The 55,475-nt window shown below is 52.1% G+C and carries 47 protein-coding genes; 13 read left to right on the forward strand and 34 right to left on the reverse strand.

The features are described 5' to 3' along the window. Nucleotides 1-331: 331 nt before the first annotated feature. A complete protein-coding gene (locus AC5E51_RS13170; protein ID WP_491778681.1) occupies nucleotides 332-1,555 on the reverse strand; it encodes an ISL3 family transposase in 1,224 nt (407 codons plus the stop codon). 101 nt (nucleotides 1,556-1,656) lie between these two features. On the opposite strand from AC5E51_RS13170, the gene AC5E51_RS13175 reads away from it, so the two are divergent. The 4 genes from AC5E51_RS13175 (at nucleotide 1,657) to AC5E51_RS13190 (ending at nucleotide 3,787) form a co-directional block, all read left to right on the forward strand. After that, nucleotides 1,657-2,304, forward strand: coding sequence for a phage integrase N-terminal SAM-like domain-containing protein (locus tag AC5E51_RS13175; RefSeq protein WP_491778682.1), 648 nt, complete (start codon nucleotides 1,657-1,659; stop codon nucleotides 2,302-2,304). After that, entirely contained in the window at nucleotides 2,286-2,519 is a 234-nt protein-coding gene (locus tag AC5E51_RS13180) for a tyrosine-type recombinase/integrase (RefSeq protein ID WP_491778683.1), read from the forward strand. The genes AC5E51_RS13175 and AC5E51_RS13180 overlap by 19 nt, the downstream gene beginning before the upstream one ends. Before the next feature lie 89 nt (nucleotides 2,520-2,608). After that, nucleotides 2,609-3,094, forward strand: a complete 486-nt coding sequence (locus AC5E51_RS13185; RefSeq protein ID WP_068440532.1) for a phosphatidylglycerophosphatase A family protein — start codon at nucleotides 2,609-2,611, stop codon at nucleotides 3,092-3,094. Nucleotides 3,095-3,229: 135 nt separating this feature from the next. Further along, on the forward strand, nucleotides 3,230-3,787 hold the full coding sequence (locus AC5E51_RS13190) for a hypothetical protein (protein ID WP_491778684.1): 558 nt from the start codon (nucleotides 3,230-3,232) through the stop codon (nucleotides 3,785-3,787). A gap of 13 nt (nucleotides 3,788-3,800) precedes the next feature. Here AC5E51_RS13190 and AC5E51_RS13195 read toward each other — a convergent pair whose 3' ends face one another. The 5 genes from AC5E51_RS13195 to AC5E51_RS13215 all read right to left on the reverse strand — a co-directional run bounded on the left by AC5E51_RS13195 (nucleotide 3,801) and on the right by AC5E51_RS13215 (nucleotide 8,893). Then, a complete protein-coding gene (locus AC5E51_RS13195) occupies nucleotides 3,801-4,673 on the reverse strand; it encodes an ATP-grasp domain-containing protein (RefSeq protein ID WP_491778685.1) in 873 nt (290 codons plus the stop codon). Further along, nucleotides 4,670-5,278, reverse strand: a complete 609-nt coding sequence (locus AC5E51_RS13200; RefSeq protein ID WP_068440543.1) for an HI_0983 family protein — start codon at nucleotides 5,276-5,278, stop codon at nucleotides 4,670-4,672. Before AC5E51_RS13200 ends, AC5E51_RS13195 begins: the two co-directional genes overlap by 4 nt. Nucleotides 5,279-5,353: 75 nt before the next feature. After that, the gene (locus AC5E51_RS13205; RefSeq protein ID WP_488046444.1) at nucleotides 5,354-6,031 is read right to left on the reverse strand and encodes a zinc metallopeptidase; all 678 of its coding nucleotides are present in this window, start codon (nucleotides 6,029-6,031) and stop codon (nucleotides 5,354-5,356) included. Beyond that, nucleotides 6,031-6,855, reverse strand: coding sequence for a mechanosensitive ion channel family protein (locus AC5E51_RS13210; protein ID WP_491778686.1), 825 nt, complete (start codon nucleotides 6,853-6,855; stop codon nucleotides 6,031-6,033). The genes AC5E51_RS13205 and AC5E51_RS13210 overlap by 1 nt, the downstream gene beginning before the upstream one ends. After that, nucleotides 6,848-8,893 (reverse strand): hypothetical protein, encoded by a 2,046-nt coding sequence (locus AC5E51_RS13215; RefSeq protein WP_068440548.1) that lies wholly within the window; start codon nucleotides 8,891-8,893, stop codon nucleotides 6,848-6,850. Before AC5E51_RS13215 ends, AC5E51_RS13210 begins: the two co-directional genes overlap by 8 nt. Before the next feature lie 177 nt (nucleotides 8,894-9,070). Here AC5E51_RS13215 and ribA point away from each other — a divergent pair, with 177 nt between their 5' ends. After that, a complete protein-coding gene (ribA, locus tag AC5E51_RS13220) occupies nucleotides 9,071-9,685 on the forward strand; it encodes a GTP cyclohydrolase II (RefSeq protein ID WP_068440551.1) in 615 nt (204 codons plus the stop codon). Nucleotides 9,686-9,701: 16 nt separating this feature from the next. Here ribA and nosR read toward each other — a convergent pair whose 3' ends face one another. The 5 genes from nosR to AC5E51_RS13245 all read right to left on the reverse strand — a co-directional run bounded on the left by nosR (nucleotide 9,702) and on the right by AC5E51_RS13245 (nucleotide 15,279). Continuing rightward, on the reverse strand, nucleotides 9,702-11,033 hold the full coding sequence (gene nosR / locus AC5E51_RS13225) for a response regulator c-di-GMP phosphodiesterase, NosR family (protein WP_068440555.1): 1,332 nt from the start codon (nucleotides 11,031-11,033) through the stop codon (nucleotides 9,702-9,704). After that, nucleotides 11,023-12,021 carry a sensor histidine kinase gene (locus AC5E51_RS13230; protein ID WP_068440558.1) on the reverse strand — a complete coding sequence of 333 codons (999 nt, stop codon included), beginning with the start codon at nucleotides 12,019-12,021 and terminating at the stop codon, nucleotides 11,023-11,025. The genes nosR and AC5E51_RS13230 overlap by 11 nt, the downstream gene beginning before the upstream one ends. A gap of 119 nt (nucleotides 12,022-12,140) precedes the next feature. Continuing rightward, entirely contained in the window at nucleotides 12,141-14,012 is a 1,872-nt protein-coding gene (dxs, locus tag AC5E51_RS13235) for a 1-deoxy-D-xylulose-5-phosphate synthase (protein WP_491778687.1), read from the reverse strand. A gap of 149 nt (nucleotides 14,013-14,161) precedes the next feature. Then, nucleotides 14,162-15,037, reverse strand: a complete 876-nt coding sequence (gene ispA / locus AC5E51_RS13240) for a (2E,6E)-farnesyl diphosphate synthase (protein WP_301387902.1) — start codon at nucleotides 15,035-15,037, stop codon at nucleotides 14,162-14,164. Then, nucleotides 15,034-15,279, reverse strand: a complete 246-nt coding sequence (locus AC5E51_RS13245; protein WP_076517868.1) for an exodeoxyribonuclease VII small subunit — start codon at nucleotides 15,277-15,279, stop codon at nucleotides 15,034-15,036. The genes ispA and AC5E51_RS13245 overlap by 4 nt, the downstream gene beginning before the upstream one ends. A gap of 143 nt (nucleotides 15,280-15,422) precedes the next feature. Here AC5E51_RS13245 and pomA point away from each other — a divergent pair, with 143 nt between their 5' ends. The 4 genes from pomA to AC5E51_RS13265 all read left to right on the forward strand — a co-directional run bounded on the left by pomA (nucleotide 15,423) and on the right by AC5E51_RS13265 (nucleotide 18,596). After that, nucleotides 15,423-16,181 carry a flagellar motor protein PomA gene (gene pomA, locus AC5E51_RS13250; protein WP_076517870.1) on the forward strand — a complete coding sequence of 253 codons (759 nt, stop codon included), beginning with the start codon at nucleotides 15,423-15,425 and terminating at the stop codon, nucleotides 16,179-16,181. Between the two features lie 6 nt (nucleotides 16,182-16,187). Then, nucleotides 16,188-17,165: a flagellar motor protein MotB gene (locus AC5E51_RS13255; protein WP_297533104.1), complete on the forward strand. Its 978-nt coding sequence runs from the start codon at nucleotides 16,188-16,190 to the stop codon at nucleotides 17,163-17,165. A 14-nt stretch (nucleotides 17,166-17,179) separates the two neighbouring features. Beyond that, nucleotides 17,180-17,767, forward strand: coding sequence for a PilZ domain-containing protein (locus AC5E51_RS13260; protein WP_301387904.1), 588 nt, complete (start codon nucleotides 17,180-17,182; stop codon nucleotides 17,765-17,767). A 97-nt stretch (nucleotides 17,768-17,864) separates the two neighbouring features. Further along, nucleotides 17,865-18,596, forward strand: coding sequence for a 16S rRNA (uracil(1498)-N(3))-methyltransferase (locus tag AC5E51_RS13265; protein ID WP_491778688.1), 732 nt, complete (start codon nucleotides 17,865-17,867; stop codon nucleotides 18,594-18,596). On the opposite strand, the gene AC5E51_RS13270 is transcribed toward AC5E51_RS13265, so the two are convergent. Next, nucleotides 18,559-19,239, reverse strand: a complete 681-nt coding sequence (locus AC5E51_RS13270; protein ID WP_491778689.1) for a Frag1/DRAM/Sfk1 family protein — start codon at nucleotides 19,237-19,239, stop codon at nucleotides 18,559-18,561. The genes AC5E51_RS13265 and AC5E51_RS13270 overlap by 38 nt on opposite strands. Nucleotides 19,240-19,577: 338 nt before the next feature. Here AC5E51_RS13270 and radA point away from each other — a divergent pair, with 338 nt between their 5' ends. Beyond that, nucleotides 19,578-20,948, forward strand: a complete 1,371-nt coding sequence (radA, locus tag AC5E51_RS13275; protein ID WP_301387906.1) for a DNA repair protein RadA — start codon at nucleotides 19,578-19,580, stop codon at nucleotides 20,946-20,948. Between the two features lie 10 nt (nucleotides 20,949-20,958). On the opposite strand, the gene AC5E51_RS13280 is transcribed toward radA, so the two are convergent. From AC5E51_RS13280 to AC5E51_RS13365, 18 genes are all read right to left on the reverse strand, one after another. Further along, the gene (locus AC5E51_RS13280; RefSeq protein WP_297533101.1) at nucleotides 20,959-21,342 is read right to left on the reverse strand and encodes a Na+/H+ antiporter subunit G; all 384 of its coding nucleotides are present in this window, start codon (nucleotides 21,340-21,342) and stop codon (nucleotides 20,959-20,961) included. Continuing rightward, nucleotides 21,335-21,604 (reverse strand): K+/H+ antiporter subunit F, encoded by a 270-nt coding sequence (locus AC5E51_RS13285; RefSeq protein ID WP_068435479.1) that lies wholly within the window; start codon nucleotides 21,602-21,604, stop codon nucleotides 21,335-21,337. The genes AC5E51_RS13280 and AC5E51_RS13285 overlap by 8 nt, the downstream gene beginning before the upstream one ends. Beyond that, nucleotides 21,598-22,083, reverse strand: a complete 486-nt coding sequence (locus AC5E51_RS13290; RefSeq protein ID WP_068435481.1) for a Na+/H+ antiporter subunit E — start codon at nucleotides 22,081-22,083, stop codon at nucleotides 21,598-21,600. The genes AC5E51_RS13285 and AC5E51_RS13290 overlap by 7 nt, the downstream gene beginning before the upstream one ends. Continuing rightward, nucleotides 22,083-23,588, reverse strand: a complete 1,506-nt coding sequence (locus AC5E51_RS13295) for a monovalent cation/H+ antiporter subunit D (protein WP_068435487.1) — start codon at nucleotides 23,586-23,588, stop codon at nucleotides 22,083-22,085. The genes AC5E51_RS13290 and AC5E51_RS13295 overlap by 1 nt, the downstream gene beginning before the upstream one ends. After that, nucleotides 23,588-24,016 (reverse strand): Na+/H+ antiporter subunit C, encoded by a 429-nt coding sequence (locus AC5E51_RS13300; RefSeq protein ID WP_301376578.1) that lies wholly within the window; start codon nucleotides 24,014-24,016, stop codon nucleotides 23,588-23,590. Before AC5E51_RS13300 ends, AC5E51_RS13295 begins: the two co-directional genes overlap by 1 nt. Then, complete coding sequence (locus AC5E51_RS13305; RefSeq protein ID WP_301376577.1) at nucleotides 24,016-26,817, reverse strand: monovalent cation/H+ antiporter subunit A; 2,802 nt, start codon at nucleotides 26,815-26,817, stop codon at nucleotides 24,016-24,018. The genes AC5E51_RS13300 and AC5E51_RS13305 overlap by 1 nt, the downstream gene beginning before the upstream one ends. Nucleotides 26,818-26,968: 151 nt before the next feature. Beyond that, nucleotides 26,969-28,033, reverse strand: coding sequence for a uroporphyrinogen decarboxylase (hemE, locus tag AC5E51_RS13310; RefSeq protein WP_491221861.1), 1,065 nt, complete (start codon nucleotides 28,031-28,033; stop codon nucleotides 26,969-26,971). A gap of 87 nt (nucleotides 28,034-28,120) precedes the next feature. Continuing rightward, nucleotides 28,121-30,013 (reverse strand): hypothetical protein, encoded by a 1,893-nt coding sequence (locus tag AC5E51_RS13315; RefSeq protein WP_301376575.1) that lies wholly within the window; start codon nucleotides 30,011-30,013, stop codon nucleotides 28,121-28,123. 189 nt (nucleotides 30,014-30,202) lie between these two features. Then, the gene (locus tag AC5E51_RS13320; RefSeq protein ID WP_488046434.1) at nucleotides 30,203-31,621 is read right to left on the reverse strand and encodes an FAD-dependent oxidoreductase; all 1,419 of its coding nucleotides are present in this window, start codon (nucleotides 31,619-31,621) and stop codon (nucleotides 30,203-30,205) included. A gap of 30 nt (nucleotides 31,622-31,651) precedes the next feature. Next, the gene (gltB, locus tag AC5E51_RS13325) at nucleotides 31,652-36,103 is read right to left on the reverse strand and encodes a glutamate synthase large subunit (RefSeq protein WP_301387908.1); all 4,452 of its coding nucleotides are present in this window, start codon (nucleotides 36,101-36,103) and stop codon (nucleotides 31,652-31,654) included. Between the two features lie 175 nt (nucleotides 36,104-36,278). Then, nucleotides 36,279-37,775 (reverse strand): SPOR domain-containing protein, encoded by a 1,497-nt coding sequence (locus tag AC5E51_RS13330; protein ID WP_068438933.1) that lies wholly within the window; start codon nucleotides 37,773-37,775, stop codon nucleotides 36,279-36,281. Nucleotides 37,776-37,795: 20 nt separating this feature from the next. Next, complete coding sequence (aroB, locus tag AC5E51_RS13335) at nucleotides 37,796-38,881, reverse strand: 3-dehydroquinate synthase (RefSeq protein WP_068438931.1); 1,086 nt, start codon at nucleotides 38,879-38,881, stop codon at nucleotides 37,796-37,798. Beyond that, nucleotides 38,881-39,399, reverse strand: coding sequence for a shikimate kinase AroK (gene aroK, locus AC5E51_RS13340; protein WP_245820122.1), 519 nt, complete (start codon nucleotides 39,397-39,399; stop codon nucleotides 38,881-38,883). The genes aroB and aroK overlap by 1 nt, the downstream gene beginning before the upstream one ends. Next, the gene (locus tag AC5E51_RS13345) at nucleotides 39,396-41,495 is read right to left on the reverse strand and encodes a type IV pilus secretin PilQ (protein ID WP_068438927.1); all 2,100 of its coding nucleotides are present in this window, start codon (nucleotides 41,493-41,495) and stop codon (nucleotides 39,396-39,398) included. Before AC5E51_RS13345 ends, aroK begins: the two co-directional genes overlap by 4 nt. A 2-nt stretch (nucleotides 41,496-41,497) precedes the next feature. Beyond that, nucleotides 41,498-42,040, reverse strand: a complete 543-nt coding sequence (locus AC5E51_RS13350; protein WP_068438925.1) for a pilus assembly protein PilP — start codon at nucleotides 42,038-42,040, stop codon at nucleotides 41,498-41,500. Between the two features lies 1 nt (nucleotide 42,041). Then, entirely contained in the window at nucleotides 42,042-42,674 is a 633-nt protein-coding gene (locus AC5E51_RS13355) for a type IV pilus inner membrane component PilO (RefSeq protein WP_301377926.1), read from the reverse strand. Then, entirely contained in the window at nucleotides 42,658-43,224 is a 567-nt protein-coding gene (locus AC5E51_RS13360) for a PilN domain-containing protein (protein WP_068438921.1), read from the reverse strand. The genes AC5E51_RS13355 and AC5E51_RS13360 overlap by 17 nt, the downstream gene beginning before the upstream one ends. Then, entirely contained in the window at nucleotides 43,224-44,327 is a 1,104-nt protein-coding gene (locus AC5E51_RS13365; RefSeq protein WP_348655068.1) for a pilus assembly protein PilM, read from the reverse strand. The genes AC5E51_RS13360 and AC5E51_RS13365 overlap by 1 nt, the downstream gene beginning before the upstream one ends. Nucleotides 44,328-44,521: 194 nt before the next feature. On the opposite strand from AC5E51_RS13365, the gene AC5E51_RS13370 reads away from it, so the two are divergent. Beyond that, nucleotides 44,522-46,993, forward strand: coding sequence for a penicillin-binding protein 1A (locus tag AC5E51_RS13370; RefSeq protein WP_297533092.1), 2,472 nt, complete (start codon nucleotides 44,522-44,524; stop codon nucleotides 46,991-46,993). 81 nt (nucleotides 46,994-47,074) lie between these two features. Here the strand turns inward: AC5E51_RS13370 and AC5E51_RS13375 are convergent, their stop codons facing one another. Next, the gene (locus tag AC5E51_RS13375) at nucleotides 47,075-48,478 is read right to left on the reverse strand and encodes an FAD-binding oxidoreductase (protein WP_491778690.1); all 1,404 of its coding nucleotides are present in this window, start codon (nucleotides 48,476-48,478) and stop codon (nucleotides 47,075-47,077) included. Between the two features lie 200 nt (nucleotides 48,479-48,678). Between AC5E51_RS13375 and serA the strand changes: the two genes are divergently transcribed. Continuing rightward, complete coding sequence (serA, locus tag AC5E51_RS13380) at nucleotides 48,679-49,908, forward strand: phosphoglycerate dehydrogenase (RefSeq protein ID WP_068438917.1); 1,230 nt, start codon at nucleotides 48,679-48,681, stop codon at nucleotides 49,906-49,908. Nucleotides 49,909-50,213: 305 nt separating this feature from the next. Here serA and modF read toward each other — a convergent pair whose 3' ends face one another. Next, nucleotides 50,214-51,635, reverse strand: a complete 1,422-nt coding sequence (modF, locus tag AC5E51_RS13385) for a molybdate ABC transporter ATP-binding protein ModF (RefSeq protein ID WP_068438916.1) — start codon at nucleotides 51,633-51,635, stop codon at nucleotides 50,214-50,216. Between the two features lie 214 nt (nucleotides 51,636-51,849). Beyond that, a complete protein-coding gene (locus tag AC5E51_RS13390) occupies nucleotides 51,850-52,194 on the reverse strand; it encodes a histidine triad nucleotide-binding protein (RefSeq protein WP_068438914.1) in 345 nt (114 codons plus the stop codon). Between the two features lie 176 nt (nucleotides 52,195-52,370). Here AC5E51_RS13390 and pgm point away from each other — a divergent pair, with 176 nt between their 5' ends. Then, a complete protein-coding gene (pgm, locus tag AC5E51_RS13395) occupies nucleotides 52,371-54,014 on the forward strand; it encodes a phosphoglucomutase (alpha-D-glucose-1,6-bisphosphate-dependent) (protein ID WP_068438912.1) in 1,644 nt (547 codons plus the stop codon). A 3-nt stretch (nucleotides 54,015-54,017) separates the two neighbouring features. Here the strand turns inward: pgm and AC5E51_RS13400 are convergent, their stop codons facing one another. Then, complete coding sequence (locus tag AC5E51_RS13400; RefSeq protein ID WP_068438910.1) at nucleotides 54,018-55,289, reverse strand: diguanylate cyclase; 1,272 nt, start codon at nucleotides 55,287-55,289, stop codon at nucleotides 54,018-54,020. Nucleotides 55,290-55,475 lie beyond the last annotated feature (186 nt).

The following is a 55,475-nucleotide window of genomic DNA, read 5'->3' on the forward strand; positions in this document are numbered from 1 at the left end:
AGTTTCAGTGTAAGGGAGGGGTGTCCATTTCATTAGCTTATTAGTGTGCGTGCGCGTTTATCCTGGGATACTCTTTCGAGCTTCCCTTGGTAACTTATTGAAAATATTGAAGAATCTTCCATAACTCAAATATCCCTTCAAGAAAAACGCGCACGCCTGTTACTTCGGCAATCCTGCGCACATAAACTTGTAAACCAAGTTTGCAAGTCTTTGATTCGGTTGAAGTTTACGTTACCCCGCTCCGACAAAACGCGCAAGCACGAAAACAAAGCGTGCCAGATTTTCTTGAAATTCGCAAATCATACTGTATGTTTAAGGCTCTTCACCGTTCTTAGTGGGAGAAGCTTGTATCCAGCCTTCCAAATTTAAAATATATCATCGCTTTATAACGCTCTTTATTCCGATGTCCATGAGCATTTCTATTGAGGTTCTTAATGTTTTTATTGATAGCCTCGGCCCGGCTATTGGAAAACCCAGATTTCATGGCAACAACAATTCCGGTCAGATGGTTTAATACCATTTCTGCAACGGCTATCAGCGGTCTCAGCCCCGTTGCCCTTGCGAGCCTGGCCCATTGTTTCCAGCTATTCCTTGTCTGAGGTTCTTTTCCTTTCCATATCTCGCGTGCTTTTTCTTTCAGAGTCCAAGCAATTGTAGTATTACTCATCAATGCTGAGTGACTGTCGATCTCTGCCCTCGACTCTGTATCTAATTCAGATCCGTTTCGTAACCATAGATAGCGATTTTTATGCACTTGAAGTCGTTCCAGGCTCGGTAGCTTTTTCATATCTTGTTTTCGGACTTCATCAACCGATCTTGTGATGGCTCGAGCAACATGAAAGTGATCGAATCCAATCAGCTTTGAAGCTCTGACGCCAAAAAAGTCGTGAGCGGCCCGAATGTAGGCGCGACTCATATCCATCGACAGCGACCTGGTTTTTGATAGCCATTGGATCGGTATGCTTCTAAGGCAGGCGATTAAACTATCTCTACTACGACCGTCTGCGATAGCCAGAACCATTCCAGCTTGATTACTCAAAACTGTTATGTATTCCCTTCTTGTACTGATACTTGTTTCATCGACATGAAGGTGTCGACAGTCTACTTTCCAGCGCCGTGACAGCCCGCGAGCAATACCTCTGCGGATAATCCTGTCTATATTCGACCAGCTCAATCGCAATTGCCTACTAACAGCGGATATCGTGTTTTCTTGCGCGAGTGCTAGAACACGGGACTCGAAAAGCATGGTGTAGTGAGAGCTACTATCAGCCCATGGAACCTGTAACGTGTGAATACCATGTTCTGAGCAAGCAACACGTGGCACGTCGGCTTGAATAATTGTCTTGTACTGGCATGTATCTAAATGCCGCCAAGTTCTCCGACGGCTGTCATAGAGTCGACCGTTTCCGCGGCAGATGGGGCATAACGGAGGGTTGCCACGATCATATGAGACAGTAACCAGTATCTCTTCTGAAGAATCATGTAATTCGACAGAGGTGGTCTTCCAGGGCGAAGACAGCCCAAGGATTTGATCGTAAAGAGTAAGCTGGTCCATGGCAGAATCACCTCTAAATCAGATGATCGCATGGTAACTATTCCACTGCATTCGGTGAAGAGCCATGTTTAACCAGTATATCTTTACATTTGGAGGCCAGGATGGCTAAGAGCAAATTTCTGACAGAAGTGCGCGAGTTCATGCGGCTGCATGGGTACAGTATTCGTACCGAACATACGTATATCTATTGGATCAGGTTCTATATCCGCTTTCATCGGTTGCAACACCCATCAACCCTTGGGCCTGAGCATGTCGTTATGTTCCTCAGCTTTCTTGCTAACCGCCGGGACGTCGCAATCAATACTCAAAAGGTTGCCTTGAATGCCTTGGCCTTCCTATATAACAAATACCTTAACCAGCCATTGGGGGATATTGGCTTCACGTTCGCTACCCGCCCCCGGCATCTGCCTACTGTGCTGTCGTCAGCCGAAGTGGGGAAACTGCTCGATGTGTGCAATGAGCGAGATCGCTTAATTTTTTCTTTGCTGTTTGGATCAGGGCTACGTATCACCGAGTGTTTACGGTTACGAATCAAGGATTTCGACTTTTCGAGAGGTACGCTGACAGTCTTCGATGGGAAGGGGGCTAAAGATCGTGTAACTATCCTTCCGAACAGTTTAAAACCTTCATGTATTGAATTTTTTGATAAGGCCATCGCTTTGCAGAAGGAAGATAACAAACGTGGGGTTGGCCCTTCACTACCTGGCGCACTGGGCATTTGCACGACTCTGTGCATCGCAAAGCGTTAAAGCAGGCGGTGATCAGTGCCGGGCTGACGTCGAAACGAATATCCTGCCATACCTTCCGTCACAGCTTTGCTACTGAGTTGTTACGCAGCGGCCGTGACATTCGTACAGTTCAGGAGTTGTTGGGGCATAGCGATGTAGCAACGACCCAAATCTATACGCATGTTGTGGGGCAGCACTTTGCCGGGACCTCCAGTCCGTTGGATCTTCTGGTCTGAGTTGTTTCGCGCAAGCTTCGCGTTGCGCTCCTACAAAGGCGTTTTGTCGGTATACTCTCTGGTACGTTTTGACCTGTGCTGAGTATGTTATGACACCTCCTGATATGAAAAACCCGATTCACCTGTTGGCCTTTGGCCTGGGCTCTGGTCTGGCTAAGAAGGCGCCGGGTACCTGGGGCACTCTCGCCGCATTGCCTGTGTGGTGGTTTTTATTGCAGGGTGTACCGACCTTACCGTATATCGGCGTATTGCTCGCGGGTTTCGCCTTTGGTGTGGTGATATGTGAAATCACGTCCCGTGATATGGGGGTACATGACTTTGGCGGTATCGTTTGGGACGAGTGGATCGGGGTGTGGATTACGCTGTTGTGGCTGCCGATGTCGGGCAGTTTAGGCACCGATTTGCTGTGGTTGGCTTATGCGTTTGCTCTGTTCCGCTTCTTTGACATTATTAAACCGTGGCCCATCAAATGGCTCGATGCCAAAGTCCACGGTGGCTTTGGCATTATGATCGACGATGTAATCGCCGGTATTTTCGGCCTTGTGGTCGTGCAGTTAACGGCTGCTCTGCTCTGACGCCTAGCTATTTTCAGGGCACTATTGTACCACGCTGATCACCCTAACGGGTGATTGTGCAGGCAGAGTCATGATCCTGAGGTCATTTAGTGGTATGTTCTTTGGCGACGTATTCTGGGGTATGAGGAGCTTCCCATGACACAATCAGTATTTCCTGTTGCTTCGGCAGTTGCCGACGACACTCAAGACTTTCTTAAAAAGGCCGACCCGGTGGCTTACGCCGTGTGGCGCCTTGCAGACGGCAGCCGCTCAATTGAAACGCTGGCCGGTGATGCTGGCATTTCTGTTAAAGAATGCTGGACGGCTCTTGATCGTCTGGCCGATCAGAATGCACTTTCTGAGCGAGTGGCCCCACCGTCTGCCACGCCGCATCCAGCACTGCTGAGTCGCCGTGAAGCTATGAGTAAGGTGATGATGGGTGCCTTAGGAGCGACCGCACTGATGAACGCCCCTCAGGTATTTGCGAACAGAGACATTTCTGTGGGCACAAACCCAGCTGTCGACACCGATGCCGCAGAACTGAAGCGACCAATGGAACAACGCCGCAAGCAAGCTTCTGAGCAGCGGCATAAAGTCGTCGAGAAACGCAAAGCGTCGGACCAAGATCAGAAAGCGGGCCAGCAGCGTGAAGCGGCCATGGAGAAAAAGTCGAAACGCGCTCAGCAGGAATCTAAGCGCAAAGCGGTACAGTAAGAAACTGCCGTGCTTAACCGGCCAGCTGCTCTTTGAGTCGCTGGCCTTTTTGTTTCAGATGACGAACTAAGTGGTCGGCAACATCCAGATCAATTGCGTGCTTAGGATGAGCAAAGTAGCAGGGAAAGTTCACTTCCAGAACGTATTCTCGTCCTGAGGTGTGCACCAGCACATCAACGCCACCAAATTCCAGCCCCAGCACCGCACAGGCATCAATCGCCAGCTGTTTCGCAGACTCAGGAGGAGGTGTCGTAAAGCACTCTTTCTTGTCTTCATCGACGCAGGTTCTGAAGTCCCCCTCTTGAGGGATGTTCTGATAGGCTGCAGCGACTTCACCATTTACTACAAGCATCCGCCAGTGTTCTGCCGGTTCGACGCATGCCATCAAGTGAACGTACTGGCCGTGTGCGCTTTCAAGCGCATCAGCAACAGAATAAAAGGTTGGCCAGTTATCGACACGAACGACACCAACGCCCAATGATTTACCCGGGACTTTAAAAATTACCGGAAGGCCACCCAGCGCTTCAACCCTGCGCTTAAGTTCTTCGCGGTCGGTGGTCATGGCATGGAAAGTACGGGGCGTTTCGATGCCATTACGAGCAAGGAAGAGTGTCTGGTTATCCCAGATCAGAAAAGCACCCAATGCCTCGCGATAGCAGGTTGCTACGCCCGGATGCACAAGCTGCTGCTCAATCACACAAGACTCCTGAGTAATGGCCACCCGATAAAGGAGGTCGCCATGATTAAGTACAGGAGGCTCAACATGATCAAATAACGCTGGCTCGATAATAATCGGCTTAAGCTCGTGAGCATGAGCCGCCGCAACCAGCTGTTCAGTCAGGTCTTCGTCGGGCTCATCTGAGATGATGATGAGGCGCTGTGTCATGATCCGTTTTCAGCAGTCTTGCGCTGACCTTTCAGCAGTGATATTACTTTTTTCATATCAAACTGAATGGTCTGCTGGAGCAACGAGCCACGCAAAGTCTTCAGTTCGGTAGCAAGCTCATCTGTCATCTCAGTGTAGAAAGGCATGCGTACTGACATCTGTACCGTAAATACACCTTCACCTGCTTCGTCTTTCTGAATACGGTAAACGCTCAATTCCATATACTGGCGATTCGGCGGCCATGAAAGGAAGTCCAGAAGTACGACCTTTCCTTTCTCATCACCCACCAGCTGATACTTTGCACCGGGATTCAGAGCCTGCAGTCCTTCAACAAGGCGGACCGCTACTTTCTGAGGATCATCACCAATCTCTTCTATTCGATAATTGGCGTAAATAACCGTGCTGGTCCAGGCCTTGAACTCTTCATTCGGCCTGATGTACTGGAGTGAGGTGACGCCCTCTTCTCCTTCAACGCGCGCAATTCGGGAGTAAACCTCGCCGTTCACGACAGGAACAACGTCTGCGGGCTTTAGCTCTTCAGCCTGAACACCGATACCCAGGAACAGAACAAATGAGACCACCAATATGTTTCGCAGCAACTGCATAAAACCACCATAGATAAAAGACACCTGTAAGACTACCGCCCGAACCTTTAAGCTTCAACGTCCGTAAGCGCATGTTTAACGCCTGAGTATCCGGGCAAGTGCGCCCAGATTAAGTAAGCTAGCGAGTGAACCAGCAACATAAGTCATGGCTGCTGCCGTCAGAATATGGCGCGCAGAAGCCATGTCCGCCGAGCTTAGATACTGCCCCTCTTCAAGTATGGGCAGTGCTTTACCGAAACTGGCATCCCACTCAACGGGTAAGGTCACTAGGTTTACCAGTACTCCAACAAGCATTGAGCCAACCGCTGCAATAAGTGTCCAACGGGAGAGCGCCGGGTTAATCCAGATCAGCAGGGGCGTTGCCGCCAGAAACAGAGGTGCAGCCTTGCTTACAATCCAGCTCAAGCGGGCCAGGCCACCGCGTAGGGTAAACAAACTCTCGTTATTGTGATGCTGAATCGCATGCCCTACTTCGTGAGCCGCCACGACAACACCGGTCAGTGTACGCCCTTCGAACTTATCCTGGGTCAGGCGTACCGCTCTGTCCTGAGGGTCGTAATGATCACCGTGTTCGGTAACCTCGACTTTGACGTCATCAATGTTGAGTTTCTGGAGCAGGTGCCTGGCCATATCTGCACCATTGCCCGGAAAGTCGCTACGCTCCTGACCGTGTTTTTTGAGTACGGATTTCACCCACAGACCGGGCAGATACATGATCGCCAGAACAATCAAAACGAGAACCAGGTACAACATCACGTCCTCTCTGATGAAATCTTCGGGCGAGCGATTTTATGCTCGTTTAATAAATGGGTACCACGCAGCACAATGTCACTCTGAAATGCTTTCTCGTAGCGCACATCAAGAACATACGCTTTAACACGCAGGCGGATTGCCAGCATATGAGCGACTTCGAGTTCTTCGACAACGAATGAAACCGGCTTTTTGAGATAGGCGTAGCGACTCGTGACCACGACCTCTTCAAGAAGCTTACGCGCCCACGGAATATCGGCATCCAGCGCAAGATGAAAATCGGTCACCACCATCATGTCCAGTTCGCCAGCGTTACCAGACGACACGACGTCAGTAATAAAGCGGGAATTAGGAATCGTAACCAGATTATCGTCCAGCGTGACTAAACGCACTGTACGTAGCCCGATGGATACAATCTCACCGTAGGTATCACCAAAACTAACCCGGTCACCAACCCTGAATGGGCGATCGAACAACAATAAAATACCCGCAACCAGTGAGGCCGCGATATCTTTTAATGCAAAACCCAAGGCAACAGCAACAGAGCCAGCCGCAGCAAATATCAGCTCCTTAGGGGGCTGTAGCACACCGATTAATAAGCCGACCGTCCCGAAAATATAAAGAGCAAAACTTAATAACGTCGAAATCTGAAGAATAAAAAATCGCCGCGCAGGGATTTTTTCCATCAGGCGATTACTGACATTGTTGAGTGTTTTAGCTAACGCCCAGAGTGCAACGCCCCCTGCAAACAATAGGAAAATAGCGTAAAAGTTAAAAATGCCTGCAACACTCAGCAGGCCATCAACAAGACCACTGGTATCATTCATGCAACATATTCATCCTGTTAAGAATACTGACAACGGTGTGGTACCAGAGCGCAGTTATCCGATAGCGCCCGTCCTCTCCTTTTTCGACGATTTCATCTTCCAACGTCGCCTTGAGTGAGAAACGGACTACGTTCTCGGAGAGATTTGTCACCCGCATAATTTCAGCAGTATTGAGCGTACCGTGGATAACGATGGCCGCCAGAATAAACGACTGATTTGAGCCAGATTTTTCAATCCGGCTGCCTGAAGGAATACGAGGCACACGCACCGTCACTTCGTTCCGGCGTGTCGTTACGGACTCCTGCCACAAACGCAGCGCAGTGACAGGAACACCTCGGCTTGCATCCCATAACAGGCTGAAGTACCTCTGTTCGGCATTACGCAGTGAGTTATTAGCCGGCGCCCGCGTATCCATTAAAACATCGTCATACCGCAGCCGGTAACCGCTCTGCTGATTGCGCGATAAAATCAAAGAGCGGATTTCCGCCTGCGTCCAGCGCTTCACCCGAACAACATTACGCATCTGATAATCACGCCCAAATACATTGCAAAGGTAAGCCCAGCTCTGGTTATTGATCACAATCATCCAGAACAGATTACCTGCCCGGGCATTCGTCAAGCTGAGCAGTGCCTGCCAGGCATCGAGAGCCCCGACATCAGCAAGGAACAGGTTCTCGGCGTTGTTAAGAACCAGGACAGTCGGCTCAAGTGCTTCATTGGCGTTAGCCAAAGCGACGGGGCCATCCGCGAGATCGACGCCGATCTGCTCGCCCACCAGCCCAAACAGAGTATTTGCGTCCAGCGTTCGCGCCGGGATATCCAGCATCGAAATGCGAACTTCCTGGCTGCCAGCTGCAATTTCCTTGCAGAAGCGCTTCACCGCCGATTTTTTGCCGATACCCGGCTCGCCCGTCATCAGTAAGACATTGTCATCACCGCGATCAGCAATCCAGGCACTGTAATACCGCTGAAAGACATCACTCAGTCCGGTGTTGATGATCGGATACTCGGCCTCACCGTAGCTCTCGAACCAGCGCAGATAGTTCTCATCGGTGCACTCTGCGACTTCGGCTTCTTCTGCGTCTTCCTGCAGCTGATTCCGCATCCGGAACCAGCGTGCGCTCAGGCGCTGATACCATGCAAACTCACCCAGCAACTGCTCAAGGAAGGCACGAAAGAACAACACCAGGTTTAGCGGAATCAGCAGAGGCAATAAGAAAACGGTTATGCGCCCCGCCGCCAGAGGCTCGATAACCGGGTCGAAACGCTCAGGTGTCAGTCGCTTGAGATTGGTGACCAGGGGTTCGCGATAAAAATGCAGCAGATAACTCAGCATCAACCAACTGAACAACCAGACCAGTGCGCCTATCAGATGGCTCACTGCGGTACTTTGCAGCAGATATTCGGACAAGGTAATCACTACCCAAGGCAGCAGTAAAAGCGACGTCACCGAATGGGAGCGTCGCTCCAGAAGCTCGGTTGTTTCACTGTTCAGGTAGCTGCCGGCGCCCTGACAGGCACTGAGAAGAAACCACTCCAGAGACAGATTTACGAGCACATAAACAACGTACACAGCATAGAGCAGCGGCAAAGCACCGCCCGGCCCTGCTTCTGATGACGGGAATACAGGGACGATCATCGCTCCCCAGAGAAGCAGCAACCAGGGGACCAACGGCGTGATACTGGTAACAAACCGGGTCAGGGCGCGCAGCCCCTTGTGTTTTATGTCGCCCGATACCAGTTGATTGTGCAGCCCGCGGAGGTATCCGGTGAGCCAGGCAGCAAACCAGCGCGACAGCGATCGCAGTGGCAGTAGTAGCAGGAGAGGGAGGCCCGTCCGTGCGATAATGCTGATTTCTTCACCACTCGGCATGCCTTGTAGTAACAGTGTCCAGGCTCCCAGAACGCCAGCTATCACTGACTGAAGCTCGCCCCACTCACGCTCCAGCAGAGATACAACTGCAGTCCGATCGACTGCAGCCCACACACTTAACGGCGCAAACAACAGGGTAAAAAATGTGGTCTTATGTAGTGTCATACTCTTCCTGAATTACAGGCAGGCAAAGGAAACGCCACCTGACGCCTATTAGCGGCTACTACGGCCCTGTCGTCAACCGGGGTTACGCAAAGAAACATCCTGTTCCGCTCATAGATTAGGCAATAAGAGCACCTGCTGATAGAATACGCGCCCTGTTTTACTCAGAGGGTAAGCCCCTTGAACATCAATTTCGTCGCCTCATGTAAGCTGCCAACACCTTTCGGTGTGTTTACCATGCATGGTTTTGAGGAAGCAGAAACAGGGAAAGAACATATCGCGCTGACCATGGGCACGCTCGATGACGGCGAGCCAGTTCTGCTGCGCGCCCATTCCGAATGCCTGACGGGTGATGCGCTTTTCAGCATGCGCTGCGACTGTGGTTACCAACTGGAAGAGGCCCTGCGCTCCGTGTCTGAGGCCGGACGTGGCGTTGTTCTGTACCTGAGACAGGAAGGTCGTGGTATCGGGCTTCTGAACAAAGTGAAAGCCTACAACCTTCAGGATCAGGGTGCAGACACTGTCGAAGCAAACGAGCAGCTTGGTTTTGGCGCCGACATGCGAAATTACGGCATGTGCCAGCCAATGTTGGAGCATCTGGGTATCACTTCCATCCGCTTGATGACCAACAACCCGCGTAAAGTGAAGGCGTTGGGTGATGCCGGTGTCACGATCGAAGAGCGCGTTGCTATCGAAGTTGGTCGCAACCCCCACAACAATGGCTATCTGAACACAAAAGCCAGCAAGCTCGGCCATTACCTATCGACTCATCAGGACGACGAGCCGGAAGCATAACTATCTGCGCCGCAGGTTACTCTTCATCCTGCGGCGGTTTCCTCACATGCACGAAAATCTCGTGACCTTCAAACTGACGCATCAGTGCCTGAAGTTTAGCCACATGGCGCTCCGTTAGTTGAGTGCCACTGGAAAGCAGAACCGCACCTCCAGGGCTGACCAGGTTACCCGCAAGGATCATCCCCTCTTTCACATCCGCAATATTCAGGCGCTCCATGCTGGAAATCGCACCGCCATCATAGGTTTCCAGCGTTTCTGCAAAGATATCCACCAGCTCACGGTCATAGCGCTGTCCGGCTAACTTCAGCAGGTACACACGGGCATCTTTTTCGGAAAGGGGCTCGCCCAGGAAGTTACTTTCACGCTGCAGCTCTGCGTAGTCGCAAACGATGCGGAGAATCCGTGATGACTTAGGAATCGCGTCCCCCGCCAGTCGATCAGGAAACCCCTTACCGTTATAAAGCTCCATGTGTGAGCGGATAATATTGGCGGCATTCTGCAGCGGCTCAAGCAGCATCAGCGAGGTCTGACCATTAATGGTAAAGCGCGCGTATTCCTGCTTCTCCGCATTGCTCATTTGCGGAATGGCTTTAATCAACACAGAGTCTGACAAAGACATTTTGCCGAGATTTTTCAGAAGTGCTGCGTAATAGGTGTCATTAATCTGAGATTCATCGAGGCCCGCATTCTTCGCAAATGAACGAACCAGTTCGGCGAATCTTTCGGTGGAGCCTTTCTCCATTCCCAGGCGGTCTTCCATGCTCCCCACAAGAATATGCACCATGGCATCAAACTCGTGGCGCAGTGTTTTATAAGCATCCTGCAGCTTTGCTTCCGCTTCACCCACCGCATCTGAAGAGGCTTCGTATTTTGCCTGCAGTTCGCGATTAAGACGCGCCAGCTCGTCATTCTGCTCGACGATGTGCGCGCTCAGACGTTGGTTCGCTGACTTCAGCTCTTTTGATTCAAGTGCTTCGGCGACCATATCCCTGAGCTGATCGTTGTCCCAGGGCTTCGAGATATAGCGGTAAATATTCCCTTCATTCACTGCCTTGATGGCTGAATCCAGATCAGAATACCCGGTAAGCAGAACCCGGATCATGGCCGGATATTGTTCAAAGCAGGACTTCAGCAGCTCAGCGCCGGACATACCAGGCATACGCATGTCCGAAATAATCATATCGAAAGAATCAGTTTCGAGAATGCTGAGTGCTTCTTCACCGCCATTTGCCAGCACGACATCGTAATGACGGTAGAACAGACGCTTTAACGCCTGCAGAACCCCCTGCTCATCATCGACCAGCAGTAACCGGCCACTTTTCTCCCGGCCTGTGGTTTCAATTGACATGGTCTTTCTCTCCATTGCGAACGGGTAGCGCCAGAGTGAAACGGGTGCCTTCACCCTCGCGACTATCTACTGAGATAGTCCCCTGATGCTCTTCTATTAATTTGTAGCACAAGGCCAGACCGATGCCCGTGCCTTTACCTTCTGCACGGGTCGTAAAAAATGGCTCAAATATATGGGCCTGCACCTCCGGGGACATTCCGCACCCGCTGTCTGAAATTTCAGTATAGAAGATATCCCCGCGATGGTACTGACGGACACTGACGGTACCCGTTTCTTCACCAATAGCATGCAATGCATTAATCATCATATTCATGATCACCTGCGCGAAGCGCGACGGGTGGCATAACATTAGCGGAGGGGTAATCAGATCCAGCTCAAGAGTTACATTCGCAGGTAGCCTGCTGCGAATAATGTTAAAGACCGCCTGCAGATCTGTATTGATATCAGCAACCTGCATACTGGCGTCACCGCGACGGCTCAGCGTCTGCATGTCAGCCACGATACGTTCGATGTGGGCGATGCCTTCAAGGCAATCTTTCAGGCGCTCCGGCGCGCCCTTACACACCTCAGCAACATCGAGATTGTGATAGGCAGACAATGCCTTCTGGTAAAACGGGTTACGTATTTCAAGATGGTCGGAAGCTGAATCAAGAACACTGATGAAAGCGTTATAGGCCTCAATATCTTCATTCAGACCATGCAGATTGCTGTGGATGTAGGCGAGTGGATTGTTGATTTCGTGACCGATACCAGCCGCGGCCTCGCCTAACGTAGCAAGGCGCTCAGCCGAGAGGGCCTGAATTTCTATCCGCGCCTCGGCTCGTTTGCGACACCAGGCAGACACTCGCCAGATAACCAACGCGGAGAAGAGCACCAGTGCCGCACTCGCTATCGGAGATAAAGGACCAAACAATGCGGAAACAGCGTAGCCACACAAGGTCACGATAATCAGTGCAGAAATAGCGGTAAACTGGCGTCGCAGCGGCATGAGCCCCTCCGGAACTGAACCTTAATTCAGTTAAGCAGCTTCTATGTGAAGCGCTCGGCGACAGGGGCAAATAATGAGTGACTAATCAGACACTTAGGGCGCGCACACCCTGATCATAATCAGTCCTGAGGGAAGTGGCGACGAATAGCAGCCAGGATAGATGACTCATCGATACCGGCCACGACATGCTGCTGGGTCGGTGAATCGTGCTCAATGTAGGTATCCGGAATACCAAGCACCTCAACAACCGACTTGAGCCCCTGTTGAGCCAGCGACTCGAGTACAGCAGAACCTGCGCCCCCCATTCGGGCGTTCTCTTCAACAGTCACTAAGAGGTCGTGCGTTTCTGCCAGTTCGGCCACCAGAGCATCGTCCATTGGCTTCACAAAACGCATATCAGCAACGGTAGCATCAACGACATCTGCTGCTTTCAGCGCAGCGGCTAACGGAGCACCAAACGCCAGGATAGCGACCTTTTTGCTTTGCGATGCGCGACGAACCAAACCCTTACCCATCGGCAAGACTTCAAGTGGCGCATCGATGACAGCCCCTGTGCCAGAACCTCGCGGATAGCGAACTGCTGCCGGTCCTTCATGCAGATAACCAGTATTCAGCATCTGTCGGCATTCATTTTCATCGGACGGCGTCATGATGACCATCTTAGGAATACAGCGAAGGTAACTAAGGTCATATGCACCGTGGTGCGTTGGGCCGTCTTCACCGACCAGCCCCGCGCGGTCGATGGCGAACAGTACATCGAGATCCTGGAGCGCAACGTCATGAATTAGCTGATCATATGCACGCTGAAGGAAGGTCGAATAGATAGCGACGACCGGCTTCACCTGTTCACAGGCCATCCCCGCAGCCAGAGTCACAGCGTGCTGCTCAGCAATGGCAACGTCGAAATAACGATCGGGAAATTCCTGTGAAAAGCGAATCAGGTCAGAACCTTCACGCATCGCTGGCGTAATACCCACGAGGCGCTCGTCCTGAGCTGCAACATCACACAGCCAGCGACCAAATACGTTGGAATAGCTTGGTTTGGGTGTTTTCGCTGAGCCGCCCTTCTGGGCCTTCAGCGCGTGGTAGCGAATCGGCTCTTCTTCAGCGGGCGTGAAGCCTTTACCTTTCTGAGTGACGATGTGCAGAAAGCGTGGGCCTTTGAGTTTCTTCAGGCTACCGAGTGTCGCCACCAGCTCGTTCAGGTCATGACCATCGACCGGGCCGTAATAATTAAAACCCAGCTCTTCGAACAAAGTACCCGGAGCTACCATGCCTTTCATGTGCTCTTCAGTACGCTTTGCAAATTCCCAGGCGGCCGGAATATTCTCAAGCACACGCTTGCTGCCTTCACGCATGGCAGAGTAGGTCTGGCTCGACCAGATACGGGTGAAATATTTGTTCAATGCACCGACGTTATTCGAGATCGACATGTCATTGTCGTTAAGAATAACCAGCATATCGGCTTTTTCGTGCCCCGCATGGTTGAGAGCCTCAAAGGCCATACCGGCACTCATGGCGCCATCACCAATCACGGCAACGCTTTTGTTCGGTAGGCCACGCTGACGGAAACCAAGTGCCATCCCCAAAGCCGCACTGATCGACGTGCTTGAGTGACCAACGCCAAAGGTGTCGTATTCACTTTCTGTACGCAGCGGAAACGCAGCCGGGCCCTCGGCAGAACGGATCTTCGGCAACTGTTCGCGCCGACCGGTCAGGATCTTGTGTGGATAGGCCTGATGGCCCACATCCCAGACAATGCGATCGTCTGGGGTATCAAAAACGTGATGCAGAGCTACCGTCAGTTCAACAACGCCCAGACCGGCACCAAAATGGCCGCCCGACTGTCCAACGCTATAAATGAGATATTCACGCAGCTCACGACACAGAGGCTGTAACTGAGCAGGGCTCAGCTCGCGCAGGTCCGCTGGGGATTCAATCTGATCCAGCAGTGGCGTCTCTGGTCTGTGTTTGGGAATCTCTGTAAACATCTGAAGGAACTGCTTCCGGTAGAAAAAGTGCACCGGCAGCGCCGGAAAACTAAAGGGATGCATTCTACCGGCTGAGAGACAAGATGAGTAGTTAAAACTCCCCTGCCCGCCAATACGAACAGGTGAGCTCTGTCGCTGTCACAGAGGTATCAGTGATCGCGCTCGATAATGTAGCGGGCCAGCGACTCGAGTGTAGAGGTATCACCGGGCAAGCCTGCGAGTGCCTGAATCGCTTCATCGACAAGGACTTTCGCACGCGTACGGGCGCCTTCAAGCCCAAGCAGTGACGGATACGTTGGTTTTTTCAACGCCTCATCTGCGCCCTGCTGTTTTCCCAATACCGCGGTATCGCCCTCGATATCGAGGATGTCATCCTGTACCTGAAAGGCCAGGCCAACGGCTTTCGCATATTTATCAAGGGCTTCGGTGATTGAGGTATCGGTATTCTTAGCTGCACAGATGGCGCCCATTTGCACGGCCGCTCTGATCAGCGCTCCGGTTTTATGCAAGTGCATATGTTCGAGCTGTTCAACGGTCATCGACTTGCCGACGTTGTTAATATCAATCGCCTGGCCGCCCACCATACCCGCGCTGCCAGCAGCACGACCGAGCACCTGCACCAGCTGCAGGCGCTGCTTTTCTGACAACTCTTTCGCAGAGGCTAATACTTCGTAGGCGCCATTGAGAAGTGCGTCTCCGGCAAGGATCGCCGTCGCTTCATCAAAGGCTATATGGCAAGTTGGCTTACCGCGACGCAGATCATCATCGTCCATCGCAGGCAGGTCATCATGAACCAGGCTGTAGCTATGAATCATTTCAAGCGCGACGGCGGCGCAATCTGCCGCTGCATGCTCGGCATTAAGAGCATCCATGGTCGCGTACACAAGATAAGGCCGCAGGCGCTTACCACCATTCATCAGGCCATAGTGCATTGCGTCTGCGAGACGCTGATCTGCAATTCCAAGCTCTGCAAGTCTGGCTTCTGCCAGCTCAGCGACTCTGGCCTGCAAAGGTTGCAAATTCATTCGCTGGCGTCTCCGCTCTGAAAGGGCTGAGCGTCACTCTGGCCATTCCGTTCCATCAGTAGCTGCACACGCTGCTCTGCTGCCGCCAGAGCCTGCTGGCACTGACGAGTGAGGCCGATGCCTTTTTCAAATGCTTCCAGGCTGTCTTCAAGGGTCAATTCGCCACTTTCCATGCGGGTGACCAGAGCTTCGAGTTCCGATAAGGCTGACTCGAAACCGAAGGAAGAGGATTTATCAGACATAGTTACTCCTGTCGTAAGGCTCGAACACTAAACCCAAGGCATGAGCGGGTCAACACAGGCTTTTTTTGTCAGATGACAGGAAGAACCGCAGGAAGCGTCTAAACTCTGTTACAGAAGCTACCTCAGTATGGAAAGGAGTGAGTGTGGATCTCGCGTCATTAGTAGGCCTCGTCGGCGCGTTCGGTATCGTAATTTTCGCCATGATTCTCGGTGGCGATATCACCATGTTTGTTAACGTGCCGTCGCTGCTGATTGTTATTGTCGGAAGTCTGTTTGCTGTAATGATGAAATTTGAGCTGGGCCAGTTTCTCGCCGCAGCCAAAGTCGCGGGCAAAGCATTTTCCTTCAAGTTGATCAAACCGGAAGACCTGATCGGCGAAATCGTCGAACTTGCCGGCCTAGCCCGTAAAGGCGGCCTTTTGTCTCTTGAGGGGAAAGAGGTCAGTGATGAGTTCCTGAGTAAAGGTATTCAGCTGCTGGTCGATGGCCACGACCCGGATGTTGTAAAAACCCTTCTCAGCAAAGAAATGAAACTCGCCAGCGCTCGCCACGACACAGGTATCAGCATTTTTAAATCGCTTGGCGACGTTGCTCCCGCGATGGGGATGATCGGTACTCTCATTGGCCTGGTTGCTATGCTGGCCAACATGGACGACCCGAAGGCCATCGGCCCCGCGATGGCGGTTGCACTCCTCACCACGCTTTACGGCGCCATGGTGGCGACCATGTTGTCACTCCCTATGGCCGACAAGCTGACCTTGCGTAAAGACGAAGAAGATCGCCTGAAGTCGATGATCATCGACGCACTGCTGGCAATCCAGAACGGTCAGAACCCCCGTGTTATTGAATCCATGTTGCAAGCCTACATCCAGGAAGGCAAACGCGTAGCGGCGAGCGAGTAGTAAGTCATGGCTGAAGAAGAAGACGAATGTCCACCCTGTCCCGATGGGATACCCGGCTGGGTAATGACCTTTGCCGACCTGATGTCGCTGCTGATGTGCTTTTTCGTACTCCTGCTGTCTTTCTCAGAAATGGACGCACGAAAGTTCAAACGTCTGGCCGGCGAACTCAGAGATGCCTTTGGTGTGCAGACGGTTGTTAATGCCAGCGATCCGCCCAAGGGGACCAGTGTGATTGCCCGGCACTTCAGTCCGTCGATTCCTGAACCGACACCGATTAATGAAGTCCGGCAAAAAACCAGCGACATCACCAAAAGCTCACTGGAGGTTCTGTGTCAGGATGAGGTGACGCAGCAGGAAGAACGTCAGGGCGACCGCGGTATGCAAACGCGTGAAGTCGTCGTGCCACGCGAGGACATCGAAAATAAAAAGAGCGAAGAAATGGCCGTCGAAATGGCTGCTCAGCTTGAAAATGAAATCGCACAGGGTCAGGTCGAGATTGAAACCGTGGGTAAGAAAATCATTATCCGCATTCAGCAGAGAGGCGCTTTCCGCTCGGGTTCAGATTATATCGAGGATCGTTTCTTACCTGTGATCGACAAAATCCGGGAAGTACTCGTTGATATTCCGGGCAAGATATCTGTGGAAGGGCACACCGATGATATTCCGCTCGCGGGCGGCCCATTCCGTTCGAACTGGGGACTATCGACTGCTCGTGCAGTTGCATTTGCACAGGAGCTGTTTATTGCTCCCGAAATGAACTCGGATCGGTTCCAGGTGGTGGGCCACGCAGATAAAAAGCCACTGGTGCCTAATATTGATGACGCATCCCGCGCACGTAACAGACGCGTGGAGATCGTCATTTTGCGTACGCACGAATTTGATGATGACGATCAACCGGAAATCACTCCGACGCAACAGGAGATTGATGACGCGGCGACAGCCCGCCCGGAAGATTTTGAATTAAATCCCAACGAAATATTCTGATCGGGAGAGAGACGATGGAAACTGGAACAATGGAAGAGAGACGCCGTTATTTCCGCCTGGATGATGAGGTCATCCTGGACTTTGAAGCCATCTCACAAGAAGAGGTACAACGCTGGAAGGCCCGCCATCAGGATCATATCAATGAGTTGGCAGAGCTGGAGCGGGACATCGCTGGTGTCCTTCATCAGGTACAGGCACAGAACCCCACTGTTGCTCGCTTGTTTGAGCTGCTGAACCAGAAGGTCAACCTGCTGAACTCCCCAGTGGGGCCGGATGCGAAACCAGAACTCTCGCAGACCGAAGTGCGTACGCGGGTGAATCTGAGCGCCTGCGGCATGGCGTTCCACTCCACAGAACCGCTCAGCGAGAGCGACAATCTGCGGCTGCAGATGCAGCTGAAGCCGTCCAATATTCCCGTGACTCTTATGGGGACGATTGTTGGTGTGGAGCATACAGCAGACCCTGATGCTCCCTATCTTGTGCGCGTTGACTTTGAAGGCCTGAGAGAAGCTGAGCAGGAAATTCTGATTCACCACCTGTTCCAGCTACAGTCGCGTCGTCTGCGCTCCGAGCGCGAGGCTCAGAACGACGCTGCCTGCTGATCCCCCATCCCACAAGGCCTTTTTTACTGCAGTAAAAAAGGCCCACCCTCTGCTATCATGCGCTTTATTTCATTCACTTTTACTCTAATGAGAGCGCATGATGTCTGGCCCTCGCATCTATACTTCCGAGCCACTCGCTGACAATACAACCATCGCACTGGATGATCAGGCAGTGACGCACCTGGTACGTGTTTTACGTATGAAAGATGGTGACGATGTACGACTATTTAATGGCGACGGTTCTGAATATCAGGCAAAGCTCATCATCGAGAGCAAAAAATCGGCATCGGCATCTGTCATTCATGCGACTCGTCAGGATGCACCACTGACACTGCAGATACATCTGGGCCAGGTGATTTCAAAAGGCGACCGGATGGACTTCACTATCCAAAAAGCGACCGAGCTGGGTGTCACCGACATTACTCCCCTGACCAGTGAACGCTGTGATGTACGCCTGAAAGGCGACCGGATGGAGAAAAAGCTGGAGCACTGGCAGAAGGTGGCTATCTCTGCCTGCGAACAGAGTGGGAGAAACACCGTCCCGGTAGTTCATCCGCCAAAGTCGCTTAGTGACTGGAGTTCAGGAATAGAAGCCGACAGAAAATTGCTACTCCACCCTCATAACCAGAAGCCTCTCGTATCCGATCAGTCTCCAGAAAGCATTGCGCTTCTGGTAGGCCCTGAGGGTGGTTTCTCTGACATCGAAGTGACTCAATGCCAGGAGGCAGGGTTTGATGGTCTTTTATTGGGACCTCGTATATTGCGTACTGAGACCGCGGCGCTGACGGCTCTCAGCGTTCTTCAGTATGTGTGGGGTGACTTTCGCTAACGAGACGGATGCCTTTCCAGTCCCAGTATGAGGATAAGAAATAGATCCCGATAAACAGGGTCGCCCACCATTCAATGATGCGCTTACCGTGACTCATCTCGATTCCAACGGTGACTCCGGCAAAGGCGATAAACATAAACCACAAAATCCCCATGACGGCCGTTTTCACCACAAAGCTGGGGACAACCAGTCCCTGCTTTCTTGCTTTAAATGTCAGGACGTAGGCTGTGGTCAGTGCAATCAACATCCCCTGAAAAAACAGATTGGCACCACGTACGTGCACCCCCCAGCGGGTATCTGATTTTTCTGGCAGCAACACCGCGGTACCAGCCAACAGACCAATGGCAGCCAGAACTCCGAAAAACTGCATCGCGTTCAGCGCGATACGCCCGGAATATGGGCTTAACCAGACACGGTATACCTGCCACCAGACAACAAAGAATGCACAGGCCGCAATCATTCCCCCACGAAAAATAAAGCCTGCATCGCCTTTCATCCCTGTATGGGTAATATCAGTACAGCCATCAAAAAATGGATTACATAATTCCGCCGTACCGGCTGACGTCCCAACAATATAAGTGACCGCAATCGTACCCATGGAGAGAACGAAAGATGCTAACGCAATAAACTGACCGAATGACACGAAACCTCCGAACAGCCCGGATTTCATTGGGCCATCAAAAATAAAGCGACATCATATCAATCAACACACCCCGGTAGAACTTTTAACATCTGCAATTAAGCGGTAACGGCGACAGCTTCGAACCTGCAGGCGACATCGACTTGGGCACGCCGTAGATACATCCCTGTAGGCTCGGGCACAGCATCCATGCTGTGCACGCCCCTCGCCGATCATCCCCTGCAGTCCATACATTCGCTAAAACCGCAACACCGTGATATCTAATTCGAGTATGTCGAAGATACACTCAAATACGAGTACACTTTTGACCACTATCCAGTATGAGAAACAGCGAACGCTACATGGCCAAAAAGAAAACCGCCTACGTCTGCAATGAATGCGGCGCAGATCACAGCAAATGGCAAGGCCAGTGTGCCGGTTGCGGGCAGTGGAATACTCTGCAGGAATTTGTCGTATCTTCAGCGAAGGCCGCTGCGCGGGATACCCGATTCAGTGGTTATGCCGGCGATGCCGGTGCCAGTGATGTCATCAAACTCGCTGACGTCGATCTCGCTGAACTACCACGGTTCAGTTCCGGAATGCAGGAATTCGATCGAGTGTTAGGTGGCGGTCTGGTGCCAGGCTCCGCCATTCTTATTGGTGGCCACCCTGGCGCCGGCAAATCCACGCTCTTACTGCAGACCTTGTGTTATCTGGCTACACAGATGCCAGCCATTTATGTGACTGGTGAAGAGAGCCTGCAGCAGGTGGCGCTTCGTGCAAATCGACTTGGTTTGCCGACTGATCAGTTACAGATGCTGAGTGAAACCAACGTCGAGCGACTGACCAATGTGCTGCAGCAGCATAAGCCTCGTATCGTCGTGATCGATTCTATTCAGGTCATGCATGTGGATGGCATAGAGTCTGCGCCGGGCAGTGTTTCTCAGGTCCGTGAAAGCGCAGCGTATCTGACGCGTTTTGCAAAACAGACGGGAACGGTTCTGTTTCTTGTCGGGCATGTGACGAAAGACGGTTCGCTGGCGGGCCCGAAAGTTCTTGAGCATATGATCGACTGCTCGATCATGCTTGAGGGCTCAGGCGATAGTCGCTATCGCGTACTGCGCGGTATCAAAAATCGTTTCGGTGCCATTAACGAGCTGGGCGTCTTCGCTATGCTTGAGCGCGGTCTGAAAGAGGTTAAAAACCCAAGCTCAATTTTTCTCAGTCGTGGCGACGAACCTGCTGCAGGCAGTGTCGTTATGGTGATCTGGGAAGGCACTCGTCCACTGCTTGTCGAAATTCAGGCCTTAGTTGATGACAGTCATTTCGGGCATCCGAAACGGGTCGCCGTCGGCCTTGATCAGAATCGTCTGAACCTGTTGCTTGCAGCATTACATCGCCATGGCGGTATCCACCTTGGCGATCAGGATGTGTATATCAATGTGGTGGGTGGAGTGAAGGTAAACGAAACAGGAGCCGACCTGGCGCTGTTGTTAGCGGCACTGTCCAGCTTCCGCAATCAACCTCTTGAACAAGGCCTGATTGTCTTTGGAGAAGTAGGCTTATCCGGAGAAATCCGACCAGTACCCTCAGGTCAGGAGCGGATAAAAGAAGCGGCGAAGCATGGCTTTACCCGGGCAATTGTTCCCAAAGCGAATGTACCCAAGCAACCCGTTGAGGGTATGGAAGTGATCGGCGTTGATAAACTTCAGGAAGCTATCGAACGCCTGTAAGAAGACCTGTTCAGTCGTCGTCCCGGTCGTTAATGCCTTTTCTTTCAGCAGCGCGCTCTACTTCTTCCGCATTACGAGTGCCCTCAGCCAGAGGACGGCGGCGATGAATCGCAGCTTTGCCCATCATGTATGCTGACACAGGAGCGGTCAGGAAGAGGAAAATACTGATTACCAGCTCATGGATGTGCAGACTCTCTTCCTGCACGCTGAACCAAACAAGTGAACCAAGCAGAGTAGCTCCCATACCAAGCGTCGATGCTTTTGTCGGCGCATGGAGCCGCGTGTAGAAGTCAGGCAACTTTGCCAACCCCCACGAACCCACGAGCATAAATAACGCACCACCGATCAGGAGGGCAGCGACAACATAATCGCTATATACAGCCAGATTATTCAATGATGTCACCCCGCAACAGATATTTGGCGACGGCCGACGTGCTGACAAAACCAAGCATAGCGATCAGAAGAGCTCCTTCGAAATAGAGAGCAGTCCCGTAATACAGGCCCAGCAGAATAATCAAAGCGATACTGTTGATATACAGCGTATCCAAAGCGAGGATACGGTCAGTAATATCTGGCCCCTTTATCAAGCGCCAGAGGCAGAAAAGCATCGCCAGACCAATCATCCCTGTACAGATAATGATGACATTACTCAGCATCCGAATATCTCCTTCAGCGGTTGTTCGTAACGTTTGAAGATAAACGCCTGAAGTTCTTTTTCGTCTTCCAGGTGGAGTACGTGAATATAGAGACACGTGCGGTCTTCTGAAAACTCAACGCTTACCGTCCCTGGTGTCAGCGATACTGAGCTTGCCAGCACAGTCACCGGAAACGGCTCCGTCATAGATAATGGATAAGCCAGCCAGCCGGGCTTCAGGTATCGGTTAGGCATCACCACACGACGCGCCACGTCAACGTTAGCCACCACGATGTCATATAAGAGGCGCAGGGAATACGCCATCATCGCCAGTGGCTTTTTAACCGGCGCATGCCCACGAACATACGGGTACGTAATAATTGGAATCAGCCAGGCCAGAATCACCGCCAGCAGTAACTGGCCGTACGAAAAACCGTTTAATAAAAGCCAGACGGCAATCAGCATCAGTGAGTGCCATGGCATTGGCAGCAATCGTCTCATTAAGGCTGACCTCCATTCAGGTAGTTCAACGTCACTCCAGTGTGGAGATCCTGCGCAGCACGCAGTGACCATTCAGTCAGCGGACCACCACCAATCACAAGCACCAGAGTGGTCGCGACCAACAGCCCTGAAGCCGCAATGTGAACATTGCTCACCTTCTCCTTAGCTTCTGGAACAACAGAACCCTGGGTTCTCCAGAACAATGTAGTTCCGGCACGAGACAAGGCAATGAGCGCAGCCAGACTAGAGATAAGAACGAGCGGCCAAACCCAGATGGCATCGCCACTGTCGACAGCAGCCTGAAGGATAAAGACTTTACCCAGGAAGCCCGAGAACGGAGGTAAACCAATCATCGCCATGGCGGTTACAGCAAACAGCACTCCAGTGAATACCGGGTACAGGAACGGGCGCGAGCGAACGAAGCGGTCTTCCGCCTGGCCACGTTGCATGAGGATCAGGCCAGCCACCAGAAAGAAGGCTCCGCTCATCAGGGTACTGTGCAATGTATAGTAGAGGCCTGCCGCAACAGACTGAGTCGTGCCCATGGCGACTGTCATCAGCAGAGTACCAACGGAAATAACAATCAGGTTAGCAATGAGCCAGCGCAGCGTCTGGCTCGCCAGAGCACCAATCGCCCCGGCAACTACCGTCAGGCCTGACAGCCACGCCAGAGGAACAACCCCAAGATCAGACAGTTCGCCACTGTCGTGACCAAACACAACACTGTGGATACGCCAGAGGCTATACACACCTACCTTAGTCATAACGGCGAACAAGGCTGCTACCGGCACTGAAGTTGTGCTGTAAGTTCTTGGTAACCAGAAATGCAGCGGTAACAGTGCCGCCTTCACGCCGAAAACAACCATCAGCAGTAACCCACCCGCCTGAGCCAACGGAATACTTTCTTCTGGTAAGGTAGTCGCTCGCGACGCCATATCCGGGATATTCAGCGTGCCGAAAGCTCTGTAAAGCAAGGCCAATGCAATAAGGAAGAAGGCAGAACCTATGAGGTTGTAGAGCACATAGTGCTGAGCTGCCCGGGTTCTCTCACGACCGCCGCCATGTATCAATAACGAGTACGAGGCGATGAGAAGAATCTCGAAAAATACGAAGAGGTTAAATGCATCTGCGGTCAGAAAGGCGCCGTTCAGACCCATTAACTGAAACATAAACAGGGGATGGAAAAAACGCCCTGTTTTATCTTCACCACCGCACGCAAAAAGGTGCGTACACAATGCCAGAACAGAAGTAACTACCAGCATAAAGGCAGCTAGCGGGTCCGCGAGCAGGTAAATGCCGAATGGGGCTTCCCAGTCACCCATGGCGTAGCCCATTGGGCCTTCTGCCAGGGTTTTGAACAGTGTCAGCATGGATACCGCTACCAACATCAGCAAGGCGAACTGAGCGACCAGACGCTGAAGGTGCAGGCGCTTATTAAACCACGGATACAGAATCAGAATTGCCGCGAAAAATGGCAGAAGCACAGGAAGTGCCGGCAAATGCATCACCTTGTCTTACCTCCTGAGTTCTTCGCGGTATTGCTTGCGGTACTCTTGACAGTACTTTGACGGACTTTCCCTTGTGGCTCTTTATTCGCCAGAGAGTCGCCCGGCAAAGCGCGTCCATCGACCTGATCATTACCAAGATCTGCACGTGCCCGGATGGCAAGAATCAGAGCAAACGCTGTCATAGCAAAACCGATAACGATCGCAGTAAGCACCAGGGCCTGAGGCAGAGGGTCGGAATATTCTGCGCCGTCGGCCAGAATAGCTGGCTCGTGCAGCGCCAAACCACCACTGGCAAACAGAAACAGGTTTACGGCGTAAGACATCAGGGTAAGGCCAATCACAACCGCAAAGGTGTGGCCCCGCAGCATCAGAAACACCGAACAGGTCACCATCACGCCGACAGTGACTGCAAAAATCAATTCCATCAGGATCTCCTTCCAGGCCGTGTTGGTCGATCTGTCGTCGTCAGCTTGCCAAGGTTGGCAAGAATCGACAGCGTTGCACCGATTACTGTCAGATAGACACCAAGATCAAATGCCATGGCACTGGCCAACTCGAACTTACCGACTAACGGCAGATAGAAATAATCAAACCAGGACGTCAGGAATGGACGCTCGAATAACCAGCTTCCGACACCTGACCCGAAGGCAATAAACAAACCACAGACAATAAACCACTGGAATTTCAGGTCGCCACGATCGCGCATCCAAACAACACCGTTGGCCACGTATTGCTGGATCAGGGCAATCGCCGTAATCAGGCCTGCTATGAAACCGCCACCGGGCAGGTTATGTCCACGGAGGAAAATATAGGCGGATACCAGCAGAGCGAGTGGGAGCAGGCTCTGAGAAATCTGCATCAACATAAGTGGGTGGCTGTCTTTGGACCATGGCCGGCCATCCATATCCGCAGCAGGTACGAACAGGCGTACACCTGCCAACAATTTGTAGATACCAATCGCTGCAATCGCCAGAACGGTAATTTCACCAAAGGTATCGAAGCCACGGAAATCAACCAGAATGACGTTAACGACATTGGTGCCACCACCGCCGGTTTTCGCGTTGGCGGTGAAGAAGCTACTGATACTCTCAAACGGACGTGTCAGCATGGCATAGGTCAGGGTACCCACGATGGCACCCGCGGCCGTGGCTATCCCCATGTCGCGGACGATGCGCCCGGGAGAAAGGTGATTGAGGCTGACTTTCTGGGGAAGAAAGTAAAGTGCCAGCAGGAAAAGAATAATGGTCGCAACCTCAACCGACAGCTGCGTCAGAGCCAGATCCGGGGCTGAGAACCAGGCAAACGCTACCGACACCACAAGACCCACCACGGAAATCGTTACCAGTGCCAGAAGGCGTTGATGACTAAGCATCGCCGTCGCCACAGAAGCAACAATCATGAGGAGAGCACCACCGAAGGCAACCATATCCAGTTCAGTGACTTCGAGGCTTCCACGCGCATGAGGAATGTTCACCATAGGGACACTCATCGCGGCGATCGCCATCAATAATAACCACAGCGCGTAACGCTGGAAGCTGCCGTTATCGAGCCAAAGCTGAACACTGCGGGCACGCTCCACCAGCGTCTGGATCATATGCTCAAACGCCAGTTTAGGATCAACTTCAGTAAAGCGGGCCTGAAAGTTAAACATATGCCGACGCTGGCGATAGAGAGCAACACCGCCCAGTACAGCCAGAAAGCTCATCAATAGCGGGATGTTAAATCCGTGCCAGATAGAAATGCTGAACTCAGGCACCCCGGCAGGCATCAGAGACGCACCCACGGCGACTAAAAGATCGCCAACGATCAGGTCCGGCAAAACACCGACTAACAGACACAGAACCACCAGAATCTCGACCGGCACACGCATGTAGCGCGGCGGTTCGTGAGGTGTTTTCTCAAGCCCGATCGGCTCTCCATTAAAGAAGACGTCGTGAACGAAACGAAGAGAGTAAGCAACGGCCAGAGCTCCGCCCACCGTTACCAGCAAAGGAATCAACCATGACAGAGAACCGAAGGTTTCCTGTTGCAGAGATTCAGCAAACAACATTTCTTTAGAAAGGAAGCCATTCAACAGCGGTACACCCGCCATCGACGACGCTGCCACCATGGCCAGGGTCGCGGTATAGGGCATGTAACGGAACAGGCCGTTGAGTTTTCGCATGTCACGCGAACCGGACTCGTGATCGATAATTCCGGCGGCCATAAACAGCGATGCCTTAAAAACAGCGTGGTTAATCACGTGAAACATGGCAGCGATGGAAGCCAGCTCTGTATCCAGACCAAGTAACAGAGTGATCAGGCCGAGGTGACTAATGGTCGAATACGCAAGCAGACCTTTCAGGTCGTGCTTAAACAAGGCCGTGTAGGCACCCACCAGCAAAGTCGTCAGACCGACAAGACTCACCAAGGCAAACCAGAGTTGGGTATCAGACAGAACCGGATAAAAACGCGCCATCAGGAAGATACCGGCCTTCACCATGGTCGCAGAATGCAGGTATGACGACACCGGTGTAGGGGCGGCCATTGCCTGAGGCAGCCACGAGTGGAATGGGAACTGCGCTGACTTCGTAAACGCGCCGAGAAGCACCAGAACGACAATGACCGGGTAGAGGCTGTGCTCTGCTATTAAACTGCCACTGGCTAATACTGTACGCAAGTCGTAGCTCCCTACGACTTCGCCAATAAGAATCAGGCCCGCCAGCAAAGCCAGGCCACCAGCGCCGGTAATCGTCATCGCCATACGGGCGCCCTTGCGGGCGTCGGAGCGATGCGACCAGTAACTGATCAACATAAACGAACTGACGCTCGTCAGTTCCCAGAAAAACCAGAGCTGGATCAGATTTGCTGAGAGTACAACACCCAGCATCGCTGTCATAAACAGCAACAGACTGGCATAAAAGCGCCCTGCATTATCCGCCTCAGACAGATAATAGCGGGCGTAGAGAATAACCAGCAGGCCAATCCCGAGGATCAACAGGGTGAACATCAAGGCCAACCCGTCGAGCATAAAGCTGATCTGCAGGGATAACGCAGGTACCCAGTCATAGGTAACGACCGGGTTATTGCCCGACATGACCTCTGGTGCGAGAGAGACGACAATACCTAGCGCAATAGCAGGCAGAATGGCTGCACCAAGCGCCATTGTCGATCGAGGGTAGCGCCCGAGTAACAGTGAAACCAGGCAGCCCAGTAGGGGCAGAAGAGGAACCCAGATGAGGTTCATATTCAGAGAGTCTCCACTCACAGTTGTACAATAAGTGTATCAGCTCCGCACTTTTAAGACAGAAGTGCCATTTGCGAAGTATTGTCAGCTCGAGTCACTAACTATAGACGATAAAAAACCCCGAGTGACAGGGCTTTGTATCTTCGCGGTTTCAGCCGTGATACTGAGGACTCAGCTCAACAACAGCTTCAACAAAGGCCTTCGCATGCTCGGGGTCAACGAACTGATGAATCCCATGCCCAAGGTTGAATACGTGCCCAGAACCCTGGCCGTAGCTATCGAGAATACGCTTCACTTCTGCGCGAATAGTCGCTGGCGATGCATAAAGAACCGATGGATCCATATTCCCCTGCAAGGCAACCCGATCACCGACACGACCGCGCGCATTGCCAATGTCCGTCGTCCAGTCGAGTCCCAGAGCATCGGCACCTGTATCCGCCATCAACTCAAGCCACTGACCGCCACCTTTAGTGAACAGGATGACTGGAATCTTCTGACCGTCGTGTTCACGAATGAGGCCATCAACAATCTGCTTCATGTACTTAAGAGAGAACTCGCGGTAAGCAACATCACTCAGGCTGCCACCCCAGGTATCAAAAATCTGAACTGCCTGAGCACCGGCTTTGATCTGACCATTGAGATAGTCAATCACCGACAGCGCCAGCTTATTCAGCAGCTCGTGCATAATCTCTGGCGTGTCATACATCATGGCCTTAACGTGACGGAAGTCCTTAGATGAACCGCCTTCAACCATGTAAGTCGCCAGCGTCCATGGGCTACCCGAGAAGCCGATCAAAGGCACACGGCCATTCAGCTCGCTGCGAATGGTCGAGACCGCCTTCAACACGTAATCCAGATCCGCTTCGGTATTAGCAATCGGAAGGTCAGCAACATCCTGCTCGGTACGAACGACCTTTTTAAAGCGTGGCCCTTCACCGGTCTCGAAGTAGAGACCAAGACCCATAGCATCCGGGATAGTCAGGATATCTGAAAACAGAATCGCGGCATCGAGCGGAAAGCGCTCCAGCGGCTGAATCGTCACTTCACACGCCAGCTCAGCGTTCTTGCACAGAGACATAAAGTCGCCGGCCTGAGCGCGCGTCGCCTTGTATTCTGGTAAATAGCGTCCGGCCTGACGCATCATCCATATAGGAGTGCGATCGACAGGCTCTCGCAGTAAGGCACGCAGGAAACGATCATTCTTCAGCTCAGACATAAAACTTCCGCAGGTAATCAAAATTTCGGTGAGGGATAATAACAAAAAACCCGGCGCGAGGCCGGGTTACATGAGTCTATTCTGCGATCAAGGCACTAGCGTAACCTTTAGAGTGCTGCCGCCTTGAGCGGAAACTATTGTGAATGAAACTTCCTCGGGGGAATCCTCTGGTGTGTAAGTAACCAAATACAACTGACCAAAACTCGATGACAAACCAGTATAAGAAGTAGGCAGCAAACCAACAGAATTACTGACATCGCCACTTGTACCACCCACCTTATAACCAGAGCCAGAAACGGAGAAGGTTGTTCCGGACGCAGGGATTGCTCCGTTTCCATCAGTCACAAGCACCCAAAAAGCGCCGGAATCAAATGTCGTAGGATCGCCATCAAGATCAGCATCAAGATCACCATTAAATGGAGTAAAGGCATCACCTACTCTTGTATAGAGTTCATATGCCACCGTATCTTGCCTCGACTGAGAAAGGACCAGTGAATCTCTGACATGCATCAGGCTAGCACAATGCCCAAGTGCACGAGCTGCATCGCTACAAAGTGCACCCTGGTAGGTTGACGGAGCCGCATCTCGCACACCGTCGAAGTCATAGTCTGCAAAAAATTCAACCGGACCATTGCCATCCTCGTCCATATCCACTGTGTCCCCAGTGAGATAAACATTCAGAAGGTCATCATCCCTCATCGCCTCAGGCCAACTTTCGAAACCCTCTCCGACGTCGAAACGGTTGTTGTTATTACTGTCGGTGTAACCACCTTCCCCCTGGGTGTACGCGGTGATGGTCGTGATACCAAACGCTGAGGTACCCGCACTGACATTGCTCTCGTTGACAAAATTGCGATCATCGAACGCAGCATCCGACTCCATTCCTGGACGGTAGTCACCACCCGATGTCCAGATCACTGAGCAGAAACCACCTTCAGTCAGGCAAAAAGACTCGATATTGCCGCTTTCAGCGTTGAAATTGACGACGGTTCCATCAGCCACCGGGTTCTGAAATTGGTCAGCAACGGAGACGGTCACAACAACCTCTGCTCCGAGAAAGTCGTATGCGCCGGGGTTCAATATATCTGCCGCGATGGAGAAGCTATCCTGATCAGGAATACCTGTGGTCACAGACATTGGCAATGAACTGGTGCTGATTTCAGTGGAACCATCTGTGCCCAAGGTTGTTGCTATTACAGAAAAGATAGTGTGAGTAGTGCCGGCGCGCACCACAACACTGACGTTACCTTGCTCATTAGTCACAGACGAATCGAGAGCGAGGGAAACATCCCCAGTGCTCGGCGCGATACGAAAATCTACTGATTTGTTGGCAATCGGATTACCAGAGGTATCCGACACGTTAAATGTGACCGTTGAAGTTTTAGGGAGCACATTATTGCCGATAGTACTGATGGATACCGCGGGGCTCGAATAATCGACAAAAACCAACTCACCAACTTCTGCAGGTGCCACTGTGATTGTTCCGGACGCCACTGCGAGGCGCTCCGCAGTATTACCTGCCTCGTAAAGACTGAAAGTAACAAAATCTTCGCCTGAGCAACCCGTTGCGGTGTAGGTAACGGTCACTTCGCCACTTGAGGTGGTCGTATCCTCTTTACTGAAACCTGCACGTCCATCTGACGCACAACTGGAGTTAAAGATTACTGTGTATTCCTGTGAGACGATCTTCTTGCCACCGTTACCGGTATCGACAATAGTCGCTGTGATTTGTGTACTCCCTCCGGCAGACAGTGAGGCCGTGTTGATATTCAACACCCCCTCTTCATACGCATTACCAGTTCCACTACCGATCGAAGGGGTATCAATAGACGATGATGTCGTTACATCGTCAGTATCTGTGCTACCAGTGCCTCCGTCGCTGGAGTCGTTACCACCACTAGCAACCGGATCACCACCGCCCCCACATGCTGTAAGCACTGAAGCGAAAAATAAAGTAGCTAAGTAAGCGGGCAAACGCATAGGTGACCCCTCCCTGAATATAATTATTTGTGCCTTTCGCAGGCCCGTTTATCACAATCGTCCAAGAATACCTTGCTTGAAGCCTCAGCTCTAGCGCAAAAAAAGAAAACGCGACCGAAGTCGCGCTTTCTGGCGCAGTCGGTCACGTCCGACGGCAATGTCGTACTCTCACCGAGTCAGACGCTTATCTTAGACATCCAGATAATCCAGAATGCCTTCTGCAGCCTGACGACCTTCATAGATTGCAGTAACAACCAGGTCTGAACCGCGAACCATATCGCCACCGGCGAATACTTTCGGGTTAGATGTCTGGTGTTTGAACTCCTGCTCTTCCGGTGCAACCACACCGTCCCAGCTGTTGAGTTCGATACCAAAATCTTTAAACCACGGCGCAGGGCTTGGACGGAAACCAAAGGCCACCAGTACCGCATCTGCTGGCAGGATCTCTTCAGAACCTTCAACCACTTCAGGACGACGACGACCGTTCTCGTCTGGCTCACCCATCTTGGTGGTTACAACCTTCACGCCTTCAACCTTATCTTCACCAACGATGGCAACAGGCTGACGGTTGAACAGGAAGTTAACGCCTTCTTCGCGCGCGTTTACCACTTCGCGCTTAGAACCCGGCATGTTTTCTTCGTCACGACGATAAGCACAGGTCACAGTATCTGCACCCTGACGGATAGAAGTACGGTTACAGTCCATCGCGGTGTCACCACCACCCAGAACAACCACTTTCTTACCCTTCATGCTGACGAAGTCTGCAGCATCTTTTTCGAAGCCGAGGTTACGGTTCACGTTAGAGATCAGGAAGTCCAGTGCGTCATGAACGCCCGGCAGATCTTCACCCGGGAAGCCACCCTTCATGTAGTTGTAGGTACCCATGCCCAGGAATACGGCGTCGAACTCATCAACAATCGCCTGAAACTCAATGTCTTTACCGACTTCTGTGCTCAGGCGGAACTCAACGCCCATGCCTTCGAATACTTCGCGACGGTTCGACATCACGCTCTTCTCGAGTTTGAACTCTGGAATACCGAAGGTCAGCAGACCACCGATTTCCGGGTACTTATCGAAGACAACCGGAGTAACACCGTTGCGCACCAGAATGTCAGCAGCACCCAGACCCGCAGGGCCTGCACCGATAATCGCAACGCGCTTACCCGTTGGCTTCACATCCGACATATCCGGGCGCCAGCCCATCGCGAAGGCGGTATCTGTGATGTATTTCTCAACATTACCGATGGTCACCGCACCAAAGCCGTCGTTCAGAGTACATGAACCTTCGCACAGACGATCCTGTGGGCATACACGGCCACATACCTCTGGCAGCGTATTGGTCGCATGGCTCAGCTCAACGGCTTCCATGATGTTGCCTTCACTGGCCAGTTTCAGCCAGTTAGGGATGTAGTTGTGCACCGGGCACTTCCACTCACAGTAAGGGTTACCACAGGCCAGACAACGGTGTGCCTGGTCGGTCACCTCTTCCTGCTGGAAGGGCTCGTAAATTTCAACGAACTGCGCCTTACGAACGTCGATCGCTTTTTTGGATGGGTCCTGACGGCCCACATCCACAAACTGGAAATTATTGTTCAGACGTTGTGTCATCTCGAACCTCTCTCTCTCGTCCCGGACCAATTACTCAGGACGAGCACGGGTACTGTTCAGCAGTTGTTGTAAGTCAGCCGCTTTCGGCTTAACCAGCCAGAATTTACCGATGAAGCCATCGAAGTCATTCAGAATCTGCTGACCCCATTCGCTTCCGGTTTCTTCCACGAATTCACGAATAACACTACGCAGGTGGTTGCGGTGTGCTTCGGTCTCTTCATTGCTGATACGGTGGATATCCACCAGCTCGTGGTTGTACTTATCAACAAAGGTGTTGTCACGGTCGAGTACGTAAGCGAAGCCGCCTGTCATACCCGCGCCGAAGTTATAGCCAGTTTCGCCCAGTACGCAGATCATACCGCCGGTCATGTATTCACAGCAGTGGTCACCTGCACCTTCAACTACAGCGTGAACACCGGAGTTACGCACACCGAAACGCTCACCCGCGCGGCCTGCCGCCAGCAGCTTACCGCCGGTCGCACCGTACAGACAGGTGTTACCTACGATCGAGGTTTCGTTGGTCTTGAAGGTAGAACCTTGAGGCGGACGGATCACCAGCTTACCGCCAGTCATGCCCTTACCGACGTAGTCGTTAGCATCACCTTCCAGCACCATTTCCAGACCGCCGGCGTTCCAGACACCGAACGACTGGCCGGCAATACCGGTCAGGTTCAGGCGGATTGGCGCGTCAGCCATGCCCTGGTTACCGTGACGCTTGGCGATCTCACCGGACAGGCGAGCACCGACAGAACGGTCACAGTTGGTGATGTGGAAGCTGAATTCACCGCCAGCTTTGTTCTCAATCGCAGACAGGGTCTCTTCAACCATACGCTCAGCCAACAGACCTTCGTCATAAGGCTTGTTGCGCTCAACTTTCACCGTGTGTGGCTTATCAGCCGGAATCAGATCACTACCAAACAGCGGTGACAGGTCAAGGTGACGTTGCTTTTCGGTGTTACCTTCCAGAACTTCCAACAGGTCCGTACGACCTACCAGCTCTTCCATCGTGCGAACACCGACTTTCGCCATCCAGCCACGAACCTCTTCAGCCACGAAGCGGAAGTAGTTCACGACCATGTCTTTGGTACCGATGTAGTGCTTCTCACGCAGATCATCGTTCTGCGTCGCAACACCAGTCGCACAGTTGTTCAGGTGACAGATACGCAGGTATTTACAACCCACAGCAACCATTGGCAGCGTACCGAAACCGAAGGATTCGGCCCCCAGAATCGCCGCTTTCACCACGTCGAGACCCGACTTCAGACCACCGTCGGTCTGAACGCGTACGTTACCACGCAGGTCATTGCCACGCAGCGCCTGATGCGCTTCGGACAAGCCCAGTTCCCATGGAGAGCCCGCGTATTTAATGGACGTCAGCGGAGACGCTGCGGTACCACCGTCGTAACCAGAGATGGTGATCAGGTCAGCGTAGGCCTTAGCCACACCCGCCGCGATCGTGCCGACACCCGGTTCTGATACCAGTTTCACCGATACCAGTGCGGTTGGGTTCACCTGTTTCAGGTCGTAGATCAGCTGCGCCAGATCTTCGATCGAATAAATATCGTGATGCGGCGGTGGAGAAATCAGAGTCACGCCTGGTACTGAGTAACGCAAAGTCGCGATCAGCTGGTTAACTTTACCACCTGGCAGCTGGCCACCTTCGCCCGGCTTAGCACCCTGAGCTACCTTAATCTGCAGCACTTCAGCGCTGGACAGGTAGTGCGGGGTGACACCGAAACGACCGGAAGCGATCTGCTTAATTTTAGAGTTACGCGTAGTGCCGTAACGCAGAGGGTCTTCGCCGCCTTCACCCGAGTTAGAGCGACCACCCAGCTCGTTCATTGCCATCGCCAGAGCTTCATGCGCTTCTGGTGACAGAGCACCCAGAGACATAGCCGCCGTATCAAAGCGAGGGAAGATCTTCTCAGCCGGCTCAACTTCTGAGATATCAATCGACTTGATATCTTTGCGGAAGGTCAGCATGTCGCGAATGGTAGCCATCGGGCGCGTGTTCACCAGCTCGGCGAAACGATCATAGGCCGCCTGAGAGTTGGTCTGAACGGCTTCCTGAATGTTCTTCACTACGTCTGGGTTGTAGGCGTGATATTCGCCACCGTGAACGTACTTCAGCAGGCCACCCTGTTCGATCTGCTTACGCGGCTTCCAGGCAACGTTGTTGATGACCATCAGGTCTTCTTCAAAGTCAGTGAAGCTCGCGCCTTCGATACGACTGGTTACGCCACAGAAGCACAGATCAACAATATCTCTGCTCAGGCCGATCGCTTCAAACAGCTGCGACCCACGGTATGAGGTGATGGTGGAGATACCCATCTTCGACATGACTTTCAGAAGGCCCTTGCGGATCGCCTTGCGGTAGTTCGCCTGAGATTTCAGTGGGTCGCCCAGTACTTCACCGCTGCGGTGCAGGTCGGTGAGAATGTCGTACGCCAGCCATGGGTAAACAGCGGTCGCACCAAAGCCCAGCAGCACAGCAAAGTGATGCGGGTCACGGGCAGAACCGGTTTCAACCACGATGTTACCGTTGGTACGCAGGCCTTTCTGGCTCAGGCGGTGGTGAACGGCACCGGTTGCCATTGGCGCGGGGATCAGAGATTGACCTTCAGCCACTTCACGGTCGCTCAGGATCAGGATCACGTCACCGTTACGGATCGCCGCTTCAGCTTTGTCTGCCAGCGCAACAATCGCGTCTTTCAGAGACAGCGCTGAGTCGTAAGCCATCGACAGAGTCACGTGACGGAATTCATCACGACCGGTATCTTTCAGACCAACAAATTTCAGTGGTGACAGTACTGGAGAAGTCAGGATTACGCGGTTAGCGTGGTCTGGCGTCTCTTCGAATACGTTTTTCTCTGCACCGATACAGGTTTCCAGCGACATCACGATAGACTCACGCAGCGGGTCGATCGGTGGATTGGTTACCTGAGCAAACATCTGACGGAAGTAATCAGCCACGTGACGAACACGCTGAGACAGCACCGCCATTGGGGTATCGTCACCCATTGAACCAGTTGCTTCCTGACCGTCTTCGGCCATAGGGCGCAGAACCTGATCACGCTCTTCACGCGTTACAAGGTGCAGTTTCTGATGAGTGTTCAATGCATCGCCTGACAGAGCTTCCTGACCGTCGACTTTCTCGAGATGCAGGCGGCTTTCGATGCGCAGCGCATTTTCTTTCAGCCACTGCTTGTATGGCTGAGAGGTTTTCATCATGGTATCGATATCGTCGGTACGCAGCAGCTTACCTTCTTTGGTATCGATCGCCAGAATGTCACCTGGGCCTACGCGGCCTTTCGCTACAACATCTTCAGGCTTGTAGTTGTATACGCCCACTTCTGACGCAACAGTAATAAAGTTATCTTTGGTGATTACCCAACGGGATGGACGCAGACCATTACGGTCCAGACCACATACCGCGTAGCGGCCGTCTGTAATTACCAGACCTGCAGGACCGTCCCACGGCTCCATGTGCATGGAGTTGTACTCGTAGAAGGCACGCAGATCAGGATCCATAGTTTCAACATTCTGCCATGCTGGCGGAATCATCATACGGATCGCACGGAATACATTCATACCGCCAGTCGCCAGCAGTTCCAGCATGTTATCCATGGAGGAAGAGTCTGAACCGGTGGTATTCACGACTGGAGAGATGTCTTCGAGGTTTGGCAGCAGCTCACTGGCGAACTTGCTCGCACGGGCATTCGCCCAGTTGCGGTTACCACGAATGGTGTTGATCTCACCGTTGTGCGCCAACATGCGGAATGGCTGAGCCAGAGGCCAGCGCGGCATGGTGTTGGTCGAGAAGCGCTGATGGAAAACACAGATAGCGGTTTCCAGACGCTCGTCGCCGAGGTCCAGATAGAAGTTCGGCAGATCGACCGGCATCATCAGACCTTTGTACGACAGTACGCGATCAGAGAAGCTGGCGATATAGAAATCAGGGTACTGCTCCAGCGCTTTTTCAGCAAAGCGACGGGCATAAAACAGTTTTACCGACAGGTCGGTATCGTCCAGCGTTTCGGCTGGCGCAATGAAGATCTGCTCAAAGCGTGGCAGGCAGTCAATGGCCATAGGACCGAGGCAGTCATTGCTGGTTGGCACTGTGCGCCAGCCCAGAACCTTAAGGCCCTGGCCTGAAACAGCCGCTTCAACAGCCGCTTTCTGTTCTTCGTAAACAGCATCGTCCAGATCCATAAACAGCATGCCCACAGCATACTGCTCAGGCAGCTCAATGCCTTGTTCCTGAGCGACGGCACGCAGGAATGAGTCTGGTTTCTGAATCAGCAGACCGCAGCCATCGCCGGTTTTACCGTCCGCAGCGATACCGCCACGGTGTGTCATGCAGGTCAGGGACTCAATAGATGTCTGCAGCAGTTTGTGGCTTGGCTCACCTTCAAGATGGGCAAGCAGACCGAAGCCGCAGTTATCCTTAAATTCGCCTGGAGTATACAGACCAGTTCTCATAGAACAGCTCTCACCAATAAATCGTTTAAATATCAAGGGCTTACAATCGAAAAGCGATCAAGAAATAAGCAGCCTTGAGACAAAAGGACGCTCATTCTACACATCTGAGGCGGTTGCCACAAATGAACAGAGGAAAGGCCCGGATTGACACCCCCGGGATAAACAGGCTCAGGACTTACCGGATAACCTTCTGTACATCTCCCACAGGACGAACCCAAGGTGACTGTTTACGCAGCGAGGATGGCATTGCATTTACCGCTGCTCTCGCTTCCGCACGGCTGGAGTAGACACCCGACACCACCACAAACCAGTCCTTACCTTTGTAGGTTGTCTGGTATCGATACAAAGTCCCGGTGACCTGACTCTGCCACTGATCGCGAAAGGTTTCAGCACCCGTGGAGCTGTGCGACCCCAGTAGTTGCACGATATACCCTGACTCAGGGGCCAACAAGGCTTGTTCGTCAGGAGTGTAAGACGGAGTCTTTGGTTGAGCAGTTATGGCTTCTACTTGTGCCGCCTGAGGCTGAGCTGCTTCAGCTCTCACAGCCGGAGTGCCTGAGCCAGCGCCTTCAGTCATCGAGACTGCATCTATTTCAGAAGAACTTTCTGTATTTGCTTTGACGATTTCGCTACCTGAGTCGGCGCTCGGCGTCTCTTCATTTACAGCACCTGCCTCCTCTCCATCCGTGGCTTCCACGACGACTCTGTCGGCAAGCGTTACCCCTTCGCTGTTCCCTGCCTCAGCCTGATGACCAACGTCAGAGCCGGGGTAATTAAAGTCCTTAACGGAATCCAACTGAGCCTGAATCTCGGGCGACAGTTCATCATCCTGCGAGGAAGCTCCCCACTGATAAATGAATACCATTGCGATAGCAGTAACTACACCAGCAATAGCAAGGATATTGCGGAGGGGAAAGCCAGCCGCTGATGCCGTCGCCGCTGGGCGCGTCGAGGAAGAAAGTATCCGTTCACCCTGACGTAGTGCAGGACCAGGCAAGCACCCGGAGTCCATCATAATGTCTGCCAATTCCTTATCACCGAACGGACAGACCTCACCATCACCGAAAACACTGGCCATCAAAGCGGCGATTTCAGAATCGGTTAAAGGTTCGACCGCCAATACATGGACAGGAGCCTGAGCCGGCGAATTTCTGAAGTGAGTTTCATAGCCTGGTGCACCGAACAGAATCACAGATATCGCCTGAGGCGCTAACAACGCAAAATGAGCGATATCATTCAGCGTCTCAGCATCTAACTGATCCGCCTGATCAATAATCAGTAACAGGTTGCCACCGGCTTGGCTTCTGTCTATTGCCTCGTTACGGATGGCCTCACGTGCTTGAGCACCATCTTCATGAATAGCCGGCATATCCCAATGAGCAGCGATTGAAGAAAGTATCCCAGGCATCCCCAACATGACGCTTGCTGTTAATAACAAGGTTTCATCAGGAGCCTCTCTTTGCGCTGCCAGGTTATTGGCAATAAAGGACTTTCCAGCCCCCTCGAAGCCGGTGACCGCAACCAGCAGCTCGCTGTAGGACGCCAGGTGGGATAGGAGCTCGACATGACGTTTCTGAGAATCAAGAAGGCTGTGCATAGAAAATGCCTCGTTACCGGCGGAACTGGGCGCCACATTCACACCTGAAAGGTCCAGATCAAAATCCGTTTCCATAACTCCCCCAGTTGTTATATTCAGCGAGTTGCGCCATAAGCCATCAGAGTCTCTTCAAGCAGGTCTCGTGGAACGTCTGAGGTAATATAGGCCTGTCCAATCCCCTTAAGCAAGACCAGCCTCAGCGCGCCATCAAGAACTTTTTTATCCACCGCCATACGACTGATGTAGTCATCACAAGACATGTCCTTTGGCCCTTTCACTGGCAGGTGCGCCGCCTGCAGCAAACGTAAAAGATCGTGTTCGTCCTTTTCAGTCAGGTAACCCAGTCTTTTGCTCAGATCAGCTGCCATCATCATACCCGCACCGACCGCCTCACCATGCAACCACTTTCCGTAGCCCTGATGCGCTTCTATGGCATGGCCAAACGTGTGCCCCAGATTCAGTGTCGCGCGAATTCCGCCCTCGCGCTCATCCTGAGCAACGACATCCGCTTTGTTTTCACAGGAACGATATATAGCTTCAGCAAGTGATTCATCATCCCCCGACATCAGGCCTGCTACATTGTCCTGTAGCCAGAGATAAAACTCAGAGTCAGAGATCAAGCCATATTTGATCACCTCTGCCATCCCTGCTGCCATTTCACGAAGCGGCAGAGTTTCCAACGTGCCGGTATCGGCAATCACAGCCTGCGGCTGATGGAAAGCACCGATCATATTCTTGCCCAAAGGGTGATTGACCGCTGTCTTACCGCCTACTGACGAATCAACCTGTGAAAGCAGCGTCGTGGGTACCTGAATAAAATTAACACCGCGTTGATAAGTGGCCGCAGCGAAACCCGTCATATCGCCGATAACGCCTCCACCCAACGCAACAAGAGTAGTCGTTCTGTTATGGCGTCTGTCGAGGAGCTCATCAAAGATCATATTCAAGGTATCGAGATCTTTGTATTTTTCACCGTCCGGCAGAATGACGGTGTCGACCTGATAATCGGTCAGCGCCGACTTCACATCATCGAGATAGATTGGAGCGACCGTTTCATTGGTGACAATAAGCACCTGCCGCCCTTTAATGTGGGGAGAGTACAGCTCTTTGTTCCGCAGAAGGCCAGGGCCGATGTAAATTGGATAACTACGATCGCCAAGATCTACGGTAAGGGTCTGCATTATTCACCTTTTAAACGTTTTTTGAGTTCCTGAATTACCCATCTTGGATTGCGCTGATCCGTTTCAATAATGATATCGGCGACAGAGCGATACAACGGATCGCGCTCCGCAAAAAGCTTGCGCAATACTGCCTCAGGGTCGGCCGTCTGGAGTAACGGGCGGTTACGGTCTCGAGCCGTTCTGGCCAGCTGCTGATCCACAGAAGTACACAGATAGATGACCGTTCCTCTCGAGGCGAGGTGCTGGCGATTCTCACTTCGTAACACAGCGCCACCACCCGTAGATAGTACGATCCCCTTCTGCTGAGTCAGTTCATCTATGACAGACTCTTCACGTTCGCGAAAGCCCGCCTCACCTTCTTTATCAAAGATCCAGGGGATATCGGCGCCGCAACGTTCCTCTATTACTTTATCTGAGTCAAAGAACTCGTATTTAAGTTCCTGAGAAAGCAGACGGCCGATGGTGCTTTTTCCAGCACCCATCGGCCCAATAAGAAATACAGACTGTGTCATCTTCAACGTGCTGAGAGCGTTTCCTTAACCAGTCGAGGAGTGATAAATACGAGAAGCTCACTCTTCTCTTCCTGCTCACTAGTACGACGGAACAGAGCTCCGATTAATGGCAGATCACCAAAGAATGGCGTTTTAGATACCTGGCGAATTTCCTCTGAGCGGAAAATACCGCCAAGCACAATGGTCTCACCGTTTTCAACCAGCACCTGAGTCTCAACTGCATTGGTATCAATAGCAGGACCAGCGGTAGTCAACTCTCCAACGGAATCCTGATTAATCACCAGATCCATGATAATACGATCATCCGGCGTAATCTGAGGAGTAACCTCAAGACGCAGTACCGCTGACTTAAACGCTACGTTCGCAGCACCACTTGAGCTTGCCTGCAGATAAGGAATCTCAGTACCCGACTCAATGGATGCAGTCTGGCCATCAGCAGTGATTACGCGAGGCTGAGAGACAATTTCTGCGCGCCCTTCAGTTTCAATAGCAGATAGCTCCAGATCCAATAGGAAATCAGCGGTCTGGTAACCAATAGCAAAGGTCGATGCTGCAGCATCCTCAACACCGAAATCGACAACATCCGAAGCCTCAAGATCAATGGTTTGAGTTGATGAACCGGTAGTCGCCCGGTCAAACAAAATCTGATTGCCTTCACGCAGAGTAGTCTTGCTGCCCCCGAAGGTAGTCCAGTTATCGCCATTATTCTGGAAACCAGCGCCACCCCACTGCACACCTAATTCCTCACCGACACTTGTACTGGCAACCACGATGCGGGCTTCAATTAACACCTGCCGCACTGGCACATCGAGCATTTGAAGAGCTTCACGAACTTTCTCAAGATTCTTAGCGGTATCTTTCATCAACAGCGTGTTGGTACGACCGTCAACCACCGCAGTGCCACGCTCAGACAGCAAGCCCTGCTCAGATGTCAGGAGCTCAGCAAGATCTGATGCTTTCGCATATTTGAGCTGCATATACTCTGTAACTAGAGGGGCAAGCTCTTCAACCTGGCGCACAGCTTCGAGTTCAACTTTTTCACGGGCTGCGATCTCTTCAGCAGGCGCGATGAGCAATACCGACCCCATCTGACGCTGGCCAAGCCCCTTGGTTTTCAACACAAGGTCCAGCGCTTGGTCCCAAGGCACATTCTGCAGGCGCAGTGTAATGTTGCCGCCGACTGAATCTGAAGCGACGAGGTTGAGGCCGGTGAAGTCTGCAATCAACTGAAGCACCGCACGCACTTCAATATCCTGGAAGTTCAGGGACAGTTTCTCACCAGTGAAAGGAAATTGCTTCTCAGCCACCGCCTCTTCATCAGCCGGTGGCTCAGAAACATTAATTGAGAGTAACTTATCAGTTTGATACGCCAGGTACTCAAACTCAGAAGAAACAGGCTCGATAACGATTCGCGCGCGACCAGCGGTAGCCGTCGTGTCTACATATTTCACAGGCGTAGCGAAGTCGGTGACATCAAGGCGACGACTTAAGGCGTCTGGCAGTGATGCTCCCTCGATATCAGCGATGATTTTTGCACCCTCTCGGCGGATATTTGCCGAGGCGCTATCATCACTCAAAGTAATCTGAACCTGACCTTCGCCCTGATTACCACGGCGAAAATCAACGTTTACAACCTTAACTTCGGAACCAGGCTGAACAACCTCTCCTGTTAGAGTCGTTTGCTGATTACCTGCGAACTCTTCATTCACATCAGCCTCACCGATACGGACAAAGAGACGATTACCTTGCACTGTGGTGGTATAGCCAACCAGCTGATTCAGGTTGATCACTAGCCGGGAACGGTCTTTTGCCTCTACTACAGTAGCGCTTCGCGCATTACCGTTACCAATATTGTGTCGCTTAGTAGTAAGCGCGCTATCAACACCTGGTAAATCCAAAGCAATCCGCGCTGGTTTTTCAATGGTGTAGCCGCTGACTTCTGGTGGTGCAGAGTCAAATACCAGCTCCAACTGAGTAACATCACCCGGGGCAGTGGAAAAATTAAGGTCGGTCAGAGTGGCCGAAACAGCCTCAACCGACCAGATTGCAGTCACACACACAAAAGCGCGGGCAAGGGTGCTAATGTTGTTCATGATTTTCATAGTTATTCTCCTGGCGCCCCATTCAGAGCCAACGTTCTGGGCCGCTCAAGCCACCCACCCTGTCCATCAGGTACGATTTCAATTAGATTCATTCTGTCGCTCTGAATCGACACGATACGTCCGTGATTTCGACCCATATACTCACCTTCCCGCACCCGGACAACTCCACCGTAGCCGTCTTTAATCAGTGCAAAGAGATCTCCTTTCGGCTTCTGAAGCGTACCCACCATGCCCAGCTGATCAATATCAAACTGTTCCAGATATTCTTTCGAGCGGTCGTTATCTGGGCGGACATCCATACCGTTAGAGTTCAGTCTTTCCGACTCTTCTGGCACTGCTGGCAGGCTGAATGGCGACCTCAACGCAGACGCGCGATAGGTAAACGCCTCGTATGGTTTAAACTCAGGAATGGGCTCTACCCGCCCTCTCGGCTTCGAGCCCACATCATCAACGTAAACCTGCAGATCAGCAACATCACCTGATGATGAACAAGCTACAGTGGCCAAAGATGCAGCAACCAGAAACAGCAATCGTATTGTCTTCATATCACTGTCCCTTACTATCTGCGTCGTATTGATAGGTTTTAGCCTGGATCTCCATTGAAAGGCGATCCTGCCCCTGAGTTTTCACGATATTAAAATCGTGCAACGTTACAATTCGCGGCAGAGAAGCGACCCCAGAAACAAAGGCCCCCATCTCATGGTAGCCCCCTGTCACTTCGATATTTATCGGTAGTTCTTTATAGAACTCCTCTTTCTTCATATCTGCAGGGTCAATCCGTTTCAGGTCAAGACCAGAATTCAGCGCAGTTGCACTGATATCATCGATAAGCCCCGGGACTTCAGTGTCTTTGGGTAACTGTTTGAGTAGCGAGCCAAAACTGGCCTCCATCTCAACCATCTGCGCCTTATATTCATCCAGATTCGCGACGCGAAATGCTTTAGTTTCAAAATCCCGCTTGAGCTGCTGCTCTTGCCTCTCAAGAGAATCCAGCGACGCCTGCTGCCCCTGAACAAGCCCTATGTAAGCAAGCACACCCGAGGCCACGACCACGGTTATACAAAAAGACACCTTACCGACAAGAGGCCAGGATCCCATATTTTGCCAATCGATATCATTAATATCGAAGCTTTGCAGCTGCTCCAGAACAGAGCCTGATGGCTTATTTGACTCCGCCATTGTCATCCTCCTCTGCTCTCGGATTAATCCTCGTCATCACAATTTCGAATTCGTTCACACCCGGAGATTTAGATTCCACCTTGATCAACGACGGATCTCTGAACCACTCTGACTGATCGAAATTACGCATTAAGGCTGAAACACGGTTATTTGTCGATGCAATGCCAGAAATCCGGACTTTATTGCCTTCGACCTCAAGCTCCCGGAAATAAAGGTCCTCGGGAACCGAGCGCACGATCTCATCAAATACACGAACAATAACCGGGCGATCCCCTTGCAAACGCTGAATCAGCTCCATTCGCTCTACCAGCTCTGCCCGGGTCTCTTTCAGTTCCTGAATCTCGACAATCTTCTGATCCATTGCTGTTATCTGATTTCTCAGGAAAGCATTACGCGAGTTCTGAGTCGCTGCCGCTGCATCATAGTAGCGATATACGCCGAACACACATGCAGCCGCTACTGCAACAACAACCCCGATAACAACGTAGAAATTTTTATTACGTTCTTCTCGTAGCTCTTCACGCCAAGGTAATAAGTTAATATTCGCCATCAGTCGAAGCTCCTCATTGCCAGGCCAGCTGCAATTAAGAGCGAAGGCGCATCATTCGCAAGCCAGGTAGCATTCACTCGCTGCGAGAGCGTCATGCTGATAAATGGATTGGCGACGACTGTCGGCGTGCCCAGCGCAGACTGAACCTGTTCTTCCAGCCCCGGAATGGAGGAGGTACCCCCGGCGAGAACAATATAGTCAACGTCGTTAAACTGACTGGAGGAATAGAAAAACTGCAGCGAGCGACTCACTTGCTGAACAACCGCCTCGCGGAAGGGACCCAACACTTCAGACTCATAATCGTCAGGCACGCCACCCTCAAGCTTGGCTCGATTAGCATCCTCTTCACTCAAACCATAGCGACGCATAATATCTTCTGTCAGCTGACTGCCACCAAACAGCTGCTCACGGGTATATATCGACCTACCTTCGTGCATAACACTCAGGGTTGTCATCGTGGCGCCGATATCAATTACTGCCACCGTCTCTATTTCTTCGCCTTCCAGCTGTGCATCGAGCAAGGAGAAAGCGCGTTCGGTACAGAAAGCTTCAACATCTACTTTGCTGACTTCAAAACCCGCGATTTCTACGGAATCTTTTCTGCGTTCAACAGTCTCAGAACGACAAGCAGCCAGCAGAACGCTGACCATATCTGGAGATTTATCGCTCGGACCGGTCACTTCCCAGTCAAGAGCAACCTCTTCCAGGGGGTAAGGAATATATTGATCGGCTTCAGTTCGGATCTGAAAATCCATATCGTCGTCGCTAAGACCAGCGCTCATATCAATGGTTTTCGTAATAACTGCCGAGCCCGCGACAGCAAGAGCAACGTTTTTAGCATTAGAACGCGAGCGAACTACCGCCTGACGAATTGCATCACCGACGGCTTCTTCGTTGTTGATACCCTGTTCCACAACGGCATTAGGAGGCAAGGCTACCGTTGCGTAGGCTTCTACCTGATAGCGTTCCCCCTGGCGACTCAACTCCAGCACTTTGACGGACGTTGAACTTATGTCCACCCCGAGAAGCGCCTTATTTTTCTTCTTAAACAGGCTGCCCAGCACGACAAAATCCCCTTCTGTTTCGCGAACTTGCGCGCGCAAGCTCACACAGATCCTATATAATTCCGGCCATTATAAGCACAATCCTGCGAAAAGAACAAAAAACCCTTATAATGCCGCATCCCGCATGATAGCTGGCTTTTTCAGGAATTTAACGATCTTTTTATATGAATATGGCAACTCCGCTCCTTAAGTTCACAATCTGGCTGTTTTTGTCTATCGGAGCCGGAACGACCATGGCCATAACCGGTGTTTATCTTTACTTAGCGCCTACGCTCCCCGATGCAGAAACCCTAAAAGATGTAGATCTTCAAACCCCTCTGCGCGTTTACACGGCAGACGGACTTCTGATAACGGAGTATGGCGAGAAGCGCCGAACCCCTATTACATATCAGGAAATCCCCCCTCAATTCATTGACGCACTTCTCGCTTCTGAAGATGACGGCTTTTTTGAGCACTCAGGAATAGACCTGAAAGGCCTCGCGAGGGCGGTATTTGATCTGGTGACCACCGGCCGGAAGAAATCAGGGGGCAGCACGATCACCATGCAGGTAGCCAAAAACTACTACCTGAGCAGCGAAAAGACCTTTACCCGGAAGTTCACCGAGATCCTGCTGGCACTCAAAATTGAGAAGGCACTGACCAAAGAAGAAATCCTTGAGCTCTATGTAAACAAAATCTATCTGGGTAAGCGCGCATACGGGATCGAGGCCGCCTCTCAGGTCTACTATGGTAAGTCAATCACCGAGCTGAACCTGGCAGAGCTGGCGATGATTGCCGGCTTGCCGCAGGCGCCTTCGGCAGCAAACCCGATACGCAGCCCGGAGCGGGCTGTTTCTCGTCGTAACTACGTGCTTGCTCGCATGCATAACCTCGGAAAAATCTCCGAAGCCGAGTTCCAACAGAGTATCCGTCAGCCCGCAACAGCTCGATATCACGGTGCAACCTCCGAGATCAGTGCTCCTTATGTTGCCGAGATGATTCGTCAGGAAATGATCAGACGTTACGGCAACAAGGCCTACACCTCTGGGTACAGCGTCTACACCACCATTAATTCAGCGCGACAGCGTGCTGCCAACGCAGCCTTACAGAAAGGCCTGCTGAAGTACGACCGGGACCATGGTTACCGCGGTGCTCAGACCTCCTATCCTGTTATCCCCCTGAGCGTTCCGGAGGCGCCGGAGCTCGAAGAGTGGATAGCACAGGCCGACCCAGCAAAGGATGTAGACTGGCCGCAGACCCTTGAAGCATGGGAAGAGAAGCTTCGTGACTTGGGCGACTTCGGTATTATCGAACCAGGCGTCGTCATGAATGCTACTGAAGAGGGTGCCTGGGTATACGGTATCGGTAAAATACGCTGGCTACCTTTTGCAGGAATGACTTGGGCAGCGCCGTACCTGAGCGTTAATTCGGTTGGAAATGCTCCCGAGAATGCCCTCGATGTTATCCGTAACGGTGACCTGATCTGGCTCGAATCAACTTCATCAGGGTTGAAACTTGCCCAGGTCCCGCAAGCAGAAGGCGCTCTGGTGTCTATGAACCCTCACAACGGAGCGATCGAAGCCCTGGTCGGCGGCTTTTCAAACTCAGATAACCAATTTAACCGTGCGACTCAGGCGGAGCGCCAGCCGGGCTCTGCTTTTAAACCCTTCATCTACAGCGCGGCCCTGGACAATGGCTTCACCACAGCCAGCCTGATTAACGATGCACCTGTCGTATTCAAAGATGCCAGCCTCGAAAGCACCTGGCGCCCCGAAAATTACAGCGGCAAGTTTTACGGTCCGACCCGCCTGCGGCAGGCTCTTTATCGCTCACAGAACCTGGTGTCGATCCGCATTCTGAAACAGATGGGGCCGGCCACAGCCGTTCGCTACATTCAGGATTTTGGTTTTAACCCAGCACGTCTGAACAAAGATCTCTCACTGGCACTGGGCGCATCAGCTGTTACCCCTCTCGACATGGCGACGGGCTATAGTGCCTTCGCCAATGGTGGCTACAAGGTCAGCCCCTTCGTTATGCAGAGTATTATCTCCGACACGGGCGAAGTGCTTTACGAGGCCAACCCAACACTCGCAATGGCACCACCAGAAGAGGGTGCAACCGGCAACTTAATCCGCGAAGGGCTTAACGATAACGATTCGCCGACTGAGGGTGAGTCCGAGCAAGTAGAGAGCATTGAAGTACCTACACTTTACGCAGAGCGCATAATGTCTCCAGAGAACCATTATCTGACAGTAAGCATGATGCGGGATGTTGTGCGCAGAGGCACAGGTAGAAAAGCGCTAGCGCTGGGTAGAAATGATCTCGCCGGAAAAACAGGTACAACCAATGATCAGAAGGATGCCTGGTTTTCCGGCTTCAATCCCGACCTCGTAGCCACTGTCTGGATCGGTTTCGACCAACCAACCACATTGGGACGCTGGGCATCTGGTGGCGGTACCGCGCTTCCGGTGTGGGTCGATTATATGAGAGAAGCTCTTGATGGCGCGCCGGAAGAGCATTTCGAACAGCCTGAAGGGATTGTCACTGTTCGAATTGATCCAGACAGTGGGCTACTGGCTTCACCGGGCCAGAAAGATGCCATATTTGAATACTTCAAGGCTGGGTCCGCTCCAACGGAATATGCCAGAACGAAAGACATCATCCCCTATCAGGAAGACGAAGGTGGTTCAGGGGGAGGCAGCGTCATCCCAGAGCAGCTTTTCTGACCCTGCATCCGTCACTATGAAATAAAAAAGCCCGGCAGTTGCCGGGCTTTTTACCGTCTGAGTGTCTATTCAGTCGTCTACTCAGGCGTCGATCAACTTACCTGGGTTCATGATGTTATTCGGGTCGAACACCTTTTTAACTGCACGCATATAAGCGATTTCTGCCGCAGAGCGCGTGTATTCCAGATACGGTTTTTTAGTCATACCTACGCCGTGTTCCGCAGACACAGAGCCCTGATATTTTTCCACGATCTCGAATACCCAGGTCGATACCTTGGCGCAACGCTCGAAGAATTCTTCTTTTGCCAGATCATCAGGCTTCAGAATATTCAGGTGAAGATTGCCGTCACCGATGTGACCAAACCAGATGATCTCAAAGTCTGGGTATTCACGGGTTACGATCTCATCAATGTCGCGCAGGAACGGCGGTACTTTAGAGACCACAACCGAGATGTCGTTCTTGTACGGTGTCCACTCAGAGATAGTTTCTGAAATGTCTTCACGCAGACGCCACAGGTTCGCCGCCTGAGTTTCGCTCTGGCTAATAACACCATCGACGACCCAGCCTTCTTCCATACATTTCTCGAACTGCACCATCGCTTGATCCATGTCGGCATCCGTCACAGCTTCAAATTCGATCAGAGCGTAGAAATCCGTGCTGGTTTCAAACGGAGCAGGCACATCGCCTCGTGCCAGTACTTTCTGCATCGCTTTATCAGAGAAGAACTCAAATGCGGTCAGGTCCATAGTCGACTGGAACTGGCTCAGTACTTTCATTACGTCGTCGAGTTCTGGGATACCAAGCACCAGCACGGTCAGGTTTTTCGGTGTGCGAGTCAGGCGCATGGTCGCTTCAGTCACAAAGCCGAGCGTACCTTCACCACCGATGAAAAGCTGGCGCATATCGTAACCGGTGTTGTTTTTCATCAGGTCTTTATTCAGTTCGAGGATCTCGCCCTCCCCCGTCACGACCGTCATACCAGCAACCCAGTCCCGGGTCATACCCCAGCGGATCACTTTAATACCGCCGGCATTCGTTGAGATGTTTCCACCAATCTGACTGGAGCCCGCAGAGGCAAAATCAACCGGATAGAACAAATCATTATCTTCAGCGAAGGTCTGCAGCTGCTCTGTAATGACACCCGCACCACACTTAACCGTACGGTCAGTCGCATTGAAATCAGAAATCTGATTCATGTAATCAAAGGCAACCACAACCTCGCCGTTAGCAGCAACAGCACCAGCACTCAGACCTGTACGTCCACCCGATGGTACCAGGGCAACGTTCTGAGCGTTTGCAAATTTTACAATGTCAGCGACTTGCTGCGTTGTCTTCGGGAAAACAATTGCAGATGGCTTCGGTGGATAGATCTTGGTCCAGTCCTTACCAAAGGTCTCAAGAGAATCGGCATCAGTGCGCACTTTGTCTGCGCCAACGATGGCTGAAAGCTGCTCAACCAGAGCGTCTTGTGTCAACGTGGTCATGGAGTTACCCGATGTTTGAATCATATTCACCTCGAATTGAGCAATATTCGTGTTGAATTCATGCTCTGAGGCTCACTTTAATAAAGGTATATGCTAGCATACGCGCCTTATTTTTCGGAGCGGTTTTAAGCCGCCCAGCCCCGCTCGCTGCAAGGCGGAGGGGACCTGACAGCTATTACTTACTGACTATAGGTACCACCATGGCACAAACGTCCCTGGATAAAAGCAAGATCAAGTTCCTCTTGTTGGAAGGCGTACACCAGTCTGCTCTCGATACACTGCAGGCTGCTGGCTACACCAACATCGAGTATCTAAAGACTTCGCTGCCGGATGACGAGCTGAAAGCCGCCATCAAAGACGCTCATTTTGTGGGCATTCGTTCACGCACTCAGCTCACCGAAGAGATCTTCGACGCTGCTGAGAAGCTGATTGCCGTCGGTTGCTTCTGTATTGGCACCAACCAGGTTGACCTGAAAGCGGCAACGAAGCGTGGTATCGCCGTATTCAACGCTCCCTACTCCAACACCCGCTCTGTAGCAGAACTGTCACTGGCAGAAATCATCATGCTGATGCGCGGTGTCCCTGCGAAAAACGCCGAATGTCATCGCGGCGGCTGGAGCAAGTCTGCGGTTAACTCTTACGAGATCCGTGGCAAGAAGCTGGGTATCGTGGGTTACGGTTCGATCGGTACTCAGCTGTCGGTCATGGCCGAAAGCATGGGTATGGAAGTACTCTTCTACGACGTCGTAACGAAACTGCCAATCGGTAATGCTAAGCAGGTCGGGACTCTGAACGAACTGCTGAACATTGCTGACGTTGTATCTCTGCACGTTCCGGAAACACCTTCCACTAAATGGATGATGGGCCCAGAGCAGTTTGAGCAAATGAAACAGGGTTCTATCCTGTTGAACGCGTCACGCGGCACTGTGGTTGATATCGATGCGTTGGCAGATACCGTACGCAGCGGCAAACTCCTGGGTGCGGCCATCGACGTATTCCCGGTTGAACCACGCTCTAACAGCGAAGAGTTTGTCTCACCACTGCGCGAATTCGACAACGTGATCCTGACCCCGCACGTCGGTGGTTCTACCATGGAAGCTCAGGAAAACATCGGTAAAGAAGTAGGTGAGAAGCTGGCTCAGTACAGCGACAACGGCACCACCACTTCTTCAGTGAACTTCCCTGAGGTGGCTCTGCCATCCAACCCGAACGTTCACCGTATTCTGCACATCCACAAAAACGTACCTGGCGTTATGAATGCCATAAACAGCATTCTCGCCGACAACAACATCAACATCTGTGGTCAGTACCTGCAGACCGTTGAAGAAGTTGGCTACGTTGTGATCGATGTTGCGGCTGATGCGTCAGATCTGGCGCTGGAGAAAATCAAAGAGGTTGAGGGCACCATTCGCGCCCGCGTCCTTTACTGATAGAAGCTATTGCGCTCGGCCATGCGTTGTTGGAAGTGGCTTCGGAATGCTCATTTACCCCATGTAAACTGCGCGTCCTCAGCCACTTCCGCCTAGCCTGACCTTCGCTCATAACGCTTCCGCGACGCACGAAAACAAAAAGCACCCTCGGGTGCTTTTTTATTGGCTGAGATTTATCACGATGAGTTGCCGATGCTGAGAAGGAAGGTATTTGTGACCCATTCCCTGTAGAGATAGATGTCACAACTGAGCATACAGGGATGTACTCGCTGCGTCCTTCCGCTCAGTATCGACAAACCAACGGCTCAAATCTCGTACCTGTAGGTGTTTTCGGCACCCAACCGTAAGTGATGACTTACCCCCGCCGGAATCTCGTCCGCGTGGTGGGTCACATACAGAAGCGTAATGGTTTTCTGTTCTGATAAACGACGGATAAACGCCAGCACCATTTCGCGGCTTGGGTCATCCAATCCCTGGCAAGGCTCATCCAGAATCAGCAGCGGCGGCTGCTTGATCAGAGCACGAGCGATAAGCACCACACGCTGCTCTCCGTACGACAGGTGATGCAGGCTCTGATTGGCTTTATGGCGCAAGCCGATAATCTCCAGCCACTGCTCCGCGAGACGCCGGTCGTCATCCCCCGCCGCCTGATACAAACCAATGCTGTCGTATAAACCAGAAATCACCGTCGTCAGCACGTTCGTGGTTGCCCGGTATTCCCACTGCAGCGACGACGACACCAGACCTATATGCTTTTTGATGTCCCAGATGGTTTCGCCGCTGCCACGCTTCATACCAAACAGATACAGCTCGTTGCGGTAGCACTGTGGGTTATCGCCTGTGATCATCTGCAACAGACTGGTCTTACCGCAACCGTTCGGGCCTGTAATCGCCCAGTGCGCTCCCGGATCGACCTGCCAGTTGAGCTCAGAAAACAAAGTGCGCTCGCCATAGACGATCGAGCCATTCACCAGACGCACCAGCGGCTCACCAGAGTTCAGTCCATATTTCACCGGCGCTTCCGGGAATTCCGACAAAGGCTTATCAAAATGCAGTAAAGAATGGACTTCAGGCGAGGTAAGTACCGACTCACGTTCGCCCTGAACTAATAAGCGGGCATCGTGAACAAACGCCAGATGCGTCAGCCAGTCTGGCAGTTCATCCAAACGGTTCGCTACCCACAGCAGACGCTGGCCACTTTCATGAAGCTTAAACAGCGCCTCTGCAAGCGCCTCGCGACTGTTTGCATCCAGACCTTCGAGCGGTTCATCCAGGATCAACAGGTCAGGCTTCTGCCGTACCGCATTCACCAGCATCACCTTACGACTCTCACCGGTAGATAACGAGCGGAAACCCTGCGACAGAATATGCTCCATCCCCAGTAACTGAATCCACTCGGCGACTTCCTCGACCGGTGCCAGCAATTCACTGACCAGCGTTCCGATATCCTTCTGATCCATAAGATCAGATTCATCTTCCCGACGCTCCTGTTCAATCAGCGCCGCCTGCGCTTCCAGCGACACGAACGCGACGCGCTCTGGCAGACCTGAGACCTCACCGTGACTCAGGCGAACATCACCGGCAAACAAGCGCGACAGCACTGTCTTACCGCTGCCATTCGTCCCGATAATGCCCCAGGTCTGATCCGCCGACACCGACCAGTCATCAACAACAAGATTTCGCCCGTCATGCAGACGCGCACGGAGTTCTTTAAATTCAGTTTTCATAGCGAAACTTAAGGAGCTTAAATTAACGAAGGGGTTTTTTGAAAAAGCGTCAGCGAGGAAGGTGTGGCAAGGCAAAAGTTCGCGAGAAGGCGGAGCCTACAAATCGTAAGTGAGGCAGATTTTTGCTCCTGCAAAATCTGCATTCCTGCCGTCCATGGCAGTCATATCAATCGCGAATTTTCACACCGCCACAGCGACGCAGGTAGCTTTATTATCAGCCCGGAGGCCAAGACAGATCACGGCCGCCTATGACATGCATATGCAAATGGAATACGGATTGCCCCGCACCTTCACCATTATTAATCACCAAACGGAATTTATCCCCAAGACCTTCCTGCTCGGCAACTTTATTGGCAACCAGCATCATGTGCCCCAGAAGCGCTGCGTCCGTTTCTTCGGCGTCACATAAACGCGGGATCGGCTTACGCGGGATCACCAGAATATGCATCGGCGCCGCAGGAAACATATCGCGGAACGCCAGACACTGATCGTCCTCATAAACGATCTTAGCATCCGCTTCACCGCGGGCGATTTTCCCGAAAATAGTATCTTCTGACATAACAGAGTCTCGTTAATGAACGTTAGCCTGAGAGTAACCGAATGCCCCAGTGATCACCACTGTCCGGTTCAACAGTACCGATGCATCCGCCATTCTTCCGAAACTATCTGGAAGCTGTCACACGCAGAAGGCACAATACCTATCATTATTAGACATTCTGTAAGGAAACTCTCTGCATGAGTCACCATGAAAGAGCCGGCCAGAAAGCACTCGCTTCTGATCTTGCCAATATTCCACGCCTTGTCGCCGACTATTATGTCCGCCAGCCATCCGCCGACACACTGGTGAGCTTCGGCACCTCCGGCCACCGCGGCAGTTCCGCAAACGGCTCCTTTAACGAAACGCATATTGCCGCTATCTGTCAGGCGTTAGTTGAATACCGCCAACAGAATGATATTACCGGCCCGCTCTACATCGGTATGGATACCCACGCCCTGTCCGAGTGTGCATTTATCACCGCAGTGGAAGTGCTGGTCGCTAACGGTATCTGCGTTCGCGTTCAGCAAGGCCGAGGCTATACACCAACGCCAGTAATCTCTCATGCGATCCTGACGTACAACCAAGGTAAAACCTCAGAGCTGGCCGATGGCGTCGTGATTACCCCATCGCACAACCCTCCTCAGGACGGTGGCTTTAAATATAATCCACCGAATGGTGGCCCTGCCGATACGGACGTAACCTCTCAGATCCAGGACCGCGCCAACGACATAATTAACAGCGGCAGTAACGACGTTGTGCGCATGGACTTTGCCAAGGCCTGGGCATCGGATCTGGTAACTAAATACGACTACATCACACCGTACGTAAATGATCTTGCCAGTGTGATCGATATGGATGCCATCGCCAAAGCAGGCGTTAAGATTGGTGTGGACCCACTCGGTGGTTCCGGTATCGCATACTGGGATGTCATTGCTGAGACCTACGGTCTGGATATTACAGTCGTTAACGAAAACATTGACCCGACCTTCTCGTTTATGACGTTAGACAAAGACGGCAACATCCGTATGGACTGCTCCAGCCCATACGCCATGGCGGGCCTCATCGACTTAAAAGACGATTTCGACATCGCACTGGGCAACGACCCGGATTACGACCGCCACGGCATTGTCACGCCATCTGTTGGTTTGATGAATCCTAATCACTATCTCGCCGTAGCGATTAACTACCTGTATACCCATCGCCCACAATGGTCACAGGATCTCGCCATTGGTAAAACACTGGTGTCGTCCAGCATGATCGACCGCGTAGCAGCTGATCTGGGCCGCACACTCTCAGAAGTCCCTGTGGGCTTTAAATGGTTTGTTGATGGTCTGTACACAGGTAAGTTCGGTTTTGGCGGTGAAGAGAGCGCAGGCGCTTCCTTCCTGCGGAAAGACGGCACGGTATGGTCGACCGACAAAGACGGCATCATCCTCGCACTCTTAGCCGCTGAAATTAAAGCCGTGACCGGCAAAGATCCGGGTGAACACTACATCGCCCTGACCGAAAAATTCTCAGCACCCGTCTATAAGCGTATTGATGCTGCAGCGACTGGCCCACAGAAATCCGTACTGAAAAAGTTGAGTGCCGGTGACGTGACCGCCGAAAAACTTGCCGGTGAAGAGATCAAAGAAAAACTGACCCATGCCTCAGGCAACGGTGCGGCGATTGGCGGTCTGAAAGTCACCACAGAGAACGGCTGGTTCGCTGCACGCCCATCCGGCACAGAAGAGATCTATAAGATCTACGCAGAAAGCTTTAAAGGTGAGGAGCATCTCGCTCAGATCATTGAAGAAGCTCAGGCGATAGTCAGTGCTACTTTTGATTCAGCTGGAGTCTGATACCTAATCTGCAGAGAGGGTCGGGTCATGAACCACAACCAGGTTCCGGCCACCCTCTTTCGCAGCGTACAGAGCTTCATCCGCATCCAGCAGTAATTGATGCAACATGCTCTTATTGGAAGGTGAAAAAGGCGCTACGCCCGTGCTTACCGTCACCCTGATGTAATCATCATCGGGCAGAATAAATAACTGATCAGCCACATAAGATCTGAACTGATCTAACAGTCCATAGGCTTTATCAGTATCCAGACCTGGCAGAATAAGCGCAAACTCTTCGCCACCATATCGAGCCATATGGAACCTGAAGAAAGTCTGCTGTAGATATCCGGCCAACTGCTTCAGGACGGCATCCCCGGCATCGTGACCGTACTCATCATTAATCCCCTTAAAGCTGTCGATATCCATTAGTGCCACAGTAAAGGGCTTGCCCTCTGCCTGAAGCCTTTTAACCAGCGCATCCCCTTCTTCGATAAAGTAACGACGATTTCTGAGGCCTGTCAGATAATCCAGAGTGGCCTGCTCCTGAACGGCAACGAATTGCTCAAGCGCCTCGATATTGTTCGTCACCCTACAGCTGAATTCTTCCTGCTGAAAAGGCTTCTGGAGGAAGTCGTTCGCGCCCTTTTTAATAAACTGCACAGAGATATCCGCGTCTTCCTGACTCGACAGGCCAATGATGGCCAGTGGCCGCTTATCGTAGCGATGTCTCACCTGCTGGAGAAAAGCAAAGCCATTCATCTCAGGCATATGATAATCAGTAATGATGAGCTTGATAGAGATGTCTGACTCTAACTTCTCAAGTCCCTCAGCCCCATTATGAGCCTCAACAACCTGAAAATTCTGGAGTCTGAGGTAAGACGTTACAGCCTGTCGCATCGTGGAAGAGTCATCCACCACAAGCGCTGTAATTGAGCGATTACGCTCAAGTCGGTTAAGCATTCGCGCTGCATACTGATAGGAGAAGCGGTTCTCTTTAATAACGTAATCAACGACCCCGCTCTTGAGGAGCTCTTTACGCTGATTCAGATCGTCACTACCCGTAAGAACAACAACCGGTAAACGCTGATCAAGCAGGTAACTGACCATTTCACCATCAGGCGCATCAGGAAGGTTCAGATCAACCAGTGCGGCGACCACGCTGTCTTTGTGTTCGTTATACAGCTCAATTCCTTCGGCTTTGGTAGAAGCAAACACCACCGGCTCAATGCCCTGCTGTCGCAACGTGTGCTGCAAAATCTTCTGAACGATCGGACTGTCTTCGATAATAAGAAACACATACACCTCCTGAAGCTCTATTGAGTGTAGGCATAATCCAGAGTAGTGCGCTGGGGAATACAGATATGACAGGAGAATTGTTCAGGGTTGGACAGGGATGTGAGCAAATGAAAAAACCCCTGACTGCGTAGGCAATCAGGGGTTTCGAATAAGAGCTTGACGATGACCTACTCTCACATGGGGAGA

The sequence above is a fragment of the Thalassolituus sp. genome, assembly GCF_984348125.1.

Coding starts and splice junctions, on each gene's coding strand:
- AC5E51_RS13245 (WP_076517868.1), bottom strand. CDS start 15,279: ATGTCTGATAAATCCTCTTCCTTCGGTTTCGAGTCAGCCTTATCGGAA.
- hemE (WP_491221861.1), bottom strand. CDS start 28,033: ATGTCTGAGCTGAAGAATGATCGTTTCCTGCGTGCCTTACTGCGAGAG.
- AC5E51_RS13320 (WP_488046434.1), bottom strand. CDS start 31,621: ATGACACAACGTCTGAACAATAATTTCCAGTTTGTGGATGTGGGCCGT.
- AC5E51_RS13370 (WP_297533092.1), top strand. CDS start 44,522: ATGGCCATAACCGGTGTTTATCTTTACTTAGCGCCTACGCTCCCCGAT.
- AC5E51_RS13195 (WP_491778685.1), bottom strand. CDS start 4,673: ATGACACAGCGCCTCATCATCATCTCAGATGAGCCCGACGAAGACCTG.
- AC5E51_RS13285 (WP_068435479.1), bottom strand. CDS start 21,604: ATGCTGAGTAATGTCATCATTATCTGTACAGGGATGATTGGTCTGGCG.
- AC5E51_RS13295 (WP_068435487.1), bottom strand. CDS start 23,588: ATGCATTTGCCGGCACTTCCTGTGCTTCTGCCATTTTTCGCGGCAATT.
- AC5E51_RS13345 (WP_068438927.1), bottom strand. CDS start 41,495: ATGAAAATCATGAACAACATTAGCACCCTTGCCCGCGCTTTTGTGTGT.
- AC5E51_RS13215 (WP_068440548.1), bottom strand. CDS start 8,893: ATGACACTACATAAGACCACATTTTTTACCCTGTTGTTTGCGCCGTTA.
- AC5E51_RS13360 (WP_068438921.1), bottom strand. CDS start 43,224: ATGGCGAATATTAACTTATTACCTTGGCGTGAAGAGCTACGAGAAGAA.
- AC5E51_RS13330 (WP_068438933.1), bottom strand. CDS start 37,775: ATGGAAACGGATTTTGATCTGGACCTTTCAGGTGTGAATGTGGCGCCC.
- radA (WP_301387906.1), top strand. CDS start 19,578: ATGGCCAAAAAGAAAACCGCCTACGTCTGCAATGAATGCGGCGCAGAT.
- AC5E51_RS13255 (WP_297533104.1), top strand. CDS start 16,188: ATGGCTGAAGAAGAAGACGAATGTCCACCCTGTCCCGATGGGATACCC.
- AC5E51_RS13190 (WP_491778684.1), top strand. CDS start 3,230: ATGACACAATCAGTATTTCCTGTTGCTTCGGCAGTTGCCGACGACACT.
- nosR (WP_068440555.1), bottom strand. CDS start 11,033: ATGTCAATTGAAACCACAGGCCGGGAGAAAAGTGGCCGGTTACTGCTG.
- serA (WP_068438917.1), top strand. CDS start 48,679: ATGGCACAAACGTCCCTGGATAAAAGCAAGATCAAGTTCCTCTTGTTG.
- AC5E51_RS13300 (WP_301376578.1), bottom strand. CDS start 24,016: ATGGAATTGATTTTTGCAGTCACTGTCGGCGTGATGGTGACCTGTTCG.
- AC5E51_RS13390 (WP_068438914.1), bottom strand. CDS start 52,194: ATGTCAGAAGATACTATTTTCGGGAAAATCGCCCGCGGTGAAGCGGAT.
- AC5E51_RS13355 (WP_301377926.1), bottom strand. CDS start 42,674: ATGGCGGAGTCAAATAAGCCATCAGGCTCTGTTCTGGAGCAGCTGCAA.
- aroB (WP_068438931.1), bottom strand. CDS start 38,881: ATGCAGACCCTTACCGTAGATCTTGGCGATCGTAGTTATCCAATTTAC.
- AC5E51_RS13260 (WP_301387904.1), top strand. CDS start 17,180: ATGGAAACTGGAACAATGGAAGAGAGACGCCGTTATTTCCGCCTGGAT.
- modF (WP_068438916.1), bottom strand. CDS start 51,635: ATGAAAACTGAATTTAAAGAACTCCGTGCGCGTCTGCATGACGGGCGA.
- AC5E51_RS13175 (WP_491778682.1), top strand. CDS start 1,657: ATGGCTAAGAGCAAATTTCTGACAGAAGTGCGCGAGTTCATGCGGCTG.
- ispA (WP_301387902.1), bottom strand. CDS start 15,037: ATGAATTTGCAACCTTTGCAGGCCAGAGTCGCTGAGCTGGCAGAAGCC.
- AC5E51_RS13265 (WP_491778688.1), top strand. CDS start 17,865: ATGATGTCTGGCCCTCGCATCTATACTTCCGAGCCACTCGCTGACAAT.
- AC5E51_RS13375 (WP_491778690.1), bottom strand. CDS start 48,478: ATGACCACGTTGACACAAGACGCTCTGGTTGAGCAGCTTTCAGCCATC.
- dxs (WP_491778687.1), bottom strand. CDS start 14,012: ATGTTTACAGAGATTCCCAAACACAGACCAGAGACGCCACTGCTGGAT.
- gltB (WP_301387908.1), bottom strand. CDS start 36,103: ATGAGAACTGGTCTGTATACTCCAGGCGAATTTAAGGATAACTGCGGC.
- AC5E51_RS13170 (WP_491778681.1), bottom strand. CDS start 1,555: ATGGACCAGCTTACTCTTTACGATCAAATCCTTGGGCTGTCTTCGCCC.
- AC5E51_RS13185 (WP_068440532.1), top strand. CDS start 2,609: ATGACACCTCCTGATATGAAAAACCCGATTCACCTGTTGGCCTTTGGC.
- AC5E51_RS13305 (WP_301376577.1), bottom strand. CDS start 26,817: ATGAACCTCATCTGGGTTCCTCTTCTGCCCCTACTGGGCTGCCTGGTT.
- AC5E51_RS13350 (WP_068438925.1), bottom strand. CDS start 42,040: ATGAAGACAATACGATTGCTGTTTCTGGTTGCTGCATCTTTGGCCACT.
- AC5E51_RS13290 (WP_068435481.1), bottom strand. CDS start 22,083: ATGAGACGATTGCTGCCAATGCCATGGCACTCACTGATGCTGATTGCC.
- pgm (WP_068438912.1), top strand. CDS start 52,371: ATGAGTCACCATGAAAGAGCCGGCCAGAAAGCACTCGCTTCTGATCTT.
- AC5E51_RS13200 (WP_068440543.1), bottom strand. CDS start 5,278: ATGCAGTTGCTGCGAAACATATTGGTGGTCTCATTTGTTCTGTTCCTG.
- AC5E51_RS13210 (WP_491778686.1), bottom strand. CDS start 6,855: ATGAATGATACCAGTGGTCTTGTTGATGGCCTGCTGAGTGTTGCAGGC.
- AC5E51_RS13315 (WP_301376575.1), bottom strand. CDS start 30,013: ATGCGTTTGCCCGCTTACTTAGCTACTTTATTTTTCGCTTCAGTGCTT.
- AC5E51_RS13230 (WP_068440558.1), bottom strand. CDS start 12,021: ATGCCGCTGCGACGCCAGTTTACCGCTATTTCTGCACTGATTATCGTG.
- AC5E51_RS13205 (WP_488046444.1), bottom strand. CDS start 6,031: ATGTTGTACCTGGTTCTCGTTTTGATTGTTCTGGCGATCATGTATCTG.